The sequence below is a fragment of the Bordetella genomosp. 2 genome (assembly GCF_002261345.1).
Classification (GTDB): domain Bacteria; phylum Pseudomonadota; class Gammaproteobacteria; order Burkholderiales; family Burkholderiaceae_B; genus Bordetella_A.
In genome coordinates, this window is record NZ_NEVT01000003.1 from 282,279 (window position 1) to 338,228 (window position 55,950).

At 69.3% G+C, this 55,950-nt stretch carries 51 protein-coding genes, 2 tRNA genes and 1 pseudogene (2 of these 54 running past the window's edge); 36 read left to right on the forward strand and 18 right to left on the reverse strand.

The window, feature by feature from the left end; all coding sequences use genetic code 11:
• Positions 1-1,426, forward strand: partial view of an AMP-binding protein gene (locus CAL24_RS03405; RefSeq protein ID WP_028356821.1) — the 3' portion only. The gene continues 248 nt to the left of window position 1, outside the view; 1,426 of the gene's 1,674 nt are visible here — the last part of the coding sequence; its start codon lies off the left edge, out of view; its stop codon occupies positions 1,424-1,426.
• 21 nt (positions 1,427-1,447) lie between these two features.
• Here CAL24_RS03405 and CAL24_RS03410 read toward each other — a convergent pair whose 3' ends face one another.
• Complete coding sequence (locus CAL24_RS03410) at positions 1,448-2,320, reverse strand: inositol monophosphatase family protein (protein ID WP_028356820.1); 873 nt, start codon at positions 2,318-2,320, stop codon at positions 1,448-1,450.
• Positions 2,321-2,467: 147 nt separating this feature from the next.
• Here CAL24_RS03410 and mnmD point away from each other — a divergent pair, with 147 nt between their 5' ends.
• The 6 genes from mnmD (at position 2,468) to CAL24_RS03440 (ending at position 9,690) form a co-directional block, all read left to right on the forward strand.
• Entirely contained in the window at positions 2,468-4,366 is a 1,899-nt protein-coding gene (mnmD, locus tag CAL24_RS03415) for a tRNA (5-methylaminomethyl-2-thiouridine)(34)-methyltransferase MnmD (RefSeq protein WP_094805723.1), read from the forward strand.
• Between the two features lie 246 nt (positions 4,367-4,612).
• On the forward strand, positions 4,613-6,838 hold the full coding sequence (locus CAL24_RS03420) for a glycoside hydrolase family 31 protein (RefSeq protein WP_094805724.1): 2,226 nt from the start codon (positions 4,613-4,615) through the stop codon (positions 6,836-6,838).
• Positions 6,839-7,040: 202 nt separating this feature from the next.
• The gene (locus tag CAL24_RS03425; protein WP_028356817.1) at positions 7,041-8,129 is read left to right on the forward strand and encodes a methionine ABC transporter ATP-binding protein; all 1,089 of its coding nucleotides are present in this window, start codon (positions 7,041-7,043) and stop codon (positions 8,127-8,129) included.
• Entirely contained in the window at positions 8,086-8,739 is a 654-nt protein-coding gene (locus tag CAL24_RS03430) for a methionine ABC transporter permease (protein WP_028356816.1), read from the forward strand. The genes CAL24_RS03425 and CAL24_RS03430 overlap by 44 nt, the downstream gene beginning before the upstream one ends.
• Positions 8,740-8,767: 28 nt before the next feature.
• Positions 8,768-9,565 carry a MetQ/NlpA family ABC transporter substrate-binding protein gene (locus CAL24_RS03435; protein WP_028356815.1) on the forward strand — a complete coding sequence of 266 codons (798 nt, stop codon included), beginning with the start codon at positions 8,768-8,770 and terminating at the stop codon, positions 9,563-9,565.
• Between the two features lie 49 nt (positions 9,566-9,614).
• Positions 9,615-9,690, forward strand: a tRNA-Lys gene (locus CAL24_RS03440).
• A 115-nt stretch (positions 9,691-9,805) separates the two neighbouring features.
• On the opposite strand, the gene CAL24_RS03445 is transcribed toward CAL24_RS03440, so the two are convergent.
• From CAL24_RS03445 to CAL24_RS03475, 7 genes are all read right to left on the reverse strand, one after another.
• Positions 9,806-10,714 carry a LysR family transcriptional regulator gene (locus tag CAL24_RS03445; protein WP_028356814.1) on the reverse strand — a complete coding sequence of 303 codons (909 nt, stop codon included), beginning with the start codon at positions 10,712-10,714 and terminating at the stop codon, positions 9,806-9,808.
• A gap of 90 nt (positions 10,715-10,804) precedes the next feature.
• Positions 10,805-12,013, reverse strand: a complete 1,209-nt coding sequence (locus CAL24_RS03450) for an alpha/beta hydrolase (protein ID WP_249278467.1) — start codon at positions 12,011-12,013, stop codon at positions 10,805-10,807.
• Between the two features lie 106 nt (positions 12,014-12,119).
• Complete coding sequence (locus tag CAL24_RS03455; protein ID WP_094805726.1) at positions 12,120-14,330, reverse strand: xanthine dehydrogenase family protein molybdopterin-binding subunit; 2,211 nt, start codon at positions 14,328-14,330, stop codon at positions 12,120-12,122.
• A complete protein-coding gene (locus CAL24_RS03460) occupies positions 14,327-14,785 on the reverse strand; it encodes a (2Fe-2S)-binding protein (RefSeq protein WP_094805727.1) in 459 nt (152 codons plus the stop codon). Before CAL24_RS03460 ends, CAL24_RS03455 begins: the two co-directional genes overlap by 4 nt.
• Positions 14,786-15,024: 239 nt before the next feature.
• Positions 15,025-15,234: a hypothetical protein gene (locus CAL24_RS03465; protein ID WP_028356811.1), complete on the reverse strand. Its 210-nt coding sequence runs from the start codon at positions 15,232-15,234 to the stop codon at positions 15,025-15,027.
• Positions 15,231-16,397 (reverse strand): PepSY-associated TM helix domain-containing protein, encoded by a 1,167-nt coding sequence (locus tag CAL24_RS03470; protein ID WP_094805728.1) that lies wholly within the window; start codon positions 16,395-16,397, stop codon positions 15,231-15,233. The genes CAL24_RS03465 and CAL24_RS03470 overlap by 4 nt, the downstream gene beginning before the upstream one ends.
• Positions 16,398-16,407: 10 nt before the next feature.
• Positions 16,408-18,606: a TonB-dependent receptor gene (locus CAL24_RS03475; protein WP_249278468.1), complete on the reverse strand. Its 2,199-nt coding sequence runs from the start codon at positions 18,604-18,606 to the stop codon at positions 16,408-16,410.
• A gap of 223 nt (positions 18,607-18,829) precedes the next feature.
• On the opposite strand from CAL24_RS03475, the gene modA reads away from it, so the two are divergent.
• From modA to modC, 3 genes are read left to right on the forward strand one after another with little or no spacing between them, the layout of a single operon-like run.
• Positions 18,830-19,594 carry a molybdate ABC transporter substrate-binding protein gene (gene modA / locus CAL24_RS03480; RefSeq protein ID WP_094805730.1) on the forward strand — a complete coding sequence of 255 codons (765 nt, stop codon included), beginning with the start codon at positions 18,830-18,832 and terminating at the stop codon, positions 19,592-19,594.
• 18 nt (positions 19,595-19,612) lie between these two features.
• Positions 19,613-20,290 (forward strand): molybdate ABC transporter permease subunit, encoded by a 678-nt coding sequence (gene modB / locus CAL24_RS03485; RefSeq protein WP_094805731.1) that lies wholly within the window; start codon positions 19,613-19,615, stop codon positions 20,288-20,290.
• A gap of 18 nt (positions 20,291-20,308) precedes the next feature.
• Positions 20,309-21,424, forward strand: a complete 1,116-nt coding sequence (modC, locus tag CAL24_RS03490) for a molybdenum ABC transporter ATP-binding protein (protein WP_094806485.1) — start codon at positions 20,309-20,311, stop codon at positions 21,422-21,424.
• A gap of 7 nt (positions 21,425-21,431) precedes the next feature.
• Here modC and CAL24_RS03495 read toward each other — a convergent pair whose 3' ends face one another.
• Positions 21,432-22,331: a LysR family transcriptional regulator gene (locus CAL24_RS03495; protein ID WP_249278469.1), complete on the reverse strand. Its 900-nt coding sequence runs from the start codon at positions 22,329-22,331 to the stop codon at positions 21,432-21,434.
• A 108-nt stretch (positions 22,332-22,439) separates the two neighbouring features.
• Between CAL24_RS03495 and CAL24_RS03500 the strand changes: the two genes are divergently transcribed.
• From CAL24_RS03500 to CAL24_RS03540, 9 genes are all read left to right on the forward strand, one after another.
• On the forward strand, positions 22,440-23,309 hold the full coding sequence (locus CAL24_RS03500) for an amidohydrolase family protein (RefSeq protein ID WP_094805733.1): 870 nt from the start codon (positions 22,440-22,442) through the stop codon (positions 23,307-23,309).
• A gap of 23 nt (positions 23,310-23,332) precedes the next feature.
• The gene (locus CAL24_RS03505; RefSeq protein ID WP_094805734.1) at positions 23,333-23,893 is read left to right on the forward strand and encodes a DUF4286 family protein; all 561 of its coding nucleotides are present in this window, start codon (positions 23,333-23,335) and stop codon (positions 23,891-23,893) included.
• Between the two features lie 2 nt (positions 23,894-23,895).
• Positions 23,896-24,447, forward strand: coding sequence for a carboxymuconolactone decarboxylase family protein (locus tag CAL24_RS03510; protein ID WP_094805735.1), 552 nt, complete (start codon positions 23,896-23,898; stop codon positions 24,445-24,447).
• Between the two features lie 31 nt (positions 24,448-24,478).
• A complete protein-coding gene (locus tag CAL24_RS03515; protein WP_094805736.1) occupies positions 24,479-25,279 on the forward strand; it encodes an SDR family NAD(P)-dependent oxidoreductase in 801 nt (266 codons plus the stop codon).
• On the forward strand, positions 25,263-26,210 hold the full coding sequence (locus tag CAL24_RS03520) for an SMP-30/gluconolactonase/LRE family protein (protein WP_028356802.1): 948 nt from the start codon (positions 25,263-25,265) through the stop codon (positions 26,208-26,210). The genes CAL24_RS03515 and CAL24_RS03520 overlap by 17 nt, the downstream gene beginning before the upstream one ends.
• A gap of 39 nt (positions 26,211-26,249) precedes the next feature.
• The gene (locus tag CAL24_RS03525) at positions 26,250-27,218 is read left to right on the forward strand and encodes a Bug family tripartite tricarboxylate transporter substrate binding protein (protein WP_094805737.1); all 969 of its coding nucleotides are present in this window, start codon (positions 26,250-26,252) and stop codon (positions 27,216-27,218) included.
• A 95-nt stretch (positions 27,219-27,313) separates the two neighbouring features.
• Complete coding sequence (locus CAL24_RS03530; RefSeq protein WP_028356800.1) at positions 27,314-27,769, forward strand: YkgJ family cysteine cluster protein; 456 nt, start codon at positions 27,314-27,316, stop codon at positions 27,767-27,769.
• 36 nt (positions 27,770-27,805) lie between these two features.
• The gene (locus CAL24_RS03535) at positions 27,806-28,411 is read left to right on the forward strand and encodes a DNA-3-methyladenine glycosylase I (RefSeq protein WP_038854112.1); all 606 of its coding nucleotides are present in this window, start codon (positions 27,806-27,808) and stop codon (positions 28,409-28,411) included.
• A 127-nt stretch (positions 28,412-28,538) separates the two neighbouring features.
• A complete protein-coding gene (locus CAL24_RS03540) occupies positions 28,539-30,737 on the forward strand; it encodes an AsmA family protein (RefSeq protein ID WP_094805738.1) in 2,199 nt (732 codons plus the stop codon).
• A 25-nt stretch (positions 30,738-30,762) separates the two neighbouring features.
• Here CAL24_RS03540 and CAL24_RS03545 read toward each other — a convergent pair whose 3' ends face one another.
• The gene (locus tag CAL24_RS03545; protein ID WP_028356797.1) at positions 30,763-31,374 is read right to left on the reverse strand and encodes a TetR/AcrR family transcriptional regulator; all 612 of its coding nucleotides are present in this window, start codon (positions 31,372-31,374) and stop codon (positions 30,763-30,765) included.
• 92 nt (positions 31,375-31,466) lie between these two features.
• On the opposite strand from CAL24_RS03545, the pseudogene CAL24_RS03550 reads away from it, so the two are divergent.
• Positions 31,467-32,208, forward strand: a pseudogene (locus CAL24_RS03550) (3-oxoacyl-ACP reductase family protein).
• Between the two features lie 31 nt (positions 32,209-32,239).
• On the opposite strand, the gene CAL24_RS03555 reads toward CAL24_RS03550, so the two are convergent.
• Complete coding sequence (locus tag CAL24_RS03555; protein WP_051439641.1) at positions 32,240-33,031, reverse strand: IclR family transcriptional regulator; 792 nt, start codon at positions 33,029-33,031, stop codon at positions 32,240-32,242.
• 200 nt (positions 33,032-33,231) lie between these two features.
• Between CAL24_RS03555 and CAL24_RS03560 the strand changes: the two genes are divergently transcribed.
• From CAL24_RS03560 to CAL24_RS03590, 7 genes are all read left to right on the forward strand, one after another.
• Positions 33,232-33,978, forward strand: coding sequence for an RraA family protein (locus CAL24_RS03560; RefSeq protein ID WP_028356795.1), 747 nt, complete (start codon positions 33,232-33,234; stop codon positions 33,976-33,978).
• A gap of 45 nt (positions 33,979-34,023) precedes the next feature.
• Positions 34,024-34,908 carry an SMP-30/gluconolactonase/LRE family protein gene (locus tag CAL24_RS03565; protein WP_028356794.1) on the forward strand — a complete coding sequence of 295 codons (885 nt, stop codon included), beginning with the start codon at positions 34,024-34,026 and terminating at the stop codon, positions 34,906-34,908.
• Positions 34,909-34,925: 17 nt separating this feature from the next.
• Positions 34,926-35,870, forward strand: a complete 945-nt coding sequence (locus CAL24_RS03570; RefSeq protein WP_094805739.1) for a tripartite tricarboxylate transporter substrate binding protein — start codon at positions 34,926-34,928, stop codon at positions 35,868-35,870.
• Positions 35,867-36,826: a 2-hydroxyacid dehydrogenase gene (locus tag CAL24_RS03575; protein WP_028356792.1), complete on the forward strand. Its 960-nt coding sequence runs from the start codon at positions 35,867-35,869 to the stop codon at positions 36,824-36,826. Before CAL24_RS03570 ends, CAL24_RS03575 begins: the two co-directional genes overlap by 4 nt.
• Positions 36,827-36,844: 18 nt before the next feature.
• On the forward strand, positions 36,845-37,165 hold the full coding sequence (locus CAL24_RS03580; RefSeq protein WP_028356791.1) for an NIPSNAP family protein: 321 nt from the start codon (positions 36,845-36,847) through the stop codon (positions 37,163-37,165).
• 5 nt (positions 37,166-37,170) lie between these two features.
• A complete protein-coding gene (locus CAL24_RS03585) occupies positions 37,171-37,986 on the forward strand; it encodes an HpcH/HpaI aldolase family protein (RefSeq protein WP_028356790.1) in 816 nt (271 codons plus the stop codon).
• A 173-nt stretch (positions 37,987-38,159) separates the two neighbouring features.
• Positions 38,160-38,235, forward strand: a tRNA-Lys gene (locus CAL24_RS03590).
• An 86-nt stretch (positions 38,236-38,321) separates the two neighbouring features.
• Here the strand turns inward: CAL24_RS03590 and CAL24_RS03595 are convergent.
• Positions 38,322-39,281, reverse strand: a complete 960-nt coding sequence (locus CAL24_RS03595) for a LysR family transcriptional regulator (protein ID WP_094805740.1) — start codon at positions 39,279-39,281, stop codon at positions 38,322-38,324.
• A 109-nt stretch (positions 39,282-39,390) separates the two neighbouring features.
• Here CAL24_RS03595 and CAL24_RS03600 point away from each other — a divergent pair, with 109 nt between their 5' ends.
• The 3 genes from CAL24_RS03600 to CAL24_RS03610 are packed head-to-tail and all read left to right on the forward strand — an operon-like array spanning position 39,391 to position 43,194.
• Complete coding sequence (locus tag CAL24_RS03600; protein ID WP_094805741.1) at positions 39,391-40,362, forward strand: Bug family tripartite tricarboxylate transporter substrate binding protein; 972 nt, start codon at positions 39,391-39,393, stop codon at positions 40,360-40,362.
• A 31-nt stretch (positions 40,363-40,393) separates the two neighbouring features.
• Positions 40,394-41,836, forward strand: a complete 1,443-nt coding sequence (locus tag CAL24_RS03605; RefSeq protein ID WP_094805742.1) for a sulfatase-like hydrolase/transferase — start codon at positions 40,394-40,396, stop codon at positions 41,834-41,836.
• A gap of 14 nt (positions 41,837-41,850) precedes the next feature.
• Complete coding sequence (locus CAL24_RS03610; protein ID WP_094805743.1) at positions 41,851-43,194, forward strand: FAD-binding oxidoreductase; 1,344 nt, start codon at positions 41,851-41,853, stop codon at positions 43,192-43,194.
• A gap of 60 nt (positions 43,195-43,254) precedes the next feature.
• Here the strand turns inward: CAL24_RS03610 and CAL24_RS03615 are convergent, their stop codons facing one another.
• Complete coding sequence (locus CAL24_RS03615; RefSeq protein WP_170947019.1) at positions 43,255-44,406, reverse strand: mandelate racemase/muconate lactonizing enzyme family protein; 1,152 nt, start codon at positions 44,404-44,406, stop codon at positions 43,255-43,257.
• A 100-nt stretch (positions 44,407-44,506) separates the two neighbouring features.
• A complete protein-coding gene (locus CAL24_RS03620) occupies positions 44,507-45,496 on the reverse strand; it encodes a Bug family tripartite tricarboxylate transporter substrate binding protein (protein ID WP_028356785.1) in 990 nt (329 codons plus the stop codon).
• Positions 45,497-45,652: 156 nt separating this feature from the next.
• Between CAL24_RS03620 and CAL24_RS03625 the strand changes: the two genes are divergently transcribed.
• The 4 genes from CAL24_RS03625 (at position 45,653) to CAL24_RS03640 (ending at position 50,103) form a co-directional block, all read left to right on the forward strand.
• Positions 45,653-46,582 carry a LysR family transcriptional regulator gene (locus CAL24_RS03625; RefSeq protein ID WP_170947020.1) on the forward strand — a complete coding sequence of 310 codons (930 nt, stop codon included), beginning with the start codon at positions 45,653-45,655 and terminating at the stop codon, positions 46,580-46,582.
• 537 nt (positions 46,583-47,119) lie between these two features.
• On the forward strand, positions 47,120-48,565 hold the full coding sequence (locus tag CAL24_RS03630; protein ID WP_249278470.1) for a Hint domain-containing protein: 1,446 nt from the start codon (positions 47,120-47,122) through the stop codon (positions 48,563-48,565).
• A 135-nt stretch (positions 48,566-48,700) separates the two neighbouring features.
• Positions 48,701-49,471, forward strand: a complete 771-nt coding sequence (locus CAL24_RS03635; RefSeq protein WP_141218043.1) for a helix-turn-helix domain-containing protein — start codon at positions 48,701-48,703, stop codon at positions 49,469-49,471.
• 149 nt (positions 49,472-49,620) lie between these two features.
• Positions 49,621-50,103: a carboxymuconolactone decarboxylase family protein gene (locus CAL24_RS03640; protein ID WP_028356782.1), complete on the forward strand. Its 483-nt coding sequence runs from the start codon at positions 49,621-49,623 to the stop codon at positions 50,101-50,103.
• A gap of 16 nt (positions 50,104-50,119) precedes the next feature.
• Here CAL24_RS03640 and CAL24_RS03645 read toward each other — a convergent pair whose 3' ends face one another.
• The gene (locus tag CAL24_RS03645) at positions 50,120-51,535 is read right to left on the reverse strand and encodes a PLP-dependent aminotransferase family protein (protein WP_094805748.1); all 1,416 of its coding nucleotides are present in this window, start codon (positions 51,533-51,535) and stop codon (positions 50,120-50,122) included.
• 123 nt (positions 51,536-51,658) lie between these two features.
• On the opposite strand from CAL24_RS03645, the gene CAL24_RS03650 reads away from it, so the two are divergent.
• Together CAL24_RS03650 and CAL24_RS03655 are read left to right on the forward strand one after the other, a co-directional pair.
• Positions 51,659-52,105, forward strand: a complete 447-nt coding sequence (locus CAL24_RS03650) for a GNAT family N-acetyltransferase (RefSeq protein WP_028356780.1) — start codon at positions 51,659-51,661, stop codon at positions 52,103-52,105.
• Positions 52,102-52,749 carry an FMN-dependent NADH-azoreductase gene (locus CAL24_RS03655; protein ID WP_094805749.1) on the forward strand — a complete coding sequence of 216 codons (648 nt, stop codon included), beginning with the start codon at positions 52,102-52,104 and terminating at the stop codon, positions 52,747-52,749. Before CAL24_RS03650 ends, CAL24_RS03655 begins: the two co-directional genes overlap by 4 nt.
• Positions 52,750-52,787: 38 nt before the next feature.
• On the opposite strand, the gene CAL24_RS03660 is transcribed toward CAL24_RS03655, so the two are convergent.
• The 3 genes from CAL24_RS03660 to CAL24_RS03670 all read right to left on the reverse strand — a co-directional run.
• On the reverse strand, positions 52,788-53,780 hold the full coding sequence (locus CAL24_RS03660; RefSeq protein WP_028356778.1) for a Bug family tripartite tricarboxylate transporter substrate binding protein: 993 nt from the start codon (positions 53,778-53,780) through the stop codon (positions 52,788-52,790).
• A gap of 175 nt (positions 53,781-53,955) precedes the next feature.
• Positions 53,956-55,290 (reverse strand): NAD(P)/FAD-dependent oxidoreductase, encoded by a 1,335-nt coding sequence (locus CAL24_RS03665; protein WP_094805750.1) that lies wholly within the window; start codon positions 55,288-55,290, stop codon positions 53,956-53,958.
• A 34-nt stretch (positions 55,291-55,324) separates the two neighbouring features.
• Positions 55,325-55,950: the 3' portion of a hydantoinase B/oxoprolinase family protein gene (locus CAL24_RS03670; RefSeq protein WP_094805751.1), read on the reverse strand. The gene runs 1,393 nt beyond the window's last position; 626 of the gene's 2,019 nt are visible here — the last part of the coding sequence; its start codon lies beyond the right edge, outside the window — the gene reads right to left on this strand; its stop codon occupies positions 55,325-55,327.

Below are 55,950 nucleotides of genomic sequence, written 5' to 3' on the forward strand. Positions count from 1 at the left end.
GCCGGCCTACCTGGTCTGCCTGCTGGGCACGCTGCGCGCCGGCCATGTGGTGGTCAACGTGAACCCGTTGTACAAGTCCGACGAGCTGCAGCGCCAGTTGCTGGACAGCGGCGCCGAGGTCATTGTCATTCTCGAGAACTTCGCCCGCACCCTGCAGGACGTGGCCGACCGGGGCGCGTTGCGGCACGTGGTGGTGACCGGGCCCGGCGACTTGCTGGGCGGCCTGAAGGCGCCGCTGGTCAACCTGGCGGCCCGCTACGTCAAGCGCATGATCCCCGACTGGCGCATCGACGGCGCACGGCGCCTGCCCGCCGTGCTGGCGGCGGGCGCGGCCGCGCCGTTCACGCCGCCGGCGCTCAAGCTGGATGACGTGGCGGTGCTGCAATACACCGGCGGCACCACCGGCGTGCCGAAGGGCGCCATGCTGTCGCACGGCAACCTGGTGGCCAACGTGCTGCAGCTCGAGGCGGTGGCGCGGCCGGCCCTGCGCGACCTGGAGCGCAGCCAGCTCACCATCATCAGCGCCTTGCCGCTGTACCACGTGTTCGCCATGACCGTCTGCGGCCTGTTCGGCATCTACGCGGGCATGCGCAACCTGCTCATCATCAACCCGCGCGACCAGGCCGCCCTGATCGCCGCCTGGCGGCGCGCCAATGTGAACATCTTCCCGGGCGTCAACACGCTGTTCAACGCGCTGGCCAACAACGCCGAGTTCGCCAAGCTGGATTTCTCCGGCCTGCGCCTGACGCTGGGCGGCGGCATGGCGGTGCAGCGCCACGTGGCCGAACGCTGGCTGCAGATCACCGGCCACCCGCTGATCGAAGGCTACGGCCTGTCCGAGACCTCGCCCGTGGCGACTGTGAACCCGACCGACACCAAGGAATATTCCGGCTCGATCGGGCTGCCGCTGCCGTCCACCGACGTGGCCATCCTGGACGACGACGGCAACGCCGTGCCGCTGGGCGAACGCGGCGAGGTCTGCATCCGCGGCCCGCAGGTCATGCTGGGGTATTGGCAGAAACCCGAAGAGACCCAGCGCTGCATGACGGCCGACGGCTTTTTCCGCAGCGGCGACATCGGCATCATGGACGAGCGCGGCTATACGCGCATCGTCGATCGCAAGAAAGACATGATCGCGGTGTCGGGCTTCAAGGTCTACCCCAACGAGGTCGAGGCGGTCATCGCCGCCCATCCGGGCGTGCTGGAGTGCGCGGTGGTGGGCGTGCCCGACGAGCATTCGGGCGAGGCCGTGAAGGCTTTCGTGGTCAGGAAGGACCCGGCCCTGACCGAGGCGCAGGTGATCGACTGGTGCAAGGAAAAACTGACCGGCTACAAGCGCCCGCACGCGGTCGAGTTCCGCGACGAGCTGCCCAAGAGCAACGTCGGCAAGATCCTGCGCCGCGAGTTGCGGCCGGACGCCCAGTAGGCGGCCGGGCGGGCTGGAGCGTCAGGGCGCCCGCAGGTGCGGGCCGATCAGTTCGTGCAGGGCTTCGACGATGGCCGGGTTGCCGGCCACCACCCGCCCGCCCACCGGCCATGGGTCGCGCCGGTGCATGTCGTGGCAGATGCCGCCGGCCTCGCGCAGGATCAGGGTGCCCGCCGCCACGTCCCAGGGCGCCAGGCCCATTTCCCAGTAGCCGTCGTAGCGGCCGCAGGCGGTCCAGGCCAGGTCGAGGGCGGCCGCGCCCATGCGCCGCACGCCGCGCGACGTGCAGATGGCGTCCTGCAGCATGGGCATGTACTGGCTGGCGAAGGAAAAATCGCGGAACGGGAAGCCGGTGGCCAGCACCGCGTCGGCCAGCGACTGGGTGCGCGAGCACGCGATGCGGCGGCCGTTGAGCCAGGCGCCGATGCCGTGCACCGCGGTGAAGAGCTCTTCGCGGCTGGGGTCGTACACCACGCCGATGACCGGCGTATCTTCGGCGACGGGGCCGCTGGCGGCCACCCGCGTGCCGGCGTGCGCGACCAGGGCGATCGACACGGCGTAGTGCGGGATGCCGTGCAGGAAGTTGGTGGTGCCGTCGAGCGGATCGATATACCAGGTGGCGGGGCCGCGCGCCGCGCCGCCGGTTTCCTCGGCGACGATGCCGAACTCGGGGGTGCGTTCCCGCAGGGATTCGAGGATGGCGGCCTCGGCCTCGCGGTCGGCCTGCGAGACCAGGTCGTTGCGGGCCTTGTGGTCGATGACCAGGTCGGCGCGGTGATGCGCGTACGATTGCAGGATGGCGGCGCCCGTGTGGGCCGCCGAGACGGCGGCATCGATGGCGGCGCCCAGGTCGAGCGGCGGGGCCTGTGTCGGGGTCGGTTGAGTCGTCGGCATGAAACCCAGTGTAAGCCTTTGACATGACGAGCCGGCTGCTTCGACGCAAATCGCGCCGGCCGGCGTGGCTTTCAACCAACGTAATGCCTGCCGCTTTGGGTATGCTGGCGGCCGCAAGCGGCTATCGTCGCAAATTCGAATGTATTCATGTCCTCTTACGTTCCCCTGACGTCTCCCGAGGCCGATCTCGACGCCGACGGGCGCCTGCGCAGCGCGCGCTATGGCGATGTCTACCATTCCGCGGCCGGCGCGCTGGGCCAGGCCGAGCATGTGTTCCTGCGCGGCAATGGGCTGCCCGGGCGCTGGCGCGGCCGCGATGCTTTCACCGTGTGCGAGACCGGCTTCGGGCTGGGGCTGAATTTCCTGGCGCTATGGCGCGCCTGGCGCGACGATGCGGCGCGCGCGCGGCGGCTGCATGTGCTGTCGATCGAGGCCCATCCGTTCGCGCGCGAGCCGTTGCGCCGCTGGCTGGCGCAACTGGCGCCGCCGGCGCTGCGCGGCTTGGCGGAACAATTGGCGAGCCAGTGGCCGGCGCGCCTGCCCGGCCTGCACCGGCTGGAGTTCGAGGGCGGCGCCGTGACCCTGACGCTGGCCTTCGGCCAGGCGGCCTGCCTGGCGCCGCTGCTGCAGGCGCGCGTCGATGCGTATTTCCTGGATGGCTTCGCGCCCGACCGCAATCCGGCCATGTGGCAGCCGGAACTGCTGCGCGAGCTGGCCCGGCTGGCCGCCTCCGACGCCACGCTGGCCACCTGGGCCAGCGCCGGCTTCGTGCGCCGCGCGCTGGCCGAGGCCGGCTTCCAGGTACGCAAAGAAGCGGGTTATGGCGGCAAGCGGCACATGACCGTGGGCGTGCGGACGGCGCCCGCGCCAGCCGGCTCCGCCATGGCAGCCGCGCTCGCGCAGGCCCGCGCGGCTGCCGGGGCGGCGGGCGATGGCGCGGTGGCGGTCGTGGGTGGCGGGCTGGCGGGCGCCGGCATTGCGCAGGCGCTGGCGTTGCGTGGCCGGCCCGTGGTGGTGATCGATTCCGCCGCGCCGGCGGGCGCGGCCCATGCCGGGCATGCGGCCGCGGCGCTGACTCCCCTGATCGCCCGCGATGACAACGCCCGCGCGCGCCTGTCGCGGGCCGGCAGCCAGCGCGCGTGGGCCCGCTGGGCCGCCTTGCCGGGCGCCGCCGCGCCGCTGCGTTGCGGCACGCTGCAGCTCGAGCGGGACGGCGGGCGCGCCGCCGCCCTGGCCGATACCCTGCAGGGGCTGCAATTCCCGGCCGAGTGGGTGCGGGCGGTGGATCGCGACGAGGCCGCGGCGCTGGCCGGCTTGCCGGTGGCGCGCGGCGGCCTGTATTTCGCCGACGGCATGCTGGTGCGGCCGGACGCGCTGATTGCGGCCTTGCTCGACTCGCCGGGCATTCGTCGCGTGACCGGCCAAGCCGCGCGGGTGCAGCGTGTGGACGGGCAATGGCAGGTGCTCGACGGCCGCGCGCAGGTGCTGGCGCAGGCGGGCAGCCTGGTGCTGGCCAATGCCTATGGCGCGCAGGCCGTGCTGCGCGACAGCGGCTTGCTGGAGCCGCTGCCGCGCCTGGCGCAAATGCATGCCCTGGCCGGAGAAGTGACGCTGCTGCCGGCCGGCAGCCTGGGCGGCGGGCCGCGCTGCATCGTCGGCGGCGAGGGCTACCTGTTGCCGGCGGTGGCCGGCCTGTGCGTGGCCGGCAGCACTTACGCGCATGGCGCCGCGGCGGCGCGGGTCAGCGCCGAGGGGCAGCAAGTCAACTTGGGCAAGGCCGCCGGGCTGCTGGGCCATGCGCCGGCCGCCTGGGCGGGCTTCGCGGCGGGCCAGCTGGCGGGCTGGGCCGGCTGGCGGGCCGTGCTGCCGGGGCGCCTGCCGGCGATCGGCCCGCTGGCGCACGCGCCGGGCCTGTGGCTGGCGAGCGGATATGCCTCGCGCGGGCTGAGCTGGTCGGCGCTGGCGGGCGACGTGGTGGCCGCCTGCCTGTGCGACGAGCCCATGCCCCTGGAGACCGATCTGCTGGCCGCGATTGCCCCGCGCTAGCGGGGCGGCCGGGCGCAGAAGGCAGGGCGTTGCCGGACGATAGCCGTAGAACTGCGCCATAGCCGTCGATCCGCGCCCTGCGGCAGCCTGCAAAGTGAGTGGTTGCTTCGCTGGCTGGCATCGGCTCTGGCGGCTCCTGCGCGGCATGCCCGGCCGACTAAAAAAGGGACCGAGTTTATTTCGAGGGCCAAATCCGTCAAAATAGCGTCTTTTAATGGTTTTTTGGCTTAAGCCGGGGGAAGCTCTGTGCCGCCCAATTTCGACTTTGCCCATACTACCCAGCTCGAGTCCATCGAGTTGCTGTCGTCGCGATCCAGCCGTGTCGATTTCGACGCGGGCGACGGGCTGCACCTGGTAGTCGAGGCGCATGCGCCTGGTGTGTTCCGCCTGCGCTGCGGCGAGGCGAACCTCCTTACCGACGAGAAACCCGGAGCCCGTGCGCGGGCCGCTGCTGAAATGCTGCTCGCCCGCCAGGAGGCGGTGGGCGAATGCACCATCGTGCCGCGCGACGACGGCAATGGCTGGCGCATCGCGCAGGGAGACATCGCGCTGGACATCCAGTCCAGTCCCGTGCGCATCGCGCTGTATCGCGGCGAGGCGCAGGTGCTGGCGTCGGACGTATCCGTGCACGAGCCGGCCTTCGGCCACAACGCGCTCGACGAAATCGAGCACGCCGTCTGGAATGCCGCGTTCGCGCTGGACGCGGGCGAACGCGTCTACGGCCTGGGCGAAACCCCTGGCGACCTCAACCGCCGCGACGAGGCGGTGGTGTCGGATGACCCCGAGCACCGCGCCCTGCCGCTGGCCTGGAGCCCGCGCGGCTGGGGCGTCTATGCCAACACGTTGCGCCGCGTGCAGCATGGCGTGGGCGTGCCGCCCACCGAATCCGCCTACACGCTGACCATCGACGACCCGGTGCTGGACCTGTTCCTGTTCGCCGGCGAGCCGGGCGAGATCCTGAACCAGTACACGGCGCTCACAGGGCGGGCAGGGCAGCCCGTGCTGTGGGCCATGGGCGCCTGGCTGCAGCAGGCCGAGGGCGAGATGCCCACCCAGACCGCCGCGCTGGTCGCGCAGATGCGCGAATTGCAGCTGCCGCTGGACGCCGTCAAGCTGGCCGGGCCGGCCGCCTGGGGCTTCCAGGCCGACAAGGCGGTGTTCGAATGGGACGCCCAGCGGTTCCCCGATGCGCGTCAGATGCTGGCGCTGTTCCACAAGCACCACGTCCACGTGGCGGCTGTCGGGTTTCCCGGCGTGATCCAGTCCACCCCGCTGTTCGAGGAACTGGAGGACCGCGGCTGGCTGCTGACCCGCGCCGACGGCAGCGCGCAGGTGTTCGACGGCAACGAGGCCACCGCCGGCCGTCCCTACGGCCTGCTCGACCTGACTTACCGCGACGTCTACAACCTGTGGATCGAGCGTCATCGCCAACTGATCGAAGACGGCCTGGACGCGCCGGTCTGCGACGCCCAGATCGCCATTCCCGACGATGTCAGCGCGCGCAACGGCGAAAGCGGCCCGGCGCTGCGCACCATGTATCCGCTGCTGGCGCGCCGCGCGCTGTTCGACGCCGTGGCGGGCCACAAGGTGCCGCCCGAAGGCGTGGTGCCCAGCACCGACCTGTTCCCGGCGGCCCAGCGCCTGCCATGGCAGCTCGGCCCGCGCGTCACCAACGACTGGCAGGGCCTGGAGCACACGCTGCGCACGGCGCTGTCCATCGGCGCCAGCGGCGTGCCGGTGCAGGTGCATGCCATCGGCTCGGCCACCGCGCCGCTCGACGGCATGACGCCCGAGCTGTACCTGCGCTGGCTCACCGCCGGCGTGTTCTCCGCCAATTTCTGCTTCCAGGGCATTCCGGCCTTGCTGCCGTGGTCGTTCGGCGACGCGGCGCTCGAGCAGGCGCGCACCTGGCTGCAATGGCGCTATCGCCTGATCCCGTACGTGCTGGGCGCCATCGAGGATTCCGTGCGCACCGGCCTGCCGGTGCAGCGGTCCATGGCGCTGAGCTTCCCGCACGACGCCCACGCCCACGAGTGGGACCTGCAATACTTGCTGGGCCCGGCCTTGCTGGTGGCGCCGGTGACGCGGCCGGGCAACAGCGTGCGCGTCTACCTGCCCAAGGGCGAGGCCTGGTGGGACCTGAACACCGGCCATCGCTACGAGGGCGGCACCACCTGGACGGTGGAATGCGGGCTGGACAAGTTCCCCGTGTTCGGCCGCGAGGGGCACATGCTGTGCCTGGGCCCGGTGGCCCAGCATGCGGGCGAATTCAATTCGGCGCGCATCCTGGACGAGGTCTGGATGTTCGGCATGCCGGTGCACAACCCGGTAGTCATGCGCAATAAAATCCGCGTGATGCAGATGCAGGGCTCCAGCTACATCAAGGGGCTCGAAGGACTGCGCATCCTGCCCTCCGAAGGGCTGGAGGTCAAGCGCCGCGGCGCCGAGGTGCGCATCTCGCGCGCCCGCTGAAGCCGCCCGACCGGGCGGCGTCCGCATGGCGCCGCCCGGTATGCTATGGTTCGGCGCGCCATGCCCGCCGGCATCGCCGTTTTCCTGGACCGCAGGGTGCCGCCGGGCATCCTGGCCGGCTTCTTTATATAACTATTAGTTATTAAAAAGAGAACAATCAGTCGTTCTCTTTAGAAGCGCGGTCCGCCACAATCGCAACGTCATGATTCACATCGAGAACCTCTCAAAGACCTACGCGACCCCGCATGGGCGCTTTGAGGCATTGCGCGACATCAGCCTGCAGATCGAGCAGGGCGAGGTGTTCGGCATCATCGGGCCCAGCGGGGCCGGCAAGAGCACGCTGGTCCAGTGCATCAACCTGCTCGAGCGCCCCGACCGCGGCGAGATCGTGATCGGCGGCACGCCGCTGACCGGCCTGGACGAGGCGCGCCTGCGCAGCCAGCGCCGCCGCATCGGCATGGTCTTCCAGGGGTTCAACCTGCTGGCGCGCCGCACCGTCTACGGCAACGTGGCGCTGCCGCTGGAAATCGCCGGCGTGCCGCGCGCGCAGATTCCCGCCAAGGTCGAGCGCCTGCTGGCCCTGGTGGGGCTGGAGCACCTGCGCGACCGCTATCCCAGCCAGATCAGCGGCGGCCAGAAGCAGCGCGTGGGCATCGCCCGCGCGCTGGCCAATGATCCCGACGTGCTGCTGAGCGACGAGGCCACCTCGGCGCTGGACCCGGAAACCACCCACAACATCCTGGCGCTGCTGCGCGACATCAACCGCCAGACCGGCGTGACGGTGGTGATGATCACCCACCAGATGGAGGTGGTGCGCGAGATCTGCGACCGCGTCGCCGTGCTGTCGCAGGGCCAGGTGGTCGAGCTGGGGCGCACCCAGGACATCTTCGCGTCGCCGCGCCATGAGGTCACCCGCGCCATGGTCTCGGCGGCCACCGCGTCCGATCTGACGGACGGCACGCTGGCCGCCACGCGCCAGCGCATCGCCGAACTGGCGGCGGCGCGGCCCGGCAGCGCCGTGCGACTGCTGCGCGTGCGGCTGGCCGGCGGCGCCTCGGCCGGCACCCTGCTGTCGGACCTGACGCGCCAGCACGCGCTCGACGTCAGCCTGGTGCAGGCCCGCGTCGAAGACATCCAGGGCGTGGCGGTCGGCACCTTGTTCGTGCTGGCGCAAGGCACGCCCGCCGCGCTGGCCCAGGCCCTGGCCGACCTGGCCGCGCAAGACATTCCCGTAGAAGAAATCGCCCATGAGTCCGCAACTGATCGACCTGCTCACCACCTCGCTGCTTGAGACGCTGCTGCTGGTGGGGGTGCCCAGCCTCATCGCGGTGCTGGTGGGCATTCCGCTGGGCGTGGTGCTGGTGGTGACCGCGCGCGGCGCCATGCTGCAGAACCTGCCCGTCAACCGCGTGCTGGGGGCGGTCGTCAATATCACCCGCTCGGTGCCGTTCATCATCCTGATGGTGGCCATCATCCCGTTCACGCGCCTGATCGCGCAGACCTCCATCGGCACTACCGCGGCCATCGTGCCACTGTCGGTGGCCGCCATCCCGTTCATGGCGCGCATCGCCGAGAACGCCATGCGCGAAGTGGATGTCGGCCTGCTGACCGCCGCCCGCGCCATGGGCGCCAGCCCGCTGCAGATCATCGCCAAGGTGCTGCTGCCCGAATCGCTGCCCGGCCTGGTGGCCGCCACCATCGTCACCGTGATCAGCCTGATCGGCTATTCGGCCATGGCGGGCGCCATCGGCGGCGGCGGCCTGGGCGACCTGGGCATCCGCTACGGCTACCAGCGCTTCCAGCCGGAGGTCATGCTGGCCGTGGTGGTGGTGCTGGTCGTGCTGGTGCAGGTCGTGCAGGGCCTGGGCGACTGGCTGGTACGCCGCATGTCGCATCGCTGAAGATTTCCCCACTCGCAACTCACGCATCATGAACACCAAGTTTTTCAAGTCGCTGGCCGCGCTGGCCCTGGGCGCCACGTTTGTCGCGCAAGCCGCCCTGGCGCAGGACAAGCCGTTGAAAGTCGGCGTCACCGCCGGCCCGCACGCGCAGATCTTCGATGTGGTCAAGCAGGAGGCCGCCAAGCAGGGCCTGCAGGTCGAGGTCATCGAGTTCACCGACTATGTGCAGCCCAACGTGGCGCTGGCCGCCGGCGACCTGGACCTGAACAGCTACCAGCACCAGCCCTACCTGGACTCGGCCAACGCCGACCGCGGCTACAAGCTGGCCAGCATCGCCAAGACGGTGATCTTCCCCATCGGCATCTATAGCAAGAAGGTGAAGAGCCTGGACGAGCTGAAGCCGGGCGCGCAGATCGGCATCCCGAACGATCCGACCAACGGCGGCCGCGCCTTGCTGCTGCTGCAGGCGCAAGGCCTGATCAAACTGAACCCCGAGGCCGGCCTGAAGGCCACGCCGATCGACGTGGTGGAGAACCCGCGCAAGCTGCGCTTCGTGGAGCTGGACGCCGCGCAACTGCCGCGCTCGCTGGACGACACCGACGCCTCCGCCGTGAACACCAACTTCGCGCTGGAAGCCGGCCTGGACCCCAACAAGGACGCCATCGCGCGCGAATCGGCCGAGTCGCCCTACGCCAACGTGCTGGTAGTGCGCGAACAGGACCAGGACAAGCCCGAGCTGCGCAAGCTGGTGGGCATCTACCAGAGCCCGGCGGTCAAGGCCTTCATCGCCGAGAAGTTCAAGGGCGCCGTGGTGGCGGCCTGGTAAGCTTCCTTGACGGAAAAGCGCGAATCGGTCATAATCTCGCGCTTCGGTCGGGTCGTTAGCTCAGTCGGTAGAGCAGCGGACTTTTAATCCGTTGGTCGCGCGTTCGAGTCGCGCACGACCCACCACGAATTCGCAGTGAAATCAAGCGACTAGCGCCACCCCTTGCCGGTGGCGCTTTTTCTTGCGCGTTCGGTTGCGGCGCGGGTTCGCACGCCGGCGCCCGCGCGCAACGAATAAGCCTCATCCCGGTCCGCCGAATTTCTCGGCATACAGCTCGCACAGCCAGTCCACGAAGACGCGAACCCGCGGGGAAAGCTGGCGGTGCGATGGGTACAGTGCGCTGACAGGCAGGTCGGGGCACGCCCATTGCGACAGGACCTGGACCAGTCTGCCGGCCTGCAGATGTTCTTCCAGGCGGAAGCGCGGCACTTGGATCAGCCCGCAGCCGGCCAGGGCCGCGCTGGTATAGCACTCCGCGTCGCTGACCGACATCCAGCCGCTGGCCTCGAATTCCTGCCGCCTCCCGTCGACGATCACGGAAAAGGGATAGCGGTAGTCGTTGCCCCGCGAGAAGAATCCGATGCCCTGGTGCCGCTCCAGGTCGCTGGGGTGCTGCGGCGTGCCGTGCCGGGCCAGGTAGTCCGGGCTGGCGCAGATGATCTCCGGCATGTTCGCCAGTTTCCTGACGACCAATGACGAGTCGCGCGGCTGGCCCGCCCGCACGACGCAGTCGATGCCTTCCTTGACGAGGTCGACCAGGCGGTCTCCGCTGCTGAGCACCACGTTGATGTTGGGATAGCGCGCCCTGAATTCGCCGATGCGCGGCAGGATGATCGTCGTGGCGTGCGCGCCGTGCAGGTCCAGTCTCAAGGTGCCATGGGGGTTGGCGACGTGCGTGCTGATGGAGGATTCGGCATCTTCCAGGTCGGCCAGTACGCGCCGGCTGCGCTCGTAGAAGGCCTGGCCGTCCAGGGTCGGCTTGACCTGGCGGGTGGTGCGGTCCAGCAGGCGCGCGCCCAGGCGGCTTTCCAGCTGCTTGATCGCATGGGTGGCCGTGGCGCGCGGAATATTCATCATCTCGGCGGCTTCCGTGAAGCTGCCGAGTTCAACGATCCGATTGAACAACTGCAACGCAACGAAGCGGTCCATGACGGGCTCTCTATTTGTCGCTATGGGGGATCCGCGCCCGTTCCAGCATGGCGCGCCGCGGCGGGCCGGCATGCCGGCGCCAGTCCGATTCTATGGCGAAAGGGCTGCCCGCGAGTCGAGCGCGGCATGGTCCAGCACCTGCCGCATGACGCCGCCCTGCCAATCGAAGTACGGGTTGAATGTCAGGCGGGCGTGCACTTTTCCTTCCTGGACGTAGCCCCAGTCGGAATACCACACCGGCGCGCCCCGCTGGCAATCGGCGCGCGCGGCATCGGGCTGGCCATTCCAGCACAGGCGCAGACTGCCCGCGGCGCCATACAGCGCATTACCCGGCGCGAACAGCAGGCCCATGTGAGAAAACTGGCTGATCCGCAGCTCGGGCAGGTAGTCGGTCCGCACCAGCACCCGCGGGTCGCGGTCGAAACCGTCGCGCTTGCTGCCATACCAGATCAGGCGGCTGGCCGGGTGGGGGAACTGGGCGCTGAAGCCTTGCGCCAGGTAGCCGGTGTCCAGCACGGAGTCGTGCTCGGCCACCACCATCAGCACGGGCTTGCCGTACGGCCCGCTGGCCAGCGCCTGGCGGGCCCGGCGGCTGCTGCGGTAGAACTGCGCGAAACCGTTGGTGGGCACGGTCATGTAGCGCACGGCGTTCTGCATCGGGCGGATGCCGTCGGGCTCGCGCAGCCAGGGCCGCGCCCAGGCGATCAGCGGGGCCAGCCAGTCGTAGGCGCTGTTGGACAGGAAGGCCGGCGAAAAAAGCAGCAAGCCCGCCACATCGGGATTGGCATAGGCATGCTCGACGACCAGGTTGGCGCCGGTCGAGAACCCGCCCAGATAGACCTGCTCCACTTCGCGCCGCAGCGCGCGGGCCTGCTCGTCCACCACCCGGCGCCAATCTTCCAGGCTGACGTCCAGCAGGTCTTCCGGGCGCGTTCCATGGCCGGGCAGCAAGACGGTGCGGACCAGGAAGCCCGCCGCGGCCAGCTGTTCGCCAATGTCGCGGAAGGACCAGGGCGAGTCTCCCAGTCCGTGCACCAGCAAGACACCGCGGCGCGGCTGGCTTTCGGGACGCCATTCGCGCGGGGCGTTCCAGTCGATTTCGAGCGCCGGGTCGGCGCCTTGGTAGACGCGCCGTTCCAGCAAGAGCTGGACAGTGTCCTGCCGATAGGCGTCGAAAGAGACCTGCCGGGCGCCGGGCGCGTCATGGCCGGTGCCGGTGCAGGCCGCGGAGGCCAGCAACACGGCCGCGCCCGCGGCGCAGCGGGACAGGAAGCGTCTGGAGCGACGGAAGGCTTGCACGGTAGCTGGGGTGTGTCGATGCGCCAGGGGAGGCTGGCCGATGTTCCATGCGGAAAAGCCCGGCCCGCACGGTGAATGATGATACTGCGCCCGGACCGGCGCGGGCTCAGGCGCGCAGCAAGGCCTGTACGCGCTCCGGCGTGAAGGGCATGTCGCGTATCCGTCTGCCGGTCAGCGCATGGAAGGCGTTGGCGACCGCGCCGCCGGTCATGGGCACGCCGATTTCACCCGAGCCCGATGGCGCGGCGCCCGACTCGATGATGCGGACCTGCACTTCCGGCACCTCGTGCATGCGCAGGGGCTGGTAGTCATAGAAATTGCTCTGGCGGATTTCGCCGGCGGCGATGTCGATCCGTTCTTTCAGCAGGCCGGACAGGCCGAAGATCACGCCGCCCTCGACCTGGGCCTCGAGGTTGCGCGGGTGGATGGCGATGCCGGGATCGACCGCTGCCCAGAAGCGATGAACCCGGATTTGTCCCGTTTCCGGGGCCAGGGATATCTCGGCCACGCCGGCTCCCAGCGTAGCCTTGTATCCCGCGAAGGCGAGGCCATGCGCCCGCCCGGCCGGCGCCTTGCCGAAGTCCGACATGGCGACCACGGCGTCCAGCACCGCGCGGCCGCGCGGGCTGTTGGCGAGCAGGCGCCGCCGGAAAGCAACCGGGTCGCTGTGGGCTGCCTCGGCGAGTTCGTCGATGAAACATTCGCGGGCGAAGCAGTTGGGCGCCCAGCCGATGCCGCGCCAGGCCGAGACGCGCGCGCCGCGTTCCAGGATGACATGCTCCGCCAGGTAATCGCCGATGTCGTAGTCCAGGCTTTCCGCGCCTTCCATGACCAGCAGGTCGCGGTTCTGCGCGCCCTGCCAGCGCGACGGCGCGGCGTACTCCAGGATCGACGGGCTGGCGACGCGATGGCGCAACGCCGCGACTGCGCCGCTTTCGTTCAGCGTGGCTTGCATGCGGTGCGCGGTAATCGGACGCAGCCAGCCGTTCTTGACATCGTCTTCGCGGGTCCAGATCAGCTTGACCGGCCGCTTCAGCTGGCGCGACAGCAGCAGGGTGTCGCGCAGGTTGTCGCGCGCGAAGAACGTGCGGCGGCCGAAGGCGCCGCCCATCTGCATGGCATGGAAGCGGATGCGGTCCGGAGTGGTCTGCAGTGTCTGCGCCGCCACGCCGATCGATATGGACTGGCTTTGCGTGCCCAGCCAGATTTCGGCGCCCTTGCCGTCGGCGTCGACCGCCGCCACGGCATTGAGCGGTTCCATTTGTCCGTGATAGAGATACTCCGTGGTGAAGCTGGCTTCGACCAGCCGGTGCTGCCGGTCGCCCAAGGCGGCCACGGCGTCCCCGCGCTGCTGCCAGGCGACCGCCGTGCGCTGCAGGTCGTCCGCGGCCTGCAGCGTGGCGGCGCGTTCGGCGGCGCTGTCCGCCGTGCGAAACGGCGACGTCCGGGTCCACTCCACCTTCAATGCGGCCCTTGCCTTGAGCGCCGTTTCCCAGCGCTCGGCGACCACCACCACCGAATGAGGCAAGGTGATCACATCGACCACGCCGTCCCAGGCCGCTACTCCGGCATGGTCCACCGACACGGGCGATTCGCCCTCCACGGGAGCCAGCAACTGCGCGGCGTAGACCATTCCCGGCAGCCGCACATCGATCGAATACACCGCCGCGCCCCGGATCTTGTCGGGAATATCGCGCCGCCCGACATTCGTGCCGAGCAATCGATACGCCGCGCGCGGCTTCAGGTCGGCATCGGCGATCTCGGGAACCTGGCTGATGATCCGCGGCAGGGCCGCGACTTCGCCGAAGGTCATGCGGCGTCCGCTGGGCGCATGCACCACGATGCCTGGCTCGGTCGTCACTTCGGCCGCCGGCGCGTTCCAGGCCGCGGCGGCGGAGTAGACCAGGATGCGGCGCGCGCCGGCGCCCGCGCGCCGCATGATGTTGAAGTAGCCCGCCACGGATGAACTGCCGGCGGTGAACAGCATGCCGCCGGTATCCGGGTTCCCGTAGACGCTGGCCGGCCCCTGGTCGAGCTGCTGCACGCGCACCCGGGCCCAGTCGGCGTCCAGCTCTTCGGCCAGGATCATGGGCAGGGATGTCATCACGCCCTGTCCCATCTCGGTCGATCCAAAGCGAATGGTGACGGTATTGTCGGGGCTGATCGTGACCCAGGCATTGGCCAGCGGCGCGGCGGCCTCCTGCGCCATGGCCTTGCCCACGAGCACCCGGACGGTTCCTTCCGCCATCACGGCGAAACTCAGCGCGCCCGTGGCGCGTAGAAAACCCCTGCGCGACACTTCCGCTGTCAGCGTCATGACGAGGTCTCCTGCGCGGCGCGTTCGACGGCGCGGACGATCCGCTGGTACGTGCCGCAACGGCACAGGTTGGCGGCCATGGCGTCGACGATCTCCTCGCGCGAGGGCTGGGGCCGCGCTTGCAACAAGGCGGCGGCCCGCATGATCTGCCCCGATTGGCAGTACCCGCATTGCGGTACTTGTTCGGCGATCCATGCCTTCTGCAAGGGATGGTCGCCGTTCGGCGACAGGCCTTCGATTGTCGTCACGGAGCGGCCCAGCGCGCTTTCCAGCGGCGTCAGGCAGGCGAACACCGCCGCGCCGTCGAGATGCACGGTGCAAGCGCCGCACAGGCCCGCGCCGCAGCCGAACTTCGTGCCGACCAGGCCGAGATGTTCGCGCAATACCCACAACAGTGCGGTGTCGGGAGCGGCTTGTACATCAAGCTCGCGCCCGTTGATCGTCAGGCTGGCCATGCTGTCTCTCCAGGATAGCGGCGATGCTGTGGTTGCATCGGGCGCGCCACCCGAGGGGTTGCGCGCTGTAGATTCCACGGGGCACAGACTAGCAGTCGCGGTCGACGAAAAAATCCCGCCAAACTTGGCAAGACTATTTAAGCTTGCTCAACAATGGCGGCGGCACGCGGCGGACGAGGGCGGCCGAACCCGGCCTCCGGCGCAGGGCCTGCCCGCGCCAGGAACAGGCGGCATGGGGCCTAGCTGGCGCGTCTGCGCCACGCCAGGATGACCGCCGCGACCGGGGCCAGTATGGCCAGCCACGACAGCGCATCCCAGACGTCATCGCCCAGCAGCGCCGACACCAGGCCGATGCTGGAGGCTGCCCCCAGCCAGATCGGGATACGGAAAACCTCGCGCGCCGATTGCAGGTGGTCGGTGCGCGCCTGGCGCGAGTCATGGCGGGTCACGGCGCGGCCTCGTTGGCGTCGGTCTGGCGCAGGGCATGGGCGGGTTCCGGCGCGTTGTCGGCATGCGCCTTGGCGCCCGCCGCCTTGGGCTTGCGCAGCCACAAGTACACGCCGCTGCCCAGGACGACGATGGCGAAGATGTCCAGCACCGCCCACAGCAGCTTCAGCGGCAGGCCGCCGTAGTCGCCGAAATGCAGCGGCTGCGACAGGAACAGGGTCTTCACGTACCAGGGCATGTCGCGCGTATCGGTCAGCTTGCCGGTGGCCGCATCGACCAGGGCCGGCTTGAGCAGGCGCGCCGTGACCGGCGTGCTGCCCTTCAGGAAGAAGGTGTAGTGATGCGGGCTGGAGAACATCGTTCCCGGAAAGGCGACCAGGCTGACCGTCATGTCGGGCACCGCGGCGCGGGCGGCGCGGATGGATTGTTCCAGATGCGCGGGCTGGGTCACGGGCGGCAGGCCCCGGTAGGGCGCCGTCATTTCGGCCATCTGGTCCATCTGCCAGAGGCCCAGGATGACCCGGTTCAGCGTGTTGATGGTGCCCGTGAGGCCCACGACCGTCAGCCACACGACCGTGACGATGCCCAGCAGGTTGTGCCAGTCGAGCCACTTGACGCGGCGGCTGCGCCGCGTGCGCAGCGCGCCGAATTTCAGGCGGCGCATGAACGGGTAGTACAGCACCACCCCCGAGACGATGGCCACCACCATCAGCAGGCCCATGAAGCCCAGGAACAACATGCCCGGCAGGCCCGCGAACATGTCCGTGTGGAGCTTGAGCATGACATACATGAAGCCTTCATCGGTCTTGGGTTCGTCCAGCACCTGGGCGCTGCGCGAATCGACGATGACGGCATTGTTTTCCTCGGGCGGCGCGTCGATGGCGCTGGCCATCGACACGTACGTGATGTCGGGATGCTCGTCCTGCTCCCAGAACATGTAGCGGATCACCTCGCCCGGGCGGCGCTCCAGGGCGGCTTGCGCGATCCGGTCCAGGCTGGCGTTCGGCGTGCCGGCGGGCATGGGCGGGGCCTCGACCACGCCCGTGAGGTGCTCGATTTCCTCGTGGAAGATCAGCGGCAGCCCGGTCAGGCACAGCAGCAGCATGAAGACGGTGCAGACCAGGCTGCTCCATTTGTGGATCCACGACCATGTTCGGGTTGACATGCGAGCGTCCTCAGAAGCCGATGCTGGCCGACAGCGTGTAAGTGCGCGGCGAGCCCACGAACAGGTAGCCGGCGGTCGCGGTGCCCCAGTAGTCCCGGTCGAACAGGTTCTCCACGTTCAGGCGGAAGGTGACGGGCTTGCCGCTGATCTTCGTCTCGTAGCGCGCGCCGGCGTCGACCCGGGTCCAGCTGGGAACCGACAGCGTGTTGGCGGCGTCGGCGTAGGTGCTGGCGGTGTAGATGACGCGCCCGGTCAGCGTCAGGCCCGGCACGAACGGGGTGTCCCATTCGGCTCCCAGGTTGAATTGCCAGTCGGGCACGCCGATCGCCTGCTTGTCTTCCAGGTCGGCCGTCGCGGCCTTGGTGATGACGCCGTCGATGTAGCTGATGCCGCCCAGCAGTCGCACGCCGCGCGTCACCTCGCCGGCGAAGGTCGCTTCGACGCCGCGGTTGCGCTGCTCGCCGAAGACGCCGAAGGTATTGCCGGAGATGCCGGAACTGGGCCTGGTCAGTTCGAACAGGCTGATCGTGGCCAGCATGTCGTCGTTCAGGTTGAACTTGGCGCCGAGCTCTTTCTGCTTGGACTTGAACGGCGGCAGGGATTCGCCGGGATTGCTGATGGCCGCGCTGGTGGGCGCGGTATCGCCGCGCGACAGGCCTTCGACGTAGCTGGCGTACAGCGAGATGTCCGGCCGCACCTTGAATACCACGCCGGCGAAAGGCGTGGTGGCGCGCTTGTCGTAGTAGGGCCCGCTGGGCTCGCCGTTCATGAAGTTGTAGTCCTGGCCGGCCACCTGCTGGCGGCGCACGCCCAGGGTCAGCTGCACCTGGTCCTGCATGAACGACATGGTGTCCGCCAGGGCGTAGCTGGTCAGCTTCGTGCGCAGGTAGCGCTGCAGCGGGTTGTCGATGCCGGCCGTGGAGGGGGTGTCGAACACATCCCCCGAGTAGATGTTGGAGCTGCCGCCCGGATAGCCCGTGTAGAAGCCCAGGCGCTGGTCCTGGTCCAGCCTGGTGTAGCTGAAGGCCACGTTGTGGCTCACCGGCCCGGTGGAGAACCTGCCGCGCAGCCCGGCCTCGGTCGACTTGCTGTCGACCGTCATCCGTTGCCAGCCGCCGAAGTAGGAATAATCGCCCTGGGTATTCAGCAGGACGGGGTTGGCGGCGATCGAATCCCAGTTCAGCTTGCGCTGGCCGTAGCCGGCGTAGGCGGTAATGTGCTCGTTCAGGTCGTATTCGACCTTGAAGACGCCCGAGCCATTGCGGCCGTCGCTCCAGCCCAGGCCCGGGTAGGGGTTGTTGTTGCTGGGCGCCTCGGGGATGGAGGTCAGCGTCGGGCCGAGCTGGAACTGGCGCACCACGTTGTCGATGCGTTCTTTCTGCCACAGCAGGTCCAGCGATGCGCGCAGCGCTTCCCCCCGGTAGTCCAGCGCCAGGGACGCCAGGCTTTCGCGGGTGGACTGGTCCTTGATCGGCGTGTCGCCGTCGCGGGTCATGGCGTTGATGCGTATGCCGAAAGCATTGTCGGGCCCGAAGCGGCGGCCGATGTCCGCATGCACGCCGAACACCGAGTCCGACGACACGCTGCCCGTGATGCGGGTGACCGGTTCGTCGGTCGCGCGTTTCGGCACGAGGTTGACGACGCCGCCCACGCTGCCGCCCGGCGTCATGCCGAACAGCGCCGCGGACGGGCCCTTGATGATCTCCACTCGCTCCAGCGTCTCGACCGGGGCGCGCCAGTAGGGCGCCAGCCCGAACATGCCGTTCAGCGCGAAGTCCGAAGTGGGCACGGTGAAGCCGCGGATGGTGAGGTCTTCGTTGATGTTGGAGCGGGCGCTGCCCATGCGCACCGACGGGTCAGTGGTGGCCACGTCGGCCACGGATCGCGCCTGCTGGTTCTCGATGGTCTGGGCGGTGTAGCTGGTGACGCTGAAGGGCGTGTCCATGACCGAGGTGTTGCCGAGAATGCCCATGCGGGCGCCGCTGCCGACCTGCCCGCCCGCGATCGGCGCGGGCGCCTCGTCCATGGCGGCGGCGGCCCCGGACACCGTGATGGCCGGCAGCAGGGTGGCGGCCGCCGCGTCCGGGTCCGGCGCCTGCGCCGCCGCGCCTGCCGCATAGAGCGCCGCCCCGCCGGCCAGCGCGCCCTTGATGACTGCGCTTCTGCGTCTTTGTGCGCCTGGACGGCCCGCGGTTGCCTGTTGCACCATGCTCTCCATGTTTCAGCAATAAAAACGCAGATGATAAGCATTATTGTTTAAAATTGATACTGGGGTTTGCCATGCCGGGGGAGGCCGGGCGCCGCGGCCCGCTTTCCGCTGGTTTCCGCCGCCTGCCGTTGATTTCTGGCAATGCCAGCGCCGAGCGGCAGGCCGATTTCGTTATATAGTTCACTACATAACGAAATCGGATCTTCCCTGCGCCGGAGCCCTCATGCGTCATCATCGCCTGCGTCTTGTCCTGTCCCTGGCCGCCATCTCCCTGGCGGCATCCGCCCCGGCCGCCGAAGTCCAGGTCGCCGTGGCCGCCAATTTCACCGCCCCCATGCAGGCGATTGCCAGGCAGTTCGAGCAGGCCACCGGCCACCGGGCGGTCGCTTCGTTCGGCGCGACCGGGCAGTTCTACGCGCAGATCAAGAACGGCGCGCCCTTCGACGTGTTCCTGGCGGCCGACGACGACCGGCCGGCCCGGCTCGAGGCCGAGGGCCAGGCCGTGCCGGGCTCGCGCTTCACCTACGCGGTGGGCACCCTGGCGCTGTGGTCGGCCAGGGAAGGCTATGTGGATGACCAGGGGGCGGTGCTGAAGCAGGGCGGGTTCAGACACCTGTCGATTGCCAACCCCAAGGCCGCGCCCTACGGGCTGGCGGCCACCCAGGTGCTGACCCGGCTGGGCCTGGCCGACGCCATCAAGCCCAAGATCGTCGAGGGCCAGAGCATCGCGCAGGCGTACCAGTTCGTGGCCAGCGGCAACGCCGAGCTGGGTTTCGTGGCGCTGTCGCAAGTCTATAAAGACGGCCGGCTGGCCGCCGGCTCGGCCTGGCTGGTGCCGGGGGCGATGCACGACCCCATCAGGCAGGACGCTGTTATCCTCGCGCAAGGCCGGGACAATCCCGCCGCCCAGGCCTTCGTCGACTACCTGAAAGGCCCCGAGGCGGCCCGCATCATCCAGTCGTACGGCTACGAGGTTTCCGCGCAATAGGGCACACGGACCCACCCCATGCACCTGGATTCATCGGACCTGGCGGCGATCTGGCTGACGATACAGCTAGCCTCGCTGACCACCGTCCTGCTGCTGATCATCGGCACGCCCATCGCCTGGTGGCTGGCGCGCACGCGCTCGCGCCTCAAAGGCCCGGTCGGGGCGGTGGTGGCCCTGCCGCTGGTGCTGCCGCCCACGGTGCTGGGCTTCTATCTGCTGGTGCTGATGGGGCCGCACGGCGCGGTCGGGCAGGTCACCCAGGCGCTCGGCCTGGGCGTATTGCCGTTCACCTTCGCCGGGCTGGTGGTCGGTTCGGTGGTGTATTCGCTGCCGTTCGTGGTGCAGCCGTTGCAGAACGCCTTCGAGGCGATCGGCACGCGTCCGCTGGAGGCCGCCGCCACGCTGCGCGCCAGCCCGCGCGATTGTTTTTTCTCGGTGGTGCTGCCGCTGGCCCGGCCGGGCTTCATCACGGCCGGCATCCTGGGGTTCGCGCATACAGTGGGCGAGTTCGGCGTGGTGCTGATGATCGGCGGCAACATCGAAGGCAGGACCCGCGTCGTGTCGGTGCAGATATTCGATCACGTCGAGGCGCTGGAATATGCCCGGGCGCACTGGCTGGCCGGCGGCATGGTGGTGTTCTCGTTCGTGGTCCTGCTGCTGCTGTACACGCGGCGCCGCGCCGTGGCCGCGCTGTAGCCCGCCATGGACCGGCCCATGCCTATCCGTCCGCCAGGCGCCGAGACTGCCGCCGCCATCGAGGCGCGTTTCCGCGTCGATTACGCGGGCTTTGCGCTGGATGTGGACCTGCGCCTGCCCGGCCGGGGCGTGACCGCGCTGTACGGGCATTCCGGCTCGGGCAAGACGACCTGCCTGCGCTGCCTGGCCGGCCTGGAGCCGGCCGCGCGCGGCTACCTGCGCGTCAATGACGAGGTCTGGCTGGACACGCAACAGGGCCTGGCGGTGCCGACGCACCGGCGGCCGCTGGGCTATGTGTTCCAGGAAGCCAGCCTGTTCCCGCACCTGACGGTGCTGCGCAACCTGCAGTTCGGGCTGAAACGGGTGCCGGCGGCGGCGCGCCGCGTCGAGCTGGACCAGGCGGTCGAGTTGCTGGGCATCGGCCACCTGCTGGCGCGCATGCCGGCCAGGCTGTCGGGCGGCGAGCGCCAGCGGGTCGGCATTGCCCGCGCCCTGCTGACCAGTCCGCGGCTGCTGCTGATGGACGAGCCGCTGGCCTCGCTGGACCAGGCGCGCAAGCAGGAGATCCTGCCGTACCTGGAGCGCCTGCACGACGAACTGGATATTCCGGTGGTCTACGTCAGCCACGCGCCGCAGGAAGTGGCGCGGCTGGCCGACCACCTGGTGCTGCTGCATGAGGGGCGCGCCGTGGCCAGCGGGCCCATCGGGCAGACGCTGGCGCGGCTGGACCTGCCGCTGGCCATGGCCGAAGACGCCACGGTGGTGGTGGATGGCACGGTCGCGGAATTCGACCCCCAGTACCGCTTGATGTCGGTGCGCCTGCCCGGCAGCAGCGCCTGCCTGCGCGTCGTGCACGCCGGCCTGCCGCCGGGCAGTGCGGCGCGGCTGGCGGTCAAGGCGCGCGACGTGAGCGTCGCGCTGGCGCATCCCGAGGGCAGCAGCATCGTCAACGTCATTCCGGTGCGTGTGCTGGACATGGTGCCGGCCGACAATCCCGATCACATCCTGGTGCGCCTGGACGCCGGCGGCACGCCGCTGCTGGCGCGCATTACCCGCTATTCGCGCGACCAGTTGCGGCTGGCGCCCGGCACGCATGCCTGGGCGCAGATCAAGGCGGTATCGGTGCTCGGCTGACGGCCGCTCAGGCGAACAGCCGCTTCATGTCCAGCGCGCGGATGATCGCGGCGGCGGCCTCGACCACCGCCGGCAGCGGCCGGTCGGCCGGCGTGGCGAGGGTGAGGTTGTTCATGATGGTGGGGTCGGCGATCTCCGAGCAGGTCAGGTAGGTCTGGCCCGGCATGTCGTTGAGCGCCGAGCGCGGCAGGATCGTGTAGATGTTGTCGTCCGTCATGGTCTCGAGAATCGTGTGCACCACGTCGACCTCGGCCACCACGTTGAGCGCCACGTTGAGCTCGCGGCAGGTCCGGTCCACCAGCATGCGGATGGTGTTGGGGGCGCTGGGCAGCACCAGCGGGTAGCCGCCCAGGTCGCGGGCGCGCACGCGCGGCGGCGGCGCCGGGCGGCAGGCTTTGCCATAGGCCAGCACCAGGTCCTCGCGATAGACGGATTCGTAGCGCACCAGCGAGGAGGGCGGCGGGTCGTACAGCAGCGCCAGGTCGACGCGGTCCTTGGCCAGCCACTCGTTCATCTCGGAACTGAGGCCTTCGGCCAGCGCCAGGGCCGCGCCGGGATGCTGGCGCCGGAACGACTGCACGATGTGCGGGGCCAGCCGGCGCGCCACGCGGTGCGGCATGCCGAGCCGCACCTTGTGCTGAGTCGGCGGGGCAAAGGCGCGCATGTCCTGCCTGGCCTGCTGCGCCATGGCGTCGAGCGCCTTGGCATGCGCCAGGAACCGCAGCCCGGCCGGCGTGGGCTCCACCCCCCGGCCGGTGCGCACCAGCAAGTGGTGCCGCAATTCGGCTTCCAGCAGCTGGATCTGGCGGCTGAGCGATGGTTGCGACAGCCCCAGCACCTCGGCGGCGCGCGACAGGCTGCGCATTTCGCAGGCCATGATGAAGTAGCGGATTTGCTTGAGATCCATGGCGCCAATGGTATACGTTTTTTCTATATCAGAAGTCAGCCGGGACACATTGCCGGGGCCGCGCCGGCTGCGCATCATGCGGGATTCTCGTCAACCATACGGTTTCCCATGCCCGATTGCGCGCCTCCGCTCGCTGAAGTCACGCCGCCCAGCCATGCGCTGCCGGCGCATGCCTGCGACAGCCATTTCCATGTGTTCGGGCCGGCCGACGTTTTCCCCTATGCGGCGGACCGCCCGTATACGCCGCCCGATGCGCCGTTCGAGCAGGTGCGGGCGCTGCACCGGCGGCTGGGCTTTTCCCGCGGGGTCATCGTGCAGCCCGGCTGCCATGGCTACGACATGTCGGCCACCCTGGACGCGCTCGACCGGGGGGCGGGGCAGTACCGGGCGGTCGCCCTGCTGGCGCCCGACGCGGACGAGCGCCGCATCGCCGAGCTGGACCGCCGCGGCGTGCGCGGCGTGCGCTTCAACTTCGTGGCGCACTTGGCCAACGCCGGCTGGGACGAGCTGGCCCGGGTGGCGCCGCGCATCGCGCCGTTCGGCTGGCATGTCTGCATTCATTCGGACCACGCCTCGCTGATCGACCTGCTGCCGCGCCTGCGAACCCTGCCGGTGCCGTTCGTGATCGACCACATGGGGCGGGTGCCGGCGCAGCAGGGCGTCGACAGCGCGGCCTTCCGCGCGCTGCTTGCGCTGCGCGACCATGCGCACGCCTGGGTAAAGATCTCCGGGCTGGACCGCGTGTCGAGCAGCGGTGCGCGCCCGTTCCACGATGCCGAGCCGCTGGTGGCCGCGCTGCTGGAGGCGATGCCGGAACGCCTGCTGTGGGGCACCGACTGGCCGCATCCCAATGTGGCGGGCGACATGCCGGACGACGGCGAGTTGCTCAATACCTTCCTGCGGCTGTGTCCCGACGCGGCCCTGCGGTCGCGCATCCTGGTGGACAACCCGGACCGCCTGTATCGCTTCCAACCCTGATTCCGACCTCGCGAGCATTGGCCATGCACCACCTGTTGATCAAGATTCCGCAAGCGGCCGCTTCCCGCGCGGAGCTGCACGCCGCCCTGGCCGGCGTGGATCCGGCGCGACTGGCGCTGTACCACGCCGCCGATCACGCCGAGACCTACGCCATGCTGGCCGCGCCCGCCGATCCGGCGCCCTTGCTGGCGGCATTGCGCGCGTCCTATCCGGGGACCGAAGCCGTCGCGCTGGACCTGACCACCGACCTGGCGGGACAGGCCGCCGGCCAGTCCGCGCCGTGGTTCTATGTGGTCGAGACCGACATCAAGCCGGCGGCCGAGGCCGATTTCGACCGCTGGTACGAGACCGAGCACCTGCCCGGCCTGGCGGCGGTGCCGGGCACCGTGCGCGCGCGCCGCTACCTGGCCCGCGCGGGCTCGCCGCGCTATTACGCCTGCTATGAACTGGCCAGCCGCGCGACCTTCGGCTCGCCGGCCTGGCTGGCCGTGCGCGCGACCGACTGGAGCAGCCGCGTGCGCCCCAACTTCATCAACACCAAGCGCACCATGTTCCGCCTGGTGCCGCCGAACCGCGAGGCTTGAACATGGCCAGACTCGACCCCCCCGAAGTGCACGATATGTCGACGCATCAGCGCCGCGTCCACGATGCCATCGCCAGCGGCCCGCGCGGCAGGGTGCGCGGGCCGCTGGCGATCTGGCTGCACCGTCCCGGCCTGGCCGAGCACGCGCAGGCGCTGGGGCAGTATTGCCGCTACGACTCCAGCCTGCCGCCGCGCCTGTCCGAGCTGGCCATCCTGGTCATGGCGGCATGGTGGCGCGCGCCGTTCGAATGGTGGGCCCACCACCCCATCGCCCTGCGCGAGGGCCTGGACGCGGATGCCGCCGAACAGATCCGCCTGGGCGCCGCGCCGCGCTTCGCGGCGCGCGACGAGGACGTGGTCTACCGCTTCGTGCGCGAGCTGCTGGAGACCCGCCGCGTCGGCGATGCGCTGTACCGCACAGCCACCGAGGTGCTGGGCAGGGATGGCGTGGTCGACCTGGTCGGCATCGCCGGCTACTACACGCTGATCTCGATGACCATCAATGTATTCGACGTGCAGCCGCCCGACGGCAGCACGGTCGAGTTCGGCCGCTGAGCGCGGCGCACGCGCAACAGGAGCAGACCACATGACAGGACGCCTGCAAGGCAAGATCGCAATCGTGACCGGCGCGGGCAGCGTGGGCCCCGGCTGGGGCAATGGCCGCGCCATCGCCTATCGTTTCGCGCAGGAAGGCGCGCGCGTATTCGCCGTGGACCTGGACGAGGCCGCGATGGCGGAAACCGTGGCGCGGGTGCGCGAAGCCGGCGGCGAGATCGCCACCTGGCGCGCCGACGTCACGTCCTCGGACGCCGTGCGCGACTTGGTGCGCGCCTGCGTGGACCAATGGGGGCGGGTCGACATCCTGGTCAACAATGTCGGCGGCTCGCGCAAGGGCGGGCCGGTGGACCTGGACGAACAGGCCTGGGACCGCCAGATCGATTTCAACCTGAAGAGCGTCTACCTGGGCTGCCGCCACGTGCTGCCGCACATGGAGGCGCAGGGCGGCGGCGCCATCGTCAATGTGGCCTCGACCTCGGGCATCCGCTGGACCGGCTCGGCGCAGGTCGGCTATGCCAGCGCCAAGGCGGGCGTGATCCAGCTGTCGCGGGTGGTCGCGCTGGAATACGCCAAGAAGAATATCCGCTGCAACACCGTGATCCCGGGGCAGATGCACACGCCCATGGTGGAGGCGCGGCTGGCCGGCCAGCGCGCCGGCGGCGACGTCGGGCAGTTGCTCGCGCAGCGCCAGGCGCGCATCCCGCTGCCGTTCATGGGCGATGGCCTGGATACGGCCAATGCGGCGCTGTTCCTGGCCTCGGACGAGGCCCGCTTCATTACCGCCACGGAGCTCGTGGTCGACGGAGGCATGAGTGCGCGCTGCGACTGAGGCGCCCGGGCGCTATCCCGATCCGGCGGTCATCGCGCTGGACCCGCGCTTCGAGAAGCTGGTGCTGCCGCTGGCCGCGGTGGAGCGGCTGGCCTCGGGCTGCCGCTGGGCCGAGGGCCCGGTGTGGTTCGGCGACGGCCGCTACCTGCTGTGGAGCGATGTGCCCAACGACCGCATCATGCGCTGGGACGAGATCACCCAGCAAGCGCATGTGTGGCGGCCGGCCGCGGGCCACGCCAACGGCAATACGCGCGACCGCCAGGGGCGGCTGGTCACGTGCGAACACCTGGGCCGCCGCGTGACCCGCACCGAGCACGACGGGCGCATCACCGTGCTGGCCGACCACTATGGCGGCAAGCGGCTGAACTCGCCCAACGACGTGGTGGTGAAGTCCGACGGCTCGATCTGGTTCACCGACCCGCCGTTCGGCATTGTCGGGTACTACCAGGGTGAAAAGGCCGAGCAGGAGCTGCCCGCCGGCATCTATCGCATCGACCCGGACAGCGGCGAGGTCGCGCTCATGTGCGATACGGTCAACGGCCCCAACGGCCTGGCGTTCTCGCCCGACGAGCGGCGCTTGTACGTGATCGAGTCGCGCGCGCGGCCGCGCAACGTCCTGGTATTCGACGTGGCGGCCGACGGCCGCGCGCTGGGGCCGTCGCGCGTGCTGTTCGACGCCGCCGACGGCACGCCCGACGGGTTCCGCGTCGATGTCGAAGGCAACCTGTGGTGCGGCTGGGGCATGGGCAGCGCCGAGCTCGACGGCGTGCGCGTCTATTCGCCGGCCGGCGAACTGCTGGGACGCATTGCGCTGCCCGAACGCTGCGCCAACCTGTGCTTCGGCGGCAAGCATCGCAACCGCCTGTTCATGGCGTCGTGCACTTCGATTTATTCATTGTTCGTCAACACGCAAGGCGCCCCGGGCGGCTGAGCGTCGATCCAACTCCAATAATCCAGAGAGGAGAAAACCATGTTCCATTCCCGTCATACCCGCATGCTGATGCGGCTGGCCGCCGGCCTGCTGGCGCTGGCCGCCGCCGACGCCCGGGCCGATTCGACCACCAGCCTGGTGGTGGCCTTCCCGGCCGGCGGACCGGCCGATTCGCTGGCGCGGGTGGTGGCCGCGCAGCTGGAAAAAGAACTGAAGCATCCCGTGCTGGTCGAGAACAAGCCGGGTGGCAACGGCGCCATTGCGGCCACCTACGTGGCGCGCGCGCGTCCCGACGGCCAGACGCTGTTCCTGAGTTCCGTGGGGGCGATCTCGATCAACCCGTCGCTGTATCCCAAACTCATCTACGACCCCGCCAAGGACTTCGTGCCCGTGTCGCTGCTGGTGTCCGTGCCCGAAGTGCTGGTGGTGGGGCCGGGCAGCCCTGACCAGGACGCCAAGGCCTTCGTGGCGCGCGCCAAGGGCGACGGCCTGTCGATGGCTTCCTCCGGCGTGGGCAGCATGCCGCACATGGCCATCGTGCAGCTCAAGCTCGCCACCGGCTCGAACATCCTGCACGTCCCCTACAAGGGCGCGGCCCCGGCCATTACCGACACGATCGGCGGGCAGGTCGCCGGCTTCATCGGCGACGTGTCGGGGCTGATGTCGAACATCAAGGGCGGCAAGGTCAGGGCGCTGGCCATCGCGGCGCCGAAGCGCTCGGCGGTGCTGCCGGACGTGCCTACCTTCGATGAGCTGGGCGTGCCGAATGTCTATGCCAACAACTGGTACGGCGTGCTGGCGCCCAAGGACACGCCGGCCGACAAGGTGGCGGAAGTGAACGCCGTCTTGCAAAAGGTGCTGGCCTCGCCAGAACTGCAGGCCTATGCCGAATCCACCGGCGTGGAACTGTCGCCCACCACCCCGCAGGCGTTCGGCGACATCATTCGCGACGACACCAGGAAATGGGGCGACCTGATCCGCGCCGAGGGCATTACCGTCAACAACTGACGCCATTCTTCGCCCGCCAGCGGCCGGCTTGAAAACCGCCGCGCCGCTGGCTAAACTGCCGGCGTTTCTTCCGCCCATTTCGCTGGCAGCTCCCCATGACCCGGCTCGAGCCGAACCCCGTCGACCTCGTGTCGCCCGCCATGCTGGGCGATGCCGCCGCCAACCCGTGCCTGAATTGCGGCGCGTGCTGCGCGCATTTCCGGGTGTCTTTCTACTGCGGCGAAGTCGCCGGCGAGAACGGCGGCACCGTGCCGGTCGAGCTGGTGCGGCCGATCAGCCCCCTGCGGGTCTGCATGGCCGGCACCGAACAGGGCGGCGGGCGCTGCGTGGCGCTGCGCGGCGAGCTGGGCCAGCCCGGCATCCACTGCGCCATCTATCCCCAGCGGCCCACCCCCTGCCGCGAGTTCGAAGTGTGGCAGCCCGACGGCTCGGTGAACCCGGACTGCCAGCGGCTGCGGGCGCGCCTGGGCCTGCCCGCGCTGGCGCCGCGCCCCGACGCCGAGAACGATCCGCAAGGCCCGCTGCACCCGGGACACCCCGCCGCGGCGTAGTAGCATCGGCGTATCGTTGATTGCCAAGGAAGCCGCATGACCGTGCGCACCGATTTCCAGGACGGCCTGCCGCGCTGCGCCTGGGTGGACCATTCGCAGGGCTACCGGGACTACCACGACCTTGAGTGGGGCCGGCCGGTCGGCGACGACCGCGACCTGTTCGAGCAACTGTGCCTGGAAGGCTTCCAGTCGGGCCTGAGCTGGCGCACCATCCTGGACAAGCGCGACGGGTTCCGCCGCGCCTTCGCCGATTTCGACATCGACAAGGTGGCGCGCTACGGCGCGGCGCGGGTCGAGGCGCTGGTGGCCGATGCCGGCATCGTGCGCCACCGTGGCAAGATCGAGGCGGTGATCAACAACGCCCGCCGCGCCCAGGAAATGCGCGCCGCGCACGGCTCGCTGGGCGCCTACTTGTGGCGCTACGAAGCGCCGGCCGGCCCGCGCGCCGCGCAGCCGGCGTCCGTGTCGGCGCAATCGCTGGCCTTGTCGAAAGACCTGAAGAAGCTCGGCTGGAAGTTCGTCGGCCCAACCACCGTGTACGCCTTCATGCAGGCGGTGGGCATGGTCAACGACCACAGCCCGGGCTGCCATCATCACGCCGAATGCGAGCAGGCCCGGGCACGCTTCGTGCGTCCCGCCTGAGATCGCGGCGCCATAGGCGGATTTGGAAAAATCCGCACACATTCTCTGGTAAAAATTCCAGTTTCCGCCTATACCCTGATAGCAAGGCCGGGCTGCATCGGGCGCGCCCGGCAAAGGAACAGCGGCCATGACGCGTACCAAGAAAGTACTGATCGGGCTGGGCGGCACCCTGGTCGTGCTGGTGGCGGCCCTGGTGCTGGTCGTCGCATTGTTCGACTGGAACCAGCTCAAACCCACCATCAACGAGCGCGTGTCGGCCGCTATCGGGCGGCCCTTCGCCATCAATGGCGAATTGACCGTGCAATGGCGGCGCCCGGCCGACGAGACCGGCTGGCGCAGCTGGGTGCCATGGCCGCGCATCGCCATGGAGGACGTGGCCATCGGCAACCCCGACTGGGCCGAAGATCCGCACATGGCCACGCTCCAGCGCGCCGAATTCAGCCTGTCGCCATTGCCGCTGCTGGCGCGGCGCGTGATGATCCGCCAGATCCAGCTGACCGGGCCGGCCGCCAGCCTGCAGCGCCTGAAGGACGGCCGCGCCAATTGGGTGTTCACGCTGCCGGAAAGCGGCGAGCCGTCGCCCTGGGTCATGGACATCGACAAGATCGGCTTCGACCAGGGCAAGGTGCGGTTTCGCGACGAGACCCTGCGCGCCGATGTCGAGGCGCAGATCGACCCGCTGGGCAAGCCCATTCCCTTCGCCGCCATCGCCGGCAAGCCGGCGGACGCGCAGCAGCAGCAGCCCGAAAGCAAGGCGGGCAAGCAGAAAGAGCAGGCGCAAGCCGGCGCCAGGGAACCGGACGCCCAGGCCGGGCAGCCGGAGGCCAAGACGGAAGGCCCGCGACAGAGTGCGGCCGGGCAGGGTGCCGCGCCGCCCGATTACGTGTTCGGCTGGCGGGTAAAAGGGCGCTACAAGGGCCTGCCGCTGCGCGGCGAGGGCAAGATTGGCGGCATGCTGGCGATGCGCGACACGACCCTGCCGTTCCCGCTGCAGGCCGACGTGTCGGTGGGCGACACGCGCATTGCGCTGGCGGGCACGCTGACCGACCCGGCCAACCTGGGCGCGCTCGACCTGCGCCTGGAGCTGTCGGGCGCCACCATGTCCGACCTCTATCCCCTGACCGGCGTGACGCTGCCCGACACCCCGCGCTACGCCACCGACGGCCGGCTGGTCGCGCGCCTGCGCGAGCCGGGCGGCGCGGTGTTCCACTACCGCGACTTCAACGGCAAGGTGGGCGCCAGCGACCTGCACGGCGACCTGACCTTCACCGCCGGCGCGCCGCGTCCCAAGCTGGCGGGCAAGCTGAATTCGCGCCTGCTGCGCATGCGCGACCTGGGTCCGCTGGTGGGCGTGCAGCCGGACGCCAAGACCGGCAAGGCGGCCGGCGGCAAGCCGCGGCAGGCCTCCGGCAAAGTGCTGCCGACCCAGGAGTTCCGCACCGACCGCTGGCGCGTCATGGACGCCGACGTGACCCTGACGGCCGACCGCATCATCTACGACGAAGACCTGCCGATCACCAAGTTCGACGTCCACCTGGTCATGGACAACGGCCTGCTGACGCTCGACCCGCTGCGCTTCGGCATGGCGGGGGGCTCCATCGACACCAAGCTGCGCCTGGACGGCGGCCGTACGCCGATGGCGGGCAAGGCCGAGATCGCCGCGCGCGGCCTGCGCCTGAAGCAGCTGTTCCCGAAGGTGGAATCGATGCAGCGGGCGCTGGGCCAGCTCAACGGCAACGCGGCGCTCACCGGCACCGGCAATTCCGTGGCGGCGCTGCTGGGCAGCGCCAGCGGCGACACGCGGCTGCTGATCAACGACGGCGTCATCAGCCGCGCCTTGATGGAGATCGCCGGCCTGAACGTGGGCAACTACGTGGTCAGCAAGCTGTTCGGCGACGAAGAGGTCAAGATCAACTGCGGCGCGGCCGACCTGCAGATGCAGCGCGGCGTGATGACGCCGCGCGTGTTCGTGTTCGACACCGAGAACGCCCTGGTGCAGATCGAGGGCAACGCCAATTTCAAGGACGAGACCCTGGACCTGGACATCACGCCGCGCAGCAAGGGCGTGCGCGTATTCTCGCTGCGTTCGCCGCTGTATGTGCGCGGCACCTTCGGCGACCCGCAGGCCGGCGTCCAGGTGCTGCCGCTGGCCGCGCGCGGCGCGGGCGCCGTGGCGCTGGGCGTGCTGCTGACCCCGGTGGCCAGCCTGCTGGCGCTGGTGGCGCCCAGCGCCGGCGCGGAAGAAAACCAATGCGCCAAATTGCTGCAGGAAATGCGCCAGCCGCCCAAGGCGCCGCCCGCCAAGGGCCGGGCCGGCGGCAAATGAGCCGCGGGTAGGCGCGCGCCGGCGCTCAGGCGGCCGGCGCGGCCAGCGCGTCCCAGGCGTGCATGGCCAGCCGCGCCGATTGCTGCAGGGCCTTGCGCGAGGCGCCGTCGCGCGCCTGGATCGCCATGCCGTGCAGCACTGTCGCGTAGAAGCCCGCCAGGGCCGGCAGGTCGGCGTCGGCCGGCAGCTCGCCCTGGCGCACGCCGTCGCGCAGCCGCTGCAGGATCAGCGTCTGCATCTGGCGCCGGCTGTCGCACAACATCTTGCGCACCGGGGCGTGGCCTTCGGCGCCGGTGGCCGCGCTCAGCACGATCATGCAGCCGCGCGGCCGGCCCGGCTGGGTGCCGGCGCGCGCCGCCGCCAGCAGCATGTTCTGGATGCCGTCGCGCGCGCTGGGCGCGCGCATCAGCTCGACATGCGTGCAACTGCCTTCCCCATTGCTGTAGAGCGCGACGGCCTCGCGGAACAACTGTTCCTTCGAGCCGAAGGCGCTGTACAGGCTGGGCGCGTTGATGCCCATCGCGGCCGTCAGGTCGGCCAGCGACGTGCCTTCGTAGCCTTTCTCCCAGAACAGATCCATGGCCTTGCGCAAGGCGGCGTCACGGTCGAAAGTGCGGGGGCGTCCTCGTTCTGCCATGACAGGATTCTACCCGCCGCACCGCGGGCTTGACGCGGGGTGCCGGCTGGGCGATGATATTTGTATTGATCACTACATATATTGGATTCAACATGTCAGACTTGAAAGGCAAGATCGCATTCGTCACCGGCGGCAGCCGCGGCATCGGGGCGGCCATCGCGCGGCGCCTGGCCGCGCAGGGGGGCCGATGTGGCCATTACTTACGTCAGCTCGCCGGACCGGGCCGAGGCGCTGGTCGCCGAGCTGCGCCAGGCGGGCCGCCGCGCCCATGCCTACGCGGCCGACGCGGCCGACCATGAGCAAGTGCGGGCCGCGGTGGCGCGCGCCGCCCAGGACCTGGGCGGGCTGGATATCCTGGTGAACAATGCCGGCATCTTCCTCGCCGGCGACATCCACGCCCTGCCGCATGCCGATTACCAGCGCACCATGGACGTCAACGTGGGCGCCGTGTATGCGGCCATCCAGGCCGCCGTGCCGCACCTGCCCGACGGCGGGCGCATCATCAACATCGGCAGTTGCCTGGCGGTGCGCACCGGCGAGCCCGGCCTGGCGGTATATGCCGCCAGCAAGGCGGCGCTGGTCGGGCTCACCAAGGGGCTGGCCCGCGACCTGGGGCCGCGCGGCATCACCGTGAACGTGGTGCACCCCGGGCCCATCGACACCGACATGAACCCGGCCGACCGCCAGGGCGCCGCCGAAAGCGCCGCCGGGCTGGCGCTGGGCCGCTACGGCCACGTGGACGACATCGCCGGCATGGTGGGCTACCTGGCCAGCGCCGATGCGCGCTACGTGACCGGTTCGGAAGTGTCGGTGGACGGCGGCTTCGGCGCCTGAGCGCCGCGCCCGGCCGGCGCGGGCCGGCGCATCAGCCCGCGCTGGCCTGCATGTATTCGGCGGCGATCTGTTCGCTGGCGGTCCACAGGCGCTGCGCGCTTTCTTCGATGACCGCGTCGGTCATCGATTCGGACGGCAGCGTCTGCGCCAGGCTGCCGACCACGCGCTTGTCGGCCGGCAGCAGGATGGGCACGGCCACGCCGCCCAGGTTGGGCGTGATGCGCTCGCGGCTGATGGCATAGCCGCGCCGCCGGATGGCGGCCAGGTTGCGGCGGAAGCCATCCCAGCTGTCGCCCAGGTCGGCTGCGGCGATGGCGGGCGCATTGCGCAGGTAAGTCTGGCGCACGCGGTGCGGCGACAAATACGCCAGCAGCGCCAGCGAGGCCGCGCCCTGGAACAGCGGAAAGGGCACGCCGCGGGCGCGCCGCACCACGATGCGCCGGCCCTTGTGCACCAGCGTGTCGGGGCCTTCCTTGTAAATGCACAGCACCCGGTCGCGGTACAGGTTGTGCAGCAGCAGCACGCGGTTCTCGGCGTGCAGCGTCCGCAGCACCTTGCGGCCCGCCTTGTAGAGCGGGTCGGTCAGCTGCAGCAGATGTTCCAGTTCGATGATGCGCGGGCCCAGCGCGTAGGTGGCGCCCGAGGACGGCGCCAGCAGGCCGGCATCGCACAGTGCCTTCAGGTACCGGTAGGCCGTGGAGCGGGTGTAGCCCAGCAGCGACGAAATCTCTTCGATGCGCAGGATGGGCCTGTCCAGCGAAAACAGGTCGAGTATCTCGAAAGCCTTGCCCAGGCTGGATGAAGCGGTTTCCTTGGCGGTCACGGAAGCGGTCCGAACGGTGGTCGATCGATGGACAGGTCAACAAGCCCCACATGATAAGCGTGGCTCCGGGCAGGGCAGCCATGCACACCAAAATAATAAAAAATCCCAATATACGAGAATATTGACATTACCTAAATGGAGGGATATCTTTCATTCCATCGCGGGCTCGCGCCCGCCATCGCCGCAAGGTCCCGAGTCCCATGGTTGATCGCGCCGCCCCCCAGCAGAAGCCGCTCACCGGCCGCGTGCCGCCGGAAGCCGTGCGGCGCCGCGCCTTCCCGGCCCTGGCGCCGGACCTGCTGGAACGCTACGCCGCCATCGGCGACCTGACCCCCACCGCTTCCGACGCCATGGACAACCTGGGCCTGGCCGGCGTGGTGCCGGCTTCGGTGCTGGCGCCGCAGCTGCCCGGCCGCCTGGTCGGGCAGGCCGTCACCGTGCGCAACGCCGAACGCCCCGACACCGTGGCCGCCGCGGTGCGCGAAGGCAAGAGCCGCATGGGCGAGCACGAGGCCTACAACCTGGCCGAGCCGGGCAACGTGGTGGTCATCGAAGGCCTGGCGGGCGTGTCCAACCTGGGCGGCCAGTCAGCCATGGTGGCGCATCGCGCCGGCTGCGCCGGCGCCATCGTCGACGGCGGTTTTCGCGATCCGGACACCTCGCGCGGCCTGGGCTTCCCCATCTGGTCGCGCGGCGTCACGCCGGTGACCGGCAAATGGCGCCTGCAGACCGTGGAAATCAACGGCCGCGTGCGCATCGCCGGCGTCTCGGTGGACGCCGGCGACCTGGTGCTGGCCGACCAGGCCGGCGTGGCCTTCATCCCCTACGCGCAGGCGCAGGCGGTGCTGGCGGAAATGGAGCGCATCCAGGACGGCGACCGGCGCCAGCAGCGCGACATCGCGGCCGGCATCGACCTGCGCACGCTGGCCGCCACCAAGTACAAGTAGTCCGATAACAAGCAGTCCGATAAACGTTCCTCGAAGCAGGGAGCCATGGAGACAAACATCGAATGCGTGGTCGGCGGCGCCGACATCCTGGGCGAAGTGCCGCTGTGGTGCGCGCGCACCCGGCGCCTGTGGTGGATCGACGTGCGGCGCAGCGCGCTGCAGTCATACGACCCGTCCGCCCGCCGGCACGAGGCCCGCCGCATGCCGGAAGGCATGTTGGTGGGGTCGATCGCGCTGCGCGAAGCCGGCGGCTTCCTGCTGGCCACCAATACCGGCCTGTACCGGTACGACCCGGCGCAGCCGCGCCCGCCCGAGTTCCTGGCCAACCCCGAGGCCGACAAGCCGGACAACCGCCTGAACGACGGCAAGTGCGACCGCCGCGGCCGCTTCTGGGTGGGCAGCATGCGCGATGCCCAGCGCCTGCCCGAAGGCACGCTGTACCGGTTCGATCCCGACCATTCCTGCCACCCGCAATTCGGCGGCATCGTGGTGCCCAACTCCATCGCCTGGAGCCCCGACGACCGCACCATGTATTTCGCCGACACGCACCGGCAGGTCATCTGGGCATTCGACTTCGACCTGGACGACGGCGCCATCTCGAACCGGCGCGTCTTCAAGGACTGGACCGGGCACCATGGCCGCCCCGACGGCTCGACGGTGGACCGCGAAGGCTACCTGTGGAACTGCATGGTGGCCAGCGGCGAGCTGGTGCGGCTGGCGCCCGACGGCAGCGTCGACCGCGTCATCGCGCTGCCGGTCACCAATCCCACTTGCCCGGCCTTCGGCGGCGAGAACCTGGACACCCTCTACATCACCAGCCATTCGCAGCGCATTCCGCCCGAGCGGCTGGCGGCCGAGCCCTGGGCGGGGGCATTGCTGGCGCTGGACGTGGGCGTGCGGGGCCTGCCCGAACCGCGCTTCGCCGGCTGACTCCACAAGGAATCGTCATGCGTATCCTGTTCACATGGCTGGCGCTGGCCGGCATGCTGGCGGCCGCCCCGGCCGGCGCCAGCGACGTGGTGCGGCTGGTGGTGCCGTTCTCGGCCGGCGGGCCGGTCGACCAGGTGACGCGCATCCTGGCGCCCGGCCTGGAAGCGGCGCTGGGCGCCACGGTGGTGGTCGAGAACCGCGGCGGCGCCGGCGGCACCGTGGGCACCAACTACGTCGCCAAGTCCGCGCCCGATGGCCGCACGGTGCTGATGGCCACCTCCGGCTTCGTGATCTCGTCCGAGACCACGCCCAACCTGCCTTACGACCCGCACAAGGACCTGGAACCGATCGCGCTGGTCGGCCAGGTGCAGACGCTGCTGGTGGTGCGGCCCTCGCTCGGGGTCGACAGCCTGGCCGAACTGGTCGCGCGCGCCAAGGCCGGCGAGCCGCTGTCGTTCGGCTCCACCGGCGTGGGCGGCACCATGCACGTGGGCGGCGAACTGCTCAACCGCGCCGCCGGCATCCATGCGCTGCACGTGCCGTATCGCGGCGCCGCGCCCGCCATCACCGCGCTGATCGGCGGCGAGATCGACATGGTCAACGCCGACGTGCCGGTGCTGCAACCCTACGTGAAGAGCGGCCGGGTCAAGGCCCTGGTGATCTACGACACCAAGCGTTCCGTCGAACTGCCCGACGTGCCCGACGCCGTCGAGGCGGGCTACCCGCAATTGCTGATGAGCAACTGGTACAGCGCCATGGTGCCGGCCGGCACGCCCGCCGCCGACAAGCAGAAACTGGAGCAAGCCTTCCTGGCCGCCATCTATACGCCCGCCATCGCCAAGCGCCTGGCCGAAGCCGGCCTGCGCGGACCGCTGGGCACGGCCGAGTTCCGCAAGAAACTCGATGCCGAGTTCGCGCGCTGGGTGCCGTTCCTGCGCGAAACCGGGCTGAGCGCACGATGAACGCCCCCGTCCGCCACCGCCTGCTGCAGCTCGGGCCGCTGCCGCCCGACCTGCAGCGCCGCGCCGCCGAGCAATACGTGCTGGAGCCGCTGTGGACCCAGCCGGCGCCGGCCGATTTCCTGGCCGCGCAGCATGGCGCGTTCGACGGCGCCATCATGATGTCGCGCCACGGCTGCCAGGCGCCCGTCATCGCCTGCCTGGGCGCCGCGCCGCGTCCCGGCGTGGTGGCCTGCTTCGGCGTGGGCTACGACGGCATCGACCTGGCGGCCGCCCGCCGGCACGGCGTGCAGGTCAGCACCACGCCCGACGTGCTCACCGATTGCGTGGCCGACACCGCCCTGGGCCTGATGCTGGCCTGCGCGCGCCAACTGGTGGCCGCCGACCGCCACGTGCAGAGCGGCGCCTGGCTGCAGGGCCCGTTCCCGCTGGCCACGCGCGTCAGCGGCAAGCGCGTCGGCATCGTCGGGCTGGGGCGCATCGGCCAGGCCATCGCGCGGCGCGCCCAGGGCTTCGACATGCCGGTGCGCTACCACGCGCGCAGCGCCCGACCCGGCGTCGCGTACCCCTTCGTGGCCCGGCTCGGCGAGCTGGCGGACTGGGCCGACTTCCTGGTGCTGGCATGCCCGGGCGGCCCGCAGACCCGCCACTTGGTGTCGGCCGCGGTGCTCGAGGCCCTGGGGCCGGACGGCTACCTGATCAACATCGCGCGCGGCAGCGTGGTCGACGAGGACGCGCTGGTGGCGGCCATCCGGGCCGGGCGCATCGCCGGCGCCGGGCTGGACGTGTACGCCGACGAGCCGCGCGTGCCCGCCGGCCTGCTGGGCAACGACCGGGTCGTGACGCTGCCGCACGTCGCCGCCTCGACCCGCGAGACGCGCCGCGCCATGGAACAACTGGTGCTGGACAACCTGGCGGCCTTCTTCGCCACCGGCAAGGTCCTGACGCCGCCCTGCTGAACCCGCCATCGCCCGCCCATGACCATCATCGAGCATCGCACCTACACCGTGCCCCACGGCGCGCTGGAAGACTACCTGGCCCGCTACGAGCAGCAGGCGCTGCCCGTGCTGGTGCGCCACCTGGGCCACCTGGTGGGCACCTTCGTCAGCGAGATCGGCCCGCTGAACCAGGTGCTGCACATCTGGGCCTACGAAAGCCTGGCCGACCGCGAACGCCGCCGCGAGCGCCTGGACGCCGACCCGGAGTGGATCGCCTTCAAGATCCGCAACCGCGGCTCGTTCACCGCGCAGGAAGTGAAGATACTGCGCCCGGCGCCATTCTCGCCGCGGCTCTGGTAGGCGCCATGGAAGCCCCGGCCCCCTGGCGCAATGCCCTGAAAGCCAAGCTGGCGCGCGGCGAGCTGGTCGTGTCCATGATCGTGCGCGCCGCGCGGGGGCCCGACATCGCCCTGGTGGCGCACAGCAGCGGCTGCGACGCGCTGTACGTTGATCTGGAACACAGCCCCATGTCGCTGGAGACCGCCGGCGCGATCTGCATCGCCAGCCAGGCGGCCGGCGTGACGCCGTTGGCGCGCGTGCCCGAAGCCAGCGCCGCCTGGGTGGCGCGCGCGCTGGACGGCGGCGCGGCGGGCGTCATCGTGCCGCACATGGAAGACGCCGCGGCCGCGCGCGCCGCCGTGGCGCTGGCCAAGTACCCGCCGCAGGGCCGGCGCTCGGTGTCGACGACCTTGCCGCAACTGGCCTTCCGCAGCCTGCCCGGGGCGCAGGCGCACGAATTGCTCAACCGCGAAACCCTGGTCGTGGCCATGATCGAAAGCCGCCAAGGCCTGGAGCAGGCCGATGCCATCGCCGCCGTGGACGGGGTGGACATGCTGCTGGTCGGCGCCGGCGACCTGGCGGCCGACCTGGGCGTGGCCGGCCAGCCGGGCCACGCGCTGGTGGCCGCGGCCTTCGACACCGTCATCGCGGCCTGCCGGCGCCATGGCAAGGCGGCCGGCGCGGGCGGGCTGGCCGGCCATCCCGAGGCCCTGGCCCAGGCCGTGGCGCGCGGCGTGCGCTTCGTCTCCGCAGGCACGGATACCGGCTTCCTGCTGGCGGCCGCCACCGCCAAGGTCGCGGCGATCCGGGCGCTGGGGCCGTCCGGCGCGGCCGGCAGCTAGTTTGTCCACGTATTTGTGCACGGGGTTATGCACGGGGTTTTCACCAGCTTATCCACAGTCTTTTCCCCAGGGTGGAAGAGGGGGATGGGGCGGGCACGTGATCGATTCCGGAAAACTGTGTATAATCTTCGTCTTTCCTGCAGCGGGGCGCTGGTTGGCCCGGCACGCAGCAGGGGCTGTTAGCTCAGTTGGTAGAGCAGCGGACTCTTAATCCGTAGGTCGAGTGTTCGAGCCACTCACAGCCCACCAGGTATTCATGCGGGTTCCAAGGCAATTTCGCTTTGGAACCCGTTTTCACATCTGGGCCTGGCGCCAGTCCCCGCACCCATTCTCCATCACGCCCCATTGGCCCCCACCGCTTCGGCCAGGCTCTGCAACAACAGGCGCAGCGCCGGGGTTTCATGCTCGCGCCGCCATAGCGCGCGCACTTCCTGGGCGGTGCGCGAGAAGGCCAGCGGCAGGATGGCGAGCGTCTGGCGATGGACGTATTCCTGCGCATAGGCGCGCGGCATCAGGCCGACGAGCTGGCCGTCGGCCAGCAGCCTGGGCAGCACAGTGATCGAATTCGCCGTGATGGCGCCGGGCCCGGCCCGCAGGGCGTGGCGCTCGAACAGGCGCATCAGGCCGTCATGGATGGCGGAGCCTTCCGGCGGGAGTACCCAGGAGCATGCGGCCAGGTCGGCCCATCGCAGCGACTTGCGGCCGGCCAGGGGGTGCTGGCCGGAGCAGGCGATGACCAGCGGGTCGCGGCCCAGCAGGCGTTCTTCCAGCATGTCCTGCCGGTCCGCGGTCCGGCCCATGCGAGTGCGCGACACAACGACGTCCAGTTCTCCTTCGCGCACCAGCGGGAACAGCGTGTCGGTGGTCGCCTCCATCAAGCTTATCGTGACGGCCGGCGCGCGCTGGCGCAGCCGCGCGACGCCTTCGGCAACCAGTGTGGGCATGGTGGTGGCGACGGCCCCGATGCGCAGCGTCCCGGCCAGCCCTTCGCGCAGGTCCTCGAGTTCGCGCCGCGCGGCGTCCAGGTTGTAGAGCACCTGCCGGCCATGTCTTGCCAGGATTTCCCCGGTGGGCGTCAGCACGACCCGGCGCCCGGACCTGGCCACCACCGGCATGCCGAGCAGCATTTCCAGTTCGCCCAGTTGCTTGGAGATCGCCGGCTGTGTCACGTTGAAGAGTTCGGCGACGCGGCTGACGCGTCCGACCTTGGCCAGCGCCGCGAGGATGCGCAGATGCCCGAGCTTCAATCCCGAGCGAAAGGCTCTTTCCAGGGCTGTGGGCGGCAGGACGTCCATGCGGTCAATTCATTACTGTTCAGTAATGTCAAAGTGAATATATATCACTTTTCGTTGATTTCTCCGTAGCCGATACTGGCGCCACGCATACCAATAACAGGAGAGAGACATGCGAATGCGCGCGTTGAGCCGCGTCCTGGCGGTGTTCGCCCTGGCGGTCTGTGCCGGCGCGGCCGTCCAGGCCGCGGAGCCTGCCACCCGCCTAATCGTCGGGTTCCAGGCCGGCGGCGGGCTCGATTCGGTGGCGCGGGCATTGGCGGATGCATTGAACCGGGACGGCGGGCAGAAGGTCATCGTCGAGAATCGGCCGGGCGCCAGCGGCATCATCGCCATCGACGCGGTCCGCAATGCCAGGGATGGCGATTCCGTGCTGGTGATCCTGCCCAGCGGCAGCATCACCATGACGCCGCACACCAACAAGCATTTCAAGTACGACCCGCGCCGCGACCTGGCGCCCGTTGCCCGCCTGGCGACGTATACGCTCGGCATCGCGGTGGGGCCGCAGACCGGCGCCGCGACGCTGCCCGACTTCCTGGCGCGGGCGCGGCGCTCGAGCGCGCTGGCTGCCTATGGCACGGCTGGCGTGGGCCTGTCGCCTCATTACATCGGCGTGAAGTTGGCCGGTGAGTCAGGCGTGAACCTGGTCCATGTGCCGTACAAGGGCGCCGGCCCGGCTATCAACGACGCGCTGGGCGGGCAGATTCCGGCCGTTATTTCGACGGTTCCCGCGCTGCTGCCCGCGGCGCGCGACCAACGGCTGAAGCTGCTGGCCACGACGGGGTCGCGGCGCGACCCGATCGCCGCCGATGTGCCGACGTTCGCCGAGCTGGGCTATGCGGGGCTGGAGCTGGAGGAGTGGTTCGGCATCCTGGCGCCGGCCGCCACGCCGCCAGAGACGGTGGCGCGATGGAACGCCGCCATCAACCGGGCGCTGGAATCGAACGCCCTGCGCGATGCGCTGGCATCGCAAGGTTTCGCGCCGGCGCCCGCTTCGGTTGGCGCTTTCCGCGACCTCGTCATTGCCGACTATGAGAAGTGGGGCAATGCCCTGCGAGGCACCGGCGACACGTTCAGCAACTGAGTTTTTTCACCGACTGATAGACAGACAAGCCATGCCCGCCACCAATGTCCTGATTCTGCTGTCCGACGAGCACAATGCCCGCGTCATGGGTTGTGCCGGCCATCCGCTGGTCCAGACACCGCGCCTCGACCGGCTGGCGCGCGAGGGCACGCGGTTCGCCAACGCCTACACTTCCTCGCCGATCTGCGTGCCGGCCCGGGCCAGCATTGCCACGGGCCGTTACGTGCACGAGCACCGGTGCTGGGACAACGCCCTGGCGTACCAAGGCAGCCCGCCAAGCTGGGGGCACCGCATGCAGTCCGCCGGCGTGGCGGTCGAATCGATAGGGAAGCTCCACTATCGCAACCAGGATGACGATACCGGCTTCGACCGCCAGCAATGGGCGGCGCACATCCTGGACGGCATCGGCCAGGTATGGGGGTCGGTGCGCGAGCCGCTGCCCGAGGCGCATCCGGCCGCCGCCTTGTTCAAGGATATCGGCGCCGGCGAATCGAGCTACAACCGCTTCGATCGCGCGGTGGCGGATGAGGCCGTGCGCTGGCTGCACGAGCGCGCCGGCCGGCGCGATTCATCCCCCTGGGTGCTGTTCGTCGGCCTGGTGGCCCCGCATTTCCCGCTCATTGTCCCGCGCGAATATCTGGACCGCTACCCGATCGACGACATGCCGCTGCCGCGCTTGCACCCGGACCGCGGCTATCGCCGCCATCCGTGGGTAGAGCGGCATGCCCGCTTCAGCCGGCACGACGAGCAACTGGGCACCGACGCCCGGCGCCGGCTGGCCCTGGCGTCGTACCTGGCGCTGACCTCTTTCATGGACGAACAGATCGGCAAAGTGCTGGATGCGCTGGCGCAGTCGGGCCAGGCGGACCGCACCACGGTCGTTTATTCCAGCGATCACGGGGACAATCTGGGCGAGCGCGGGCTGTGGAACAAGTGCACGCTTTATCGGGAATCGACCGCCGTGCCAATGATCGTCCGGGGGCCCGGCATACCGGCGGGGCAGGTGACACGGACCAACGTATCGCTGGTGGACCTATTCCCCACCGTGCTGCAAGCGACCGGTATCGCGCCCGACCCAGCCGATGCCGACCTGCCGGGCCGGTCCCTGATTGCCAGCGCCTGCGGGCCGGACGACCCCGGGCGCCTGGCGTTCTCGGAGTATCACGCGGTGGGTTCGGAATCCGCCGGCTACATGCTGGCCGACAGCCGCTACAAATATCATCATTATGTCGGCCATGCTCCCGAGCTGTTCGACCTGCAGGCTGATCCGCAGGAAGCCAACGACCTGGCCGGCGATCCGGCGTACGCGCCGGTGCTGGAGCGGTTCCGGCGCCGGCTGCTGGACATGCTGGATCCGGTCGAAGTCGATCGCCGGGCGAAGTCCGACCAGCGGCAATTGATCGAGCGCTTCGGCGGCCGCGAGGCCGCCCTGCGGATCGGCACCCCCGGCGCGACGCCGGTGCCGGCCGCTTGAATCGCGGGGCCGCCATGAGTCTTCCTGCCGCCTTGCCCGAGGCCGAACGGGATATCGATGCGCGTTTTTTTGCGGACTGGAGCGGCATGGTGCGCGGCGTTCCCGGCGCCTTGTATCGGCCGCGCAGCGTGGAGGAAGTCAGTGCGATCTTGCGGCATTGCCACCAGCAGGCGCTGCCGGTCACGATCCAGGGCGGCTTGACCGGGCTGGCCGGGGGCGGGGTGCCCGCCGACGGCGACGTGGTCGTCAACCTGGAGCGCATGGCGCAGATCGAACATATCGACGAGCTGGAAGGCATCATGACCGTGCAGGCGGGCGCCACCCTGCAAGCGGTGCAGGAGGCCGCCAGCCGGGCGGGGTGGTACTTCCCGGTGGATTTCGGCGCGCGCGGCTCGTGCCAGGTCGGCGGCAACGCCGCCACCAATGCCGGGGGAGAGCGGGTGATCCGCTATGGCACCATGCGCGACAGCGTGCTCGGGCTGGAAGCGGTGCTGGCCGACGGCACCGTGTTGAGTTCCCTGACCCGCCTGGTCAAGAACAGCGCGGGGCTGGACCTCCGTTTCCTGTTCATTGGCTCGGAGGGCACGCTGGGCATCATTACCCGCTTGCGGCTCAAGCTCCAGCCGATGCCGGCGTCCGCCGCCGCCGCGTTCGCCGCGGCGTCCGATATGCACGCGCTGGCTTGCCTGCTGCGAGATCTGAAGCGCGCGCCCGGCGTGAACTTGACGGCATTCGAGTTCATGTCGGGCGAGTTTGTGGCGGCCGCCAGCCGGCTGGCCGGCCGTTCATGCCCACTGGATGGCCGTTACCCGTGGTATGTGCTGATCGAATCGGCAGAGCACGCCGAGAGCGGCGGCGCATTGCAGCGCGCGCTCGAGCGGGCGCTGGAAAGCGGGCGCATCGCCGATTGCGCCGTGTCCGCCAGCCTGGCCGACACGGACGCGTTCTGGCAGTTGCGGCATAGTATTCCGGAGTTGCTGGCCGGATTGAAGCCCACCGTGAACTTCGATTGCGGCCTGCCCTGGGCCGAAATGGAAGGCTTCGTCGACCGCGTCAATGCCGCGATGCGCGCGCGCTACCCCGATGCGGCGCATCTGTTCTTCGGCCACTTGGGCGATAACAACATTCACCTGATGAGCGGTCCGCACCGCGTGGAAGATCTGCACGCGGTGGAGGCGCAGGTGTACGCGCAACTGCGCGGGCGCGAAGGCACGATCAGCGCCGAGCACGGCATCGGCTTCATCAAGAAGCCCTTTCTGGGCTACACGCGCAGCGCCGCCGAACTCGACGTCCTGCGCCGCCTGAAGGCCGCCCTGGATCCGCGCAACATCTTGAATCCGGGGCGCGTACTGGATTGACGCCAACGGTCCGTCTTCCATGTCGCGGCAGACCCCGCAGCCGGCCACCGCCTCGCCCGCCTACGCGACCCGATACCGCTCGATCACGTCCTCGCGCAGCCGCACGCCCAGCCCGGGTTCCTGCGGCACCTGCATGTAGCCGTTCTCGATCTTGGGGAAGCCGTCGGGCAGTTCCCACAGCAGCGGGTCGCGCTGCTTGTTGGCGAAGATCTCGACGAACAAGGCGTGCGGGTTGGCCGCCATCAGGTGGACGGCCACCTGGGGCTCTTCATGGTGCGCCATTTCGACGTTCATGAAGCGCGCCATTTCCGCCACGCGCTGCCATTCGGTGATGCCGCCGCACAGGGTGCAATCGAGGTTGAGGATCGAGACGCCGCCCTTGGTGATCAGGTCGCGGCAGGCGCGTCCGCTGATCTCGCCCTGGCCCACGTTGATGGGAATGGAGGTCTTCATGGCCAGCAGCATCAGCCCGTCGGTCTGGTCATACCATTTGCACGGCTCTTCCATCCAGCGCACGCCGAGGTCGGCGCGCTCCATGGCGACGCAGAACTTGACGGCGTCGAGCGGGTCCCAGCCCTGGTTGGCGTCCACGGTGATGACGAAGTCCGGCCCGCCGGCCTGGCGGGCCGCCCGCACGCGGGCGAAGTCTTCTTCGAGGCTGGCCCGGCCGACTTTCATCTTGATGCCGATGCAGCCGGCCGCGCGCACCATGTCGACTTCTTCGGCAATGGCGTCGAGCGGATCCTTGCCGTCCTTGGGGTAGTACCCGCCGATGGAGATGACCGGCACGCGATCGCGCACGCCGCCCAGCAGTTTGTACACGGGTGCGCCGTAGAGTTTGCCGCGGGCGTCCCACATGGCGTTGTCCAGGCCGCTGACCGCCTGCATCAGGATGCCGCGCGGATGCATGTCCAGCTGGTGCAGGCCGCGGTTGCCCAGGTCCAGGTTGAGCTTGAACATGGCGTCCCACAAGCGCTGGTAGTCGCGCACGTCCTGGCCCACCAGCAGGGGGGCCAGGTGGTCCCGGATGACCCGCACGATGTCGCGCTGGGTGTGGAATTCGTCGCCGCCGTAGGTTTCGCCGACGATGCCGTTGTCCAGGTGGACGCGGGTGACGATGGTGGGGCGGGTGCTGACCTGGTAGGTGCCGCCCTTGAATACTTCGCTCAGGCTCATGTCCAGCGCAATGGCTTCGACGTGGGCGATCTTCATCTGCATTCCTCTCGGTGATGGTTCGTGGCCCGCGGCGGGCCAGGCTGGAAAAGGGGCGGCTCCGGCCCGCCGGCGCCGCCGCCGGACTGGTGATCCGGCCTTACTGCGGCGCGATGCCCGCGTCGCGGATCACGCGCTGCCATTTCTGCTGTTCGCTGGCGGTGAAGTCGCGCAGGGCGTCAGGTCCGGTTTGCGCGGCGGGCAGGACGTCGATGCCGTTCTGCCGCAGGCCGTCGGTGAAGGACGGGTCGGCCAGCGCTTTCATGTAGGCGTCGCGCAAGGCGTCGATGGCCGGCTGGGGCGTGCCGGTCGGCGCATAGATGCCGTACCAGGTGGAAGCCAGGAAGCCCGGCAGTTCGCCGCCGGCCAGGGTCGGCACGCCGGGAAACAGCGACATCTCCGATTGCGAAGTAAGGGCCAGCGCCTTGAGCCGTCCGCCTTGCACCTGGGGCAGCGAGACGTTGGTCTGGTCCAGCATCGCGTCGATCTGGCCACCCATCAGGTCGGTCATCGCCGGCCCGGTGCCCTTGTACGGCACGAAGGTGAATTTCACTTGGGCCGTGGCGGCCAGGTGTTCGGCCGCCAGGTGCGACGACGAGCCGACGCCGGCGGTGCCGAACGTGAGTTTCTCGGGGTGCTTGCGCGCCTCGGCAAGCAGGTCGGCCGCGCTGTTGTAGCGCGCATCCTGCTTGACCAGCAATACCATCGGCGTGTCGGGGAAGCGGAACACCGGCGTGAAGTCGCGCAGCGGATCGTATTTCAGCGACTTGAACAGGTACGGCGCGGCGGCCATGGTGCCGATGTGGCCGACGAACAGGGTGTAGCCATCGGCTTGGGCGCGCGCGGCGCGCATGGCGCCCAGGGTGCCGCCCGCGCCCGGCACGTTCTCGACGATGATGCTCTGGCCCAGTTCGGTCGCCACGCGTTGCGCGACGGTGCGGGCGATGGCGTCCGTGGGGCCGCCCACCGCGAACGGCACGATCCAGGTAATGGCCCGCTCCGGATAGGGCGCGGCGCTGGCCGAGCCCAGGATGGCGGCGGCGGCCATGCCCGCCGCCCAGCGCCATGCTGCTGTGGCAATGCTTGTCATGTTGTCTCCCCTCTCTGTGCTTGAAATTCCCGCGACCGGGCCTGGCGACACGCCTTGGCCGCGTGATGCGGACGCTTGGGCGTGGCACGGAGGGAATCATATCGGCCACAGTTGGCTATACAATCCACCGGATTGTCACTTCATGATGCACGAATCGTGGCTGATCTTTCCAACCTGTCCGACCTGCGCCTGTTCGTCGAAGTGATCCGGCATGGCAATTTCGTGCGCACGGCCACCGAGCTGGGCATGTCCCCTTCCTATGTCAGCAAGCGCATCGGGTTGCTGGAGGCGGAGCTCGGCGTGCGCCTGCTGCACCGGACCTCGCGGCAGGTCAGCGCCACGCCGCAGGGCGAGAAGACCTATGAATGGGCGCGCGGTATTCTCGACCGGGTGCGGCAGATGCAGGACGCGCTGGCCGAAGACGCCAGCGAACCGCGCGGCTCGCTGCGGGTCAGTTCGAGCTTCCGGCTGGGACGCAACCATGTGGCGCCGGCGATTTCGTTGCTGGCCAAGCGCTATCCCCGGCTGGACGTGTCGTTGACGGTCCTGGACCGCCCGGTCGACCTGCTGAGCGAGGGGCTGGATATCGACATCCGCATCGGCCAGGTGCCCGAGCCTCATCTCGTCGCGCATCGCATCCTGCAGAGCCACCGGATCCTCTGCGCCGCGCCGTCCTACATCGAGCGCCACGGCGCCCCGGCGCAGTTATCCGACCTGGCGCGGCATTCGTGCCTGGTGTTCCGCGAACGCGACCAGCCCTTCGGCACCTGGCGGCTGACCGGGCCGCGCGGCCTGGAGTCGGTCAAGGTGACCGGGACCCTGTCTTCCAACAACAACGACATCATCCGCCAGTGGGCGTTGGACGGGCACGGCATCGTGCGGCTGGCCGAATGGGATTGCGCCAAGAGCCTGTGCGCGGGCGAACTGGTCCAGGTGCTGCCGGCCTACCGATGGCCGGCCGATATCTGGGCGGTGACCACGGGCCGCCTGTCGGAGTCGGCCAAGGTCAGGGTCTGCGTCAACTTCCTGCGCGAGCAGCTCACCTCCGGGCCCTATGCACTGTGGCCCACCTTGCCGGCGCGCTGACGCCGGCGCCAGCCGCCACCTGTTGTGACTGCGGGGCGCGCGCATCGTCGATGCCCGTCGTCCGGGCGCAGCCCCGCCGCCGCGCGCCACCCTTTTTGTGGCGGCGGCGCGTCAAAAGATGAAAATTAGATTGAATTGAGATATTTAGGAAAGATTTTGAATCTGGGCTAAATATCATTTATTCGGAGATATTGATTTCAAATAAAAGCGTCATTATTTCGGGCATGGATTGCTGATTATTCATTTGCATTTCAAAAGCATTGAAAAGTTGGTTTCCGGGCCGTAGTTGTTTTCCATCCGCGCAGATACGATCGCCGGGCATTCAGTTGTTTCGTGGGCCGCAAGGCCGAATGCCATTGATTTATCGACTCGAATGGAAAGTTAATAATGGCGAAAATAACCCTCGGCCCATGGCCTCTCTCGAATACTCAGGATGTAGATCAATCCGATTATGTCGGTGACACGCTGACCGTTGATACGATTATCGGAAATTCCACCATCAATATTGCCAATTCCAGCGGTTCCGATGAAACCTTGATGCTGAAATTGACGCGCCTGAGCCCGATCGGCGGTACTACCACGGTGAATATCGGGGAAAATGCCCACGTAGGCCTGGCGGAAGGCTTCGATTTCAGCATCGGGCAGGTCAATAATTTCAATCTTGCCGATGGCGCGACGCTGCAGTATTCGTCCGCCACCTTCTCGGTGGGCGGCCTGAATTCGGCCAATTTCAACCTGGGGGCCGGCGGCCAGTCCACGCTGATCTACGACCCGCAGGGCACCGACCTGACCCTGTTCAACAGCACGCCCAAGGTCAGCGGCCTGTCGGCCGGCGACCAGATCCAGGTGCTGGGCGCCACCAGCGGCAGCGTGGAAGGCAGCGAACTGGTGTTCCGCGATGCCGATGGCAGGGTGCTGGGCCGGTTCAACGCGGAAGGCGAGGATCTTTCCAAGGTCGTGTTCGAGAACGGCGTCATGACGTACGCCTGCTTCCTGAAGGGCACGCACATCGCCACCCCGGACGGCGAAGCGGCGGTGGAAACGCTGCGGGCCGGTGACCGCGTGCTGACGGCGGACGGCAAGGTCGCCACCGTCAAGTGGGTAGGCTACCGCAAGCTGCACAAGGCCAGGATCCCGGCGCGCGACGCGGTGCGGGCCTTCCCGATCACCTTCCAGCGCGGCTCGATCGCCGACAACGTGCCGCACCGGGACCTGTGCCTGTCGCCGGGGCACCATGTCTATTTCGACGGCCTGCTGGTGCCGGCCATGGCGCTGGTCAACGGCCAGACCATCGTGCAGGACTTCAAGGTCTCCACGTTCGAGTATTTCCATGTCGAGCTGGAAGAGTTCGGGATCCTGCTGGCCGAAGGCCTGCCGGCCGAGTCGTATGTCGATACCGGCAACCGCTCCATGTTCCAGAACGCCGGCGAAGTCGCCCTGAACCCCGATTTCGGCCCCGCCACCGGCCGGCCCGACATCGCCGGGATCAAGGTGGTGCAGCAAGGTCCCCAGGTGGAGGCCATTCGCAAGCGCCTGCTGGCACGCGCCGCGTTGCTCAGCGGCGCCCGGCTGGTCAAGGATGCCGAGCTGTGCCTGATGGTCGGCGCGCAGCGGGTCGATTGCGGCGCGCCATGCGACCGGGACGGCATGTACCGGTTCGCGTTGCCGGCCGGGCTGCACGACGATGTGCGCATTGTTTCCAACAGCGCCGTGGTGCGCGACGTCTCGGCGCATGCGCGGCGGGATCTCCGCTGCATCGGCGTCGGTATCGTCGCCCTGTCGATCGAGACGGCCGACGGCGTGCGCAGCATTGCCCTGGATGATGCGGCGCTGCAGGGATTCCATCCCGTGCAGGATGTGCATGGCGTGAAGATGCGCTGGACCACCGGCGAGGCCCGCATTCCGGCCGCGCTGCTGCACGGCGCGACGGCGATCGAGGTGCACGTGCTGCGCACCTATCAATACTGGAAGAAGGCCGCCTGAGGCCGATGTCCCGGCCGCGCCAGCGGCCGGGACTTCGCCGCCAGGAGGCGTTGGCGTGAGAAGGCCCGTCCCGGGCCGCGGTGTCGCCGGGGCGGCCGGCCTGCAATCACGGTATTTTGCAGGCAGGCAGGTAGCGTGCGGAAAAGAACCAAGTACAGCGCGAAGATCCTGATCTGCTCGGATGTCCGCGCCGCAAACCTCATTGCAGATGGCTTGACCGCCCTGGGCTGTCCGGCCCGGGTGTATCGGGAAGACGAATATCCGCTTGGCGACGGCCGCGCCAGCCGGCGCGTCATTGTCTGCGCGCCGCCGCCGCAGCGGGCGCTGGCGGCGGCGGGCGATATCGTGCGCATCCGGCCCGACGCCTTGCTGATCTGTGTCGGCTATGACCAGCACCTGGGCACCCGGCTGTTGTTGGCCGGCGCGGACAGCTGGATGCCGCTGCCCGAAAGCGACCTGCTGGTTTTTGCGATGCTGCAGGCGCTTGACCGCCTGCTGCGGCGGCGCGCCGGGCGGGATGCGGCGGACGACCGGGGCCTGCCGGCGGCGACAGCCCGCGCGCTACGGCTTGGCGCGGCGCGCCAGCGCCCGGCCGGGAACGCAACCGGCGCGGCGGGGGCCTGGTGCCTGTCGAAGAACAATGCCCTGATCGCGCCCGATGGCGCGGGCGTGGTGCTCTCCGCGCAGGAGGCGCGCCTTATACGAGGCTTCTTGCGCAGCCGGGATCACATCGTCATGAAGGGCGACCGGGAGATTTTCGGCGGCCATGCGCTGGCGGCCCGCTCCACCGCGCTGATGATCAGCCGCCTGCGGGCGAAGTTCCGCAGGCTCGGCGCCGAGCTGCCGATCAAGTCGCTCTATGGCATTGGCTACCGGTTCCACGCCCCGCTCGAGGGCGAGGCGTGACGCGGCTGGCCGCGCCAGCCCGGCGCTCGCCATGGCCCAGGCCGAATCACCATTCTTGGCACTTCCGGCCGTGGCATGGACGCCGCAGCATAGGGGTTGCGCGCCAGGCCCGGCCTGGCGCCGCGCGATCCCGCTTCAAAGGCCCATCCATGACCCGACAACGCCTGGACTATTTTGCAGTTTCCCCCGAGTTTTCCAAAGCCTATCTGGCGTTCAGCGCCGCCCTGAAGGCCAAGCCCGTCATCCGCGAATTCGAGGACCTGGTGACGATCCGGGCCTCGCAGATCAACCAGTGCGGCTTCTGCCTGGACATGCACGTCAAGCAGGCCCGGATCCATGGCGAGCGCGAGCTGCGCCTGCATCACATCGCCATCTGGCGCGACTCCACGCTGTTCTCGCCGCGCGAGCGCGCCGCGCTGGCCTGGACCGAGGCGCTGACCGTGCTGTCGCCGCAGGGCGTGCCGGATGCGGTGTATGAGTCGGTGCGCCAGGAACTGTCGGAAACCGAGCTCTCGGACCTGACCTTCCTGGTGGTCGGCATCAACGGCTGGAACCGCCTGAACGTCGGTTTCTGCACCACGCCGGGCTCGGCCGACCGGCAGTTCGGCCTGGACAAGGCCGGCCTGGACTGAAGGCTGGCGCGCCGCCTTACAACAGCGCCGCGATGCGCCGGCCGAGTTCCTCGGCCTGCTGGCGCGACGCGATATTGGTGAAGCTCAGCATCAGCCCGCGCGGGCCCGCGGCCGACGACCAGCGCGACAGCGCCTGGGCATACATGCCGTGTTCGAGCATGCGGTCGGCCAGCCGGGCGTCGCTGGCGCGGCCCGCCAGGCGCACCACCAGGTGCATGCCGCCCGGCTGCGGCTCGATCTGCATGCGCGACCCGAAGGCGGCCGCCAGCCCGGCCGCCGTGGCCTGCCGCCGTTCGGCATAGAGCTTGCGCATACGCTGGATGTGCCGCGCGAAATGTCCTTCGGTCATGAACTGGCTGACGATGCCCTGCGCCAGGCCGGGCGCGCCCGCGCCCAGCACCTGGTTGATGCGTTCGAAGCGCGGCACCAGCGCCGTCGGCACGACCAGGTAGGCCAGCCGGATGCCCGGGAACAGCACCTTGCTGAAAGATCCGGCATACACCACGCGGCCATGGCGGTCCAGGCTCTGCAGCGCCGGCAGCGGGCGGCTGACATAGCGGTATTCGCCGTCGTAGTCGTCTTCGACGATCCAGGCCTTGCGCTGGCGCGCCCAGTCCAGCAGCGCCTGGCGCCGCGGCAGGCTCAGCGACATGCATAGCGGGCTCTGGTGGGCGGGCGTCACGATGGCGGCCTGCGCGTCCGCGTAGCGGGCCACGCCTTGCGCGACCTGCATGCCTTCGGCGTCCACGGCGACCGGCGCCGGCTCGATGCCGGCTTGCGCCAGCAGTTCGCGGGTGGGCGGATAGCCGGGATCTTCCACCCAGGCGCGCGCGCCCGGGTGCAGCAGCGCCTGCACGATCAACTGCAGGCTGCCGCGATAGCCGGTGGTGACGAATACCTGCTCGGGCGAGCACAGGATGCCGCGCGCTACCTGCAGGTGCGCGGCAATGGCGGTGCGCAGCGCGGGCAGGCCATGCGGCGGCGGGTACATCAGGTCGGCCGCCTGCATGCCGCGCAGGTAGCGGGCGCCCAGCCGCGCCCAGAGCTTGCGGGGAAATGCATCGAGCGCCGGCATGCCCATCTGGAACGGCAATAGCGCGGCGGGCGACAGCCAGGCGCCGCCAGCAGCCGTGCGCGTCGGCGCGGCGGCGACCGCGGCTGCCCGCGGCTGCAGGCCCGGGGTCACGATGGTGCCGGCCTGGCCGCGCGGCTGGATATAGCCTTCGGCGCCGAGCAGCGCGTAGGCCGTTTCGACCGTGCCGCGGGCCACGCCCAGTTCCTTGGCCAGCGCGCGCGCCGCCGGAATGCGCCCGCCCGGCTTGAGCACCCCCTTGGCAATCGCATCGCGAAAGCGCGCGTAGATCTGCCGGTACAGGGGCTCGGCCCCGGCGCCCGAGAGCGGTGGCGAATGGTGCGGGGGCGATAATTTCATGGACTAGTCCATATGTCGTTTTATGGCTCTTTCGATTATGTCATGGACTGCCTAGCATGACGGCATCGCTGGTGGCGCGCCACGCGCGGCCGCGGCCCACCCCATGTTTCAGCAAGGACAGTCATGAACCCACCGCCCCTCCGCCACGTCGAGACCGCCGCGGAGCTGCGCGCCTGCTTTCCGGTGATGCGGCAATTGCGGCCGCGGCTGGCGGACGCCGCCGATTTCATCGAGCGCGTGGCGCGCCTGCGCGCGGAAAACTACCAATTGCTGGCCGCCTGGGACCAGGACCAGGTCGTGGCGCTGGCCGGCTATCGCCTGCAGGAAAACCTGATCTACGGGCGCTTTCTTTATGTGGACGACCTGGTCGTCAGCGAGGCGCAGCGCGGCGCCCGCTGGGGCGCCCGGCTGCTGCAGGCGCTGGACGGCATCGCGCGCGGCGCGGACTGCCGGCAACTGGTGCTGGACACCGGCCTGGCCAACGCCCTGGCGCAGCGGTTCTACTTCCGCCAGGGCCTGCTGACCGGCGCGATCCGCTTCAACAAGATCCTGGACAATCCATCCTCATGAGCATTCTGCGCATCACTTGCAGCCCGCGCGGCGCCGCCTCGGAAAGCCATCGCCTGGCGCAGGCCATCATCGGCCGGATCGCCTGCGCCGATGCCGCCGCCGCCGAATCCGTCGTCGAAGTCGACGCCGGCCGGCTGCCGCATGTAGACCCCGACTACGCCGCCGCGCTGTGCGCGGCGGCCGATCCGGCCGGGCCGGTGGCCGAACGCGGCTCGTTGGGCCTGTCGTCGCGCCTGATCGCCTCGCTGGCGCAGGCCGACTACGTGGTGATCGCCACGCCGATGCACAACTTCACGGTGCCGTCGGCCCTGAAGGCCTGGATCGACCATGTCGTGCGCGTACGCCACACCTTCAACATCACGCCGGAAGGCAAGATCGGCGTCCTGGCCGACCGCCCGGTATTCGTGGCGATTTCGGCGGGCGGCCTGTTCTCGGGCAGCGGCCCGCGGCAGCCGGATTTCCTGACGCCCTACCTGAAGACGGTGCTGGGCACCATCGGGCTGCGCGATGTGACGTTCTTTTCCGTGGAAGGCACTGTGCGCGGCCTGGATGCGCTGCGCGCCGCCCGCGCCGACGCCGAAGCGCAGATCGCGGCGGCGGTGGCGCGAACCATGGCGCGCCGCGCGGCGGTTGCGGCTTGCTAGCGCCGCGCGTCCCGCAGCCGCCATCACGGCGACGAGGATCAAGATGGCGTGATACCCGCCGCTTCGACATAGCCTTTCCAGCGCAGTTTGTCCTGCTTGACGAAGGCGTCGATCTCTGCGGGCGAGGCGGGGGGATAAACCAGGAAGCCCTGCTTCATATAAGTGTCTTGCACGCTGGGCGTGTCCAGGGTCGCCTGGAACTCCCGGTTCAGCAGTTCCACCACGTCCGCGGGCGTCTTGCGCGGCGCGAACACGGCGTGCCAGGTGACCACGTCATAATCGCTCCCGACGATGCTGGCGATGGTGGGCAATTTGGGCGCCCAGGGCAGCGTCTCGCTGCTGGACACGGCCAGCGCCACCAGCTTGCCGGCCTTGACCAGCGGGTCGACGACCGACCAGGCGTCGATATGAAAGGTATTGCGGCCGGCCGCCAGGTCGGACATGGCCGTCATATCCTTGTACGGCACGTGCAGCACGCCGGGTGCGCCGATTTTCTGGCAGAAGATCGAGCCGGCAATATGGCTGGACGTGCCCACGCCGTAGGAACTGAAGCTGCATTTCGCCGGATCCTTGCGAATGTGGGCGACCAGCTCTTCGGCCGTCTTGATGCCCAGGCCGGCGTGGGCCACCAGCACCAGCGGCAGCTTGGCGGTGCGCGACACGGCCGCGAAGTCATGGTCCGGATCGAAGGGCAGGCTGCGGTACACGTACGGATTGATGCAGAATGGCGTGGCGGTGGAATACAGCAGGGTTGCGCCATCGGGGCGCGAGACGGCCACCTGGCGGGTGCCGATGTTGCCGGCTGCGCCCGGCTTGTTCTCGACGATGAAATTCCCGCCCAGGCGGTTGGCGACGTCATCGACGAGCAGGCGGGCGATCACGTCCGTGCTGCCGCCCGAACCGTATGGCACGATGACGGTTACCGGGCCGGCCGGGTAGCCGCCGGATTTCGCCCGCGCGAATCCGGGCAAGGCGGCGGTTCCGCACAGGCTGGCCAGCACTCTCAAGGCATTGCGACGCTGATGGTTCATGGATTGCTCCTGTAGTTGGGATCACGTCCGACCCCTTCATCGCGGCCTGGGTCCGGGACCCGGCCGCGTCGGACGGTGCAAGGCTGGAGCCGGCTGCAGAGTGCCTGGGCACAGAACGAACCGGATGAATCCCGACAGCTTATGGATGGATGGAGAGCTTGCCCCCGCTCGTCGGTCAGCGGGCCCTCCAGTGGTCATAGGCATCCCGCGCCTGGTACCAGCTGCCTATGCCGAACAGGAACCAGGTATTGCCGAAGTAAAACGGATGGCCGGGTATTTCCCCCATGTCGAAGGCATTGATCGGATCGCGCGACTGCGCGGCGATCTTGCGGCCGACGCTGTCTCCCAGGTAGCTCATCATGGCCACGCCGCTGCCATTGCAGCCGAGCGCGTAATACAGGCCGTCGGCGCCGCCGATATGCGGCATGGAGTCCAGCGTCATGGCCACATTGCCGCCCCAGCTGTGGCTGATGCGGGTGCCCGCCAGCTGCGGAAAGCGCTTGAGCATCGCGCGATGCAGCAGCCGGGCCGTAGTGTCTTCGCGGGTCGGGGTAAAGCGTGCCCGGCCGCCGAACAACAGGCGCCGCCCGTCGGGCGACAGGCGGTAATGGTTGACCACGCGCCGCGATTCGGACACCGCGCGATTGGTGGGCAGCAGGCTGGCCGCCAGGTCGGGCGACAGTTCTTCAGTGGCGATCATGTAGGTGGCGATCGGAACCACCTTGCGGCCCAGGTCCGCCAGGCCGGGGCCGGTGTAGCCGTTGGTGGCGATCACCACTTGTTGCGCGCGCACGGTGCCGCGCGGCGTGTCGATGTCGTAGCCGCCCGCCAGGCGGGCGATGCGCTGCACCGGGGTGTTGCCGTGCACCCGCGCGCCGGCGTCGCGCGCGGCTTGCAGCATGCCGCCGTACAGCTGCGCCGGATGCAGGTGGCCGGCGCGCTCGATCAGCGCGGCGCCGTGATAGATGGGCGAGCCGATCTCCGCGGCGAGCTGGTCGCGCGGAATCATGCGGGCATTGGAGCCGGTGCAACTGTTCAGCTGGTCCAGGCGCTGCTGCCAGGCCTGGTAGTGTTGCGGCACCCACATGGTGGTCAACCGCCCGGTTTTTCGCCAGCCGCATTGGATGCCGTGCGTCTCGATCAGCGATTCCACGTAGGTCATGGAATCGGCCGCGTCGCGCAGCCGCTGGGCCAGGCGCTGCTCGCGCTGCGCGGGGCTTTCGCCGACGGAGGCCAGCGCCTTCTTCTGCACATTCACGCCGCCGGAGACCTGCCCGCCCGAGCGCGTGCTGGCCCCCTGGCCCGGCCGTCCGGCCTCCAGCACCAAGGCCTCTATGCCGGCCCGGCGCAAGGCCAGGGCGCAGCAAATGCCGGTGTAGCCGCCGCCCACGATCACGACGTCGGCGTGGGCCGGCAGCGTGTCCAGGCCGGTCTCGGGCGGTTCGTAGGCCTCCCACCAGTAGGGGCGGCGCTGGAAGTCCGGGGTGAATATGTCAGCGGTAGAAGCCATGCGATGCTCCCGATGTGGTGGAAACCGCCAGGCTTCAGGCCCCGGCCGTGGCGCCTGCGCTGATGGTGTGCAGCGGCGGCAGGTCGGCATAGCGCTCGCTCAGCCGCGCATAGACGCGCTCGATGTCTGCCGCGCCGCCACCGGAAGGCGGCGGCGTGTCCGACAGGGCGGCAAACAACTGGTGCTTGACGAAAAACCGCCAGGCGACGGGGATGGCTGCCAGGATGCGCGTCATGGCGTCATAGCGCTGGGCCGTCCAGATGCTTTCGAAGCGTGTGCGGCCGGGCCCATAGTCGAAATGACTGTCGGCGCCGCGGGCGGCGCCGCGCAATTCGCGCGTCGCGGCCTCGTCCACGGTCAGGTCGTCGCGCACCACGACGCCGTAGGCGGCGCGGGCGCGTGCCGGCGATACAAAGCCGCAGCGCACATCTTCCAGCACCTGTTCCACCGGCCGTTCATGGGGATGCCCGTAGCCGCCGCCGGCCGGGCCTTGCAGGCGGATGACGTCGCCGGGGGCGCAGTTCACCAGGTCGCTGTTGCGCAATTCTTCAGGGTTTTCGGAGTCCGGGTTCTTGATGAAGCGCGAATTGGCCCCGGCCTTGCCGCCGACCACGCCCCAGGCCGCCAGTTCCGAGCGGTTGCGGTTGCGCGCCGTGACGA

Excerpts from the sequence above, each read along its gene's own strand:
- CAL24_RS03430 (WP_028356816.1), top strand. The coding sequence starts at position 8,086 with ATGAGTCCGCAACTGATCGACCTGCTCACCACCTCGCTGCTTGAGACG.
- CAL24_RS03460 (WP_094805727.1), bottom strand. The coding sequence starts at position 14,785 with ATGGCCAGCCTGACGATCAACGGGCGCGAGCTTGATGTACAAGCCGCT.
- CAL24_RS03610 (WP_094805743.1), top strand. The coding sequence starts at position 41,851 with ATGAGTCTTCCTGCCGCCTTGCCCGAGGCCGAACGGGATATCGATGCG.
- CAL24_RS03470 (WP_094805728.1), bottom strand. The coding sequence starts at position 16,397 with ATGTCAACCCGAACATGGTCGTGGATCCACAAATGGAGCAGCCTGGTC.
- CAL24_RS03525 (WP_094805737.1), top strand. The coding sequence starts at position 26,250 with ATGTTCCATTCCCGTCATACCCGCATGCTGATGCGGCTGGCCGCCGGC.
- CAL24_RS03650 (WP_028356780.1), top strand. The coding sequence starts at position 51,659 with ATGAACCCACCGCCCCTCCGCCACGTCGAGACCGCCGCGGAGCTGCGC.
- CAL24_RS03605 (WP_094805742.1), top strand. The coding sequence starts at position 40,394 with ATGCCCGCCACCAATGTCCTGATTCTGCTGTCCGACGAGCACAATGCC.
- CAL24_RS03615 (WP_170947019.1), bottom strand. The coding sequence starts at position 44,406 with ATGAAGATCGCCCACGTCGAAGCCATTGCGCTGGACATGAGCCTGAGC.
- CAL24_RS03510 (WP_094805735.1), top strand. The coding sequence starts at position 23,896 with ATGGCCAGACTCGACCCCCCCGAAGTGCACGATATGTCGACGCATCAG.
- CAL24_RS03595 (WP_094805740.1), bottom strand. The coding sequence starts at position 39,281 with ATGGACGTCCTGCCGCCCACAGCCCTGGAAAGAGCCTTTCGCTCGGGA.
- CAL24_RS03495 (WP_249278469.1), bottom strand. The coding sequence starts at position 22,331 with ATGGATCTCAAGCAAATCCGCTACTTCATCATGGCCTGCGAAATGCGC.
- mnmD (WP_094805723.1), top strand. The coding sequence starts at position 2,468 with ATGTCCTCTTACGTTCCCCTGACGTCTCCCGAGGCCGATCTCGACGCC.
- CAL24_RS03575 (WP_028356792.1), top strand. The coding sequence starts at position 35,867 with ATGAACGCCCCCGTCCGCCACCGCCTGCTGCAGCTCGGGCCGCTGCCG.
- CAL24_RS03630 (WP_249278470.1), top strand. The coding sequence starts at position 47,120 with ATGCTGAAATTGACGCGCCTGAGCCCGATCGGCGGTACTACCACGGTG.
- modB (WP_094805731.1), top strand. The coding sequence starts at position 19,613 with ATGCACCTGGATTCATCGGACCTGGCGGCGATCTGGCTGACGATACAG.
- CAL24_RS03620 (WP_028356785.1), bottom strand. The coding sequence starts at position 45,496 with ATGACAAGCATTGCCACAGCAGCATGGCGCTGGGCGGCGGGCATGGCC.
- CAL24_RS03585 (WP_028356790.1), top strand. The coding sequence starts at position 37,171 with ATGGAAGCCCCGGCCCCCTGGCGCAATGCCCTGAAAGCCAAGCTGGCG.
- CAL24_RS03425 (WP_028356817.1), top strand. The coding sequence starts at position 7,041 with ATGATTCACATCGAGAACCTCTCAAAGACCTACGCGACCCCGCATGGG.
- CAL24_RS03640 (WP_028356782.1), top strand. The coding sequence starts at position 49,621 with ATGACCCGACAACGCCTGGACTATTTTGCAGTTTCCCCCGAGTTTTCC.
- CAL24_RS03545 (WP_028356797.1), bottom strand. The coding sequence starts at position 31,374 with ATGGCAGAACGAGGACGCCCCCGCACTTTCGACCGTGACGCCGCCTTG.
- CAL24_RS03535 (WP_038854112.1), top strand. The coding sequence starts at position 27,806 with ATGACCGTGCGCACCGATTTCCAGGACGGCCTGCCGCGCTGCGCCTGG.
- CAL24_RS03435 (WP_028356815.1), top strand. The coding sequence starts at position 8,768 with ATGAACACCAAGTTTTTCAAGTCGCTGGCCGCGCTGGCCCTGGGCGCC.
- CAL24_RS03445 (WP_028356814.1), bottom strand. The coding sequence starts at position 10,714 with ATGGACCGCTTCGTTGCGTTGCAGTTGTTCAATCGGATCGTTGAACTC.
- CAL24_RS03665 (WP_094805750.1), bottom strand. The coding sequence starts at position 55,290 with ATGGCTTCTACCGCTGACATATTCACCCCGGACTTCCAGCGCCGCCCC.
- CAL24_RS03475 (WP_249278468.1), bottom strand. The coding sequence starts at position 18,606 with ATGGTGCAACAGGCAACCGCGGGCCGTCCAGGCGCACAAAGACGCAGA.
- modC (WP_094806485.1), top strand. The coding sequence starts at position 20,309 with ATGCCTATCCGTCCGCCAGGCGCCGAGACTGCCGCCGCCATCGAGGCG.
- CAL24_RS03530 (WP_028356800.1), top strand. The coding sequence starts at position 27,314 with ATGACCCGGCTCGAGCCGAACCCCGTCGACCTCGTGTCGCCCGCCATG.
- CAL24_RS03580 (WP_028356791.1), top strand. The coding sequence starts at position 36,845 with ATGACCATCATCGAGCATCGCACCTACACCGTGCCCCACGGCGCGCTG.
- CAL24_RS03570 (WP_094805739.1), top strand. The coding sequence starts at position 34,926 with ATGCGTATCCTGTTCACATGGCTGGCGCTGGCCGGCATGCTGGCGGCC.
- CAL24_RS03655 (WP_094805749.1), top strand. The coding sequence starts at position 52,102 with ATGAGCATTCTGCGCATCACTTGCAGCCCGCGCGGCGCCGCCTCGGAA.
- CAL24_RS03660 (WP_028356778.1), bottom strand. The coding sequence starts at position 53,780 with ATGAACCATCAGCGTCGCAATGCCTTGAGAGTGCTGGCCAGCCTGTGC.
- CAL24_RS03560 (WP_028356795.1), top strand. The coding sequence starts at position 33,232 with ATGGTTGATCGCGCCGCCCCCCAGCAGAAGCCGCTCACCGGCCGCGTG.
- CAL24_RS03600 (WP_094805741.1), top strand. The coding sequence starts at position 39,391 with ATGCGAATGCGCGCGTTGAGCCGCGTCCTGGCGGTGTTCGCCCTGGCG.
- CAL24_RS03645 (WP_094805748.1), bottom strand. The coding sequence starts at position 51,535 with ATGAAATTATCGCCCCCGCACCATTCGCCACCGCTCTCGGGCGCCGGG.
- CAL24_RS03565 (WP_028356794.1), top strand. The coding sequence starts at position 34,024 with ATGGAGACAAACATCGAATGCGTGGTCGGCGGCGCCGACATCCTGGGC.
- modA (WP_094805730.1), top strand. The coding sequence starts at position 18,830 with ATGCGTCATCATCGCCTGCGTCTTGTCCTGTCCCTGGCCGCCATCTCC.
- CAL24_RS03540 (WP_094805738.1), top strand. The coding sequence starts at position 28,539 with ATGACGCGTACCAAGAAAGTACTGATCGGGCTGGGCGGCACCCTGGTC.
- CAL24_RS03500 (WP_094805733.1), top strand. The coding sequence starts at position 22,440 with ATGCCCGATTGCGCGCCTCCGCTCGCTGAAGTCACGCCGCCCAGCCAT.
- CAL24_RS03455 (WP_094805726.1), bottom strand. The coding sequence starts at position 14,330 with ATGACGCTGACAGCGGAAGTGTCGCGCAGGGGTTTTCTACGCGCCACG.
- CAL24_RS03515 (WP_094805736.1), top strand. The coding sequence starts at position 24,479 with ATGACAGGACGCCTGCAAGGCAAGATCGCAATCGTGACCGGCGCGGGC.
- CAL24_RS03505 (WP_094805734.1), top strand. The coding sequence starts at position 23,333 with ATGCACCACCTGTTGATCAAGATTCCGCAAGCGGCCGCTTCCCGCGCG.
- CAL24_RS03410 (WP_028356820.1), bottom strand. The coding sequence starts at position 2,320 with ATGCCGACGACTCAACCGACCCCGACACAGGCCCCGCCGCTCGACCTG.